The organism is Micromonospora sp. NPDC047762 (assembly GCF_043204655.1).
GTDB lineage: Bacteria > Actinomycetota > Actinomycetes > Mycobacteriales > Micromonosporaceae > Micromonospora.
The window spans coordinates 1-56489 of record NZ_JBIDCQ010000001.1 but is presented as its reverse complement, the minus strand read 5'-3'; the positions used below and the strand labels follow the sequence as shown (position 1 = coordinate 56489).

Sequence of the window (56489 nt, the reverse complement as noted above, 5' to 3'; positions counted from 1 at the left end):
GTCGCGTACGCCCTCGGCGGTGACCACGTTGCCCGCCGCCACCGGCACCCCCGGGTCCAGCTTCCGGACCGCCTGAAGTGCGGAGATCATCCGTGCCTGATGGCCGTGCGCGGTGTCCACTACCAACGTGTCCACCCCCGCCTCCAGCAGCGCCGCCGCCTTGCCGGTCACGTCCCCGTTGATCCCGACGGTCGCCGCGATCCGCAGCCGGCCCCGGTCGTCCACCGCCGGTGTGTAGAGGGTGGCGCGCAACGCGCCCTGTCGGGTCAGCACCCCGACCAGCCGACCCTCGGCGTCCACCACCGGGGCGAGTCGGCGACGGCCCGCCGAGAGCAGATCGAAACCGGTACGAGGATCCGCGTCCGCCGGAACGGTGTGCAGCTCGGTGGACATCACGTGACGCAGTTGCGCGAAGCGGTCCACGCCAGTGGTGTCCGCCTCGGTGACCACACCCATCGGCCGGCCGTCGTCGTCGACGACGATCACCGCACCGTGCGAGCGCTTGGGCAGCAGGTGGATGGCATCGCCCACGGTCTCGGTCGGGCCCAGCGTGATGGGGGTGTCGTAGACCAGGTGGCGCTGCTTGACCCAGGCGACGACGTTGGCCACCACCTCGATCGGAATGTCCTGCGGGATCACAGTGATGGCACCCCGGCGGGCGACAGTCTCGGCCATCCGCCGTCCGGCGACCGCGGTCATGTTCGACACCACCAACGGAATGGTGGTGCCGGTGCCGTCGCCGGTGGAGAGGTCGACGTCGAGTCGGGAGCCCAGATCGGAGCGGGCCGGCGCCATGAAGACGTCGGTATAGGTCAGGTCGTGCGCGGGAGCCGCGCCGTGAAGGAACCGCACCCGGCAATCATTCCCGCTCGCGGTCGGTTCCACCGCCGGTGGTCGCGGAAAACACTCGCATCGTCGACGGTCCTGGTCCCGGGGGCGAGTCGGTGCTCGCCGGAGGAGCCGGGCGGCCGGTGGGGTGCCACGGCGAGTCCGGGTACGAACGGGTCAGCCCAGCAGGAGTGCCACGGCGAGCCCGGCCATCACGACGGCGATGACCGCGTCCAGCACCCGCCAGGCGGCGGCGCGGGCGAGCAGCGGCGCGAGGCGCTGCGCGCCGACGCCGAGCGCGGTGAACCAGGCCACACTGGCCAGAACGGCGCCGGCGCCGAAGACCCACCGGTGCGGGTGTTGCTGGGCCACGCTGCCGAGGAGCAGCACGGTGTCCAGGTAGACGTGCGGGTTCAGGTAGGTGAAGGCGGCGCAGGCGAGCAGGGTCGACCCCAACGTGGCCGGCGGCCGCTCGGTGGGCAGCAGGGCGCCGGGACGCAGGGCGCGGCGGGCGGCGAGCCCCGCGTAGCAGAGCAGGAAGGCGGCTCCGCCCCAGCGGATCGCCGTCAGCAGGCCCGGTCGGCCGGTCACCAGCGAACCAACCCCGGCCACCCCCGCCATGATCAGCAGCGCGTCCGAAGCGGCGCAGGTCAGCACCACGGGTACGACGTGCTCGCGTCGCAGGCCCTGACGCAGGACGAAGGCGTTCTGGGCGCCGATGGCGACGATGAGCGCGATGGAGACCGAGAAGCCGGCGACGGCGGAGGTGAGCACGGAGTCGACGCTAGGACCGTCGACGGTCACCAGTCCAACTAAAGATTCTCACGCAACTTAAGCTCAGCTGATGGAAGGTCTCGACTCGGCGCAGCTTCGGACACTCGGGGCCGTGGTGGCGGAGGGCAGCTTCGACGCGGCGGCCCGGCTGCTGCACATCACGCCGTCGGCGGTGAGCCAACGGATCAAGGCGCTGGAGGAGACCGTCGGCCAGGTGCTGGTCCGCCGTGCCCGTCCATGCGTGGCGACCGACGCCGGTCGCCCGCTGCTGCGCCTGGCCGGCCAGCTCGCGCTGCTCGAACGGGAGGCCCTCGCAGATGCCCGCGGCCCACTGGCCGGCGGTGGTCGGATCCGGGTCGCCGTGGTGGTCAACGCGGACTCGCTGGCCACCTGGTTCCCCGCCGCGCTGGCCCGGTTGCCGCAGCGGGCCGGGCTCTCGTTCGACCTGCGGCAGGACGATCAGGACCACACCGCCGAACTGCTGCGCGACGGTTCGGTGACGGCGGCGGTCACCGCCCAGCGGGAGGCCGTGCAGGGCTGCCGGGTGCTGCGACTCGGGGCCGTGCGCTACCGCGCGTTGGCCACAGCGGAATTCGCGGCGTCCCACTTCCCCGGAGGATTCGCCGCCGCCGCGCTGGCGAGCACCCCGTTGTTGGTCTTCGACCGGAAGGACCGGGTGCAACATCGGTTCATCCGGGCGGTGGTCGGTCGACCGCTCGACCCGCCGGTGAACTACGTACCGTCGGTGCCGGCGTTCAGCGAGGCGATCCGGCTCGGGTTGGGCTGGGGTCTGGTGCCGGAACAGATCGCCCAGGCCGACCTGACCGCAGGTCGCTGTGTCGACCTCGCGCCGGGCCGACACCTCGACGTTCCGCTGTACTGGCAGCACTGGCGGCTGGAGTCGGACGTGCTCAACGCCCTGACCGTCGCCGTCCGCGAGGTCGCCGCCGAGACCCTGCGCTGATCGTCCGCCGGACGGCTCAGGCGATGGTGCAGATGGGAGCACCGGCGGTGATCACGGCGCCGACCTCGGCGCTGAGGCCGCTGACCGTACCCGCCTTGTGCGCGTGCAGCGGCTGCTCCATCTTCATCGCCTCCAGCACCACGACCAGATCACCCTCGGCCAACGTGTCGCCGTCCGCCACCGCGATCTTGACGATGGTGCCCTGCATCGGCGAGGTGAGCGAGTCGCCGCCGACCGGGGCGCCGGCCTTGGCGCCGCCACCGCGCCGGGTCGGCTTGCGAGCGGCGGGTGCCGCGGTGGTCGTACTCCCGCCGAAGCCGGCGGGGAGGCTGACCTCGATGCGCTTGCCGCCCACCTCGACCACGACGGTGTCGCGCTCGGCCGGCGCCTCGGCGGTGCCGGCGGCGGCGCTGAACGGCGGCACCGTGTTGTGGAACTCGGTCTCGATCCACCGGGTGTGCACTGTGAAGGGCTCGGCGGTGAACGCCTCGTCCCGCACGACGAGCCGGTGGAACGGCAGCGCGGTGGCCATCCCGTCGAGGACCATCTCGTCCAGCGCGCGGCGGGCGCGCTCCAGCGCCTCGGTCCGCGTCTCACCGACGATGATCACCTTGGCGAGCAGTGAGTCGAAGTTGCCGCCGATCACGTCGCCGGCCGAGATGCCGGTGTCGACCCGCACACCGGGCCCGCTGGGCAGGCGCAGCGCGGTGACAGTGCCGGGGGCGGGCAGGAAGTTGCGGCCCGGATCCTCGCCGTTGATCCGGAACTCGATCGCGTGCCCGCGCGGCGTCGGGTCCTCCGTGATCCGCAGCTTCTCGCCGTCGGCGATCCGGAACTGTTCGCGGACCAGGTCGATGCCGGCGGTCTCCTCGGTGACCGGGTGCTCGACCTGGAGCCGGGTGTTGACCTCCAGGAAGGAGATGGTGCCGTCGACGCCGACCAGGTATTCCACGGTGCCGGCGCCGTGGTAGCCGGCCTCGCGGCAGATCGCCTTGGCGCTCTCGTGGATCTGGGCGCGCTGGGCGTCGGTGAGGAACGGCGCGGGCGCCTCCTCGACGAGCTTCTGGTGACGCCGCTGCAACGAGCAGTCCCGGGTGCCCACCACGATCACGTTGCCGTGCTGGTCGGCGAGGACCTGCGCCTCGACGTGCCGGGGCTGGTCGAGGTACCGCTCGACGAAGCACTCGCCCCGACCGAACGCCGCGACCGCCTCGCGGGTGGCCGACTCGAACAGTTGCGGGATCTCCTCCATCGTGCGGGCGACCTTGAGGCCGCGCCCGCCACCACCGAAGGCGGCCTTGATGGCGACCGGCAGGCCATGGTCGACGGCGAAGGCCATCACCTCGTCCGGGCTGGCCACCGGGTCCGGGGTGCCGGGGACCAGCGGTGCGCCGGCCCGCTGGGCGATGTGCCGGGCGGTGACCTTGTCGCCCAGGTCACGGATCGCCTGCGGGGTGGGGCCGATCCAGGTCAGCCCGGCGTCCATGACGGCCTGGGCGAAGTCGGCGTTCTCACTGAGGAAGCCATAACCCGGGTGTACGGCGTCGGCGCCGGCCCGAGCGGCGACGTCGAGCAGCTTGTCGATGCGCAGGTAGGTCTCGGTCGCGCTGTCCCCGCCCAGCGCGTACGCCTCGTCCGCGAGGGTGGCGTGCAGGGCGTCGCGGTCGGAGTCCGCGTACACGGCAACGCTGCCCAGGCCGGCGTCGCGGCACGCGCGGATCACCCGGACGGCGATCTCGCCGCGGTTGGCGATGAGTACCTTGCGCACCTTCGTGGCTCCTCCCGGGCAGGTTACTGACGGGGAGTGTATCGGCCGCCCACTGCGGCCCTAACGATCGCTCAGTGTGGGATGGCGCACTGCACCCGCCACGGGTTAGTCAAACTTGGCTATTACGCTTATCGGGTGTCTTCGACTCGGATGATGATTCTCGGTCTGGTGCGGTGGATGCAGCCCGTGCACGGCTACGACGTGCGCCGTGAGCTGCTGAGCTGGAGCGCCGACAAGTGGGCGAACGTGCAACCCGGATCGATCTATCACGCCCTGCGCAAGCTCACCGAGGAAGGGCTGCTCCGCGCCGTCGCGACCGAGCAGGTGGGCGCCCGTCCCGCGCGGACCACGTACGAGGTGACGGTCAAGGGGGAGGACGAGTTCGAGACGCTGCTGCGTAACTCCTGGTGGACCATCAGCGAGCCCGTCGACCCGTTCGTGGCCGCCTTCTCCTTCCTGCCGGCCATGCCGCGCGCCGAGGCGGCCGCCGCCCTGCGTAACCGGGCCAACCTGCTGCGCGCCGGCGTCGAGTCCATGCGCGCCTCGCTGGAGTCGGACTGGGTGCGCAACCGCAAGCCGGTGCACGTGGCCTGGATGTTCGAGCTGTGGTCGGCGCGCGCGGAGGCGGAGATGACCTGGTGCGAGCGGATCGCCGAGCGGATCGATTCCGGAGTGTCGTACCTGCCTGCTGAGCTGGACGAAGCGCAGGGTTGGACGGGGTGGAGGGACGGCCTGGAGTCGCCCGGCTCCGACGCGAAATAATCAACGTTGACTAGAAAAGTTATATCGCGTTAGCCTACTGACGGCACAGCGGGGGATTGCGCCGTCCGGCGTCGACCCAACTCGACGGCCGGCCCGACCGGCCCGAACGACCAGGAGCAGAGATGATCGAGACCAGGGGGCTGCGGAAGTCGTTCCGCTCCCGCGCGGGTCGAGAGACGAAGACGGTGGACGCCGTGCGGGGCGTCGACCTTGACGTTGCCAAGGGTGAGATCTTCGGCTTCCTCGGCCCGAACGGCGCCGGCAAGACCACCACGCTGCGGATGCTCGCCACGCTGATCGAGCCGGACGGCGGCGAGGCCACCATCGCGGGCGCCGACCTGCGCAAGGACCCGGCCGAGGTGCGCCGCCGCATCGGGTACGTCCCGCAGGGCGGCAGCACCTGGGACGAGTCCACCGCCCGCGAAGAGCTGGTGCTGCACGCCCGGATGTACGGCATCAGCAAGGCCGACGCGCAGCGGCGCGCCGCCCGCGCCCTGGACGCCTTCCAGCTCACCGAGTACGCCGACCGCAAGTGCAAGACCTACTCCGGCGGCCAGCGTCGCCGGGTGGAGATCGCCCTCGGCATCATCCACGAGCCGAAGATCGTCTTCCTGGACGAGCCGACCACCGGCCTCGACCCGCAGAGCCGCGCACACATGTGGGACGAGATCCGCCGGCTCCGCGCCGACGGCATGACCGTCTTCATCACCACTCACTACCTGGACGAGGCCGACGCGCTCTGCGACCGGATCGCGATCATGGACAACGGCGAGGTGGTGGCCGAGGGCACCCCCGCCGAGCTCAAGCGGGAGATCTCCGGCGACGTGGTGCTGGTCGGTCTCGACCTGGCCGCCACCCCGCAGGCCGCCCAGACGCTCGACGGCGAGCCGTACGTCAACAAGCTGGAGACGGTCGACGAGGGCGGCCTGCGCCTCTACGTCGACGAGGGCGCCACCGCCATCCCGCAGGTGCTGCGCCGACTCGACCACGCCGGGCTGGAGCTGCGCTCGATCGAGCTGCACCGACCCAGCCTGGACGACGTCTTCCTCACCAAGACCGGCCGCTCGCTGCGCGAGTCCTGACCACCGGAGACGACTCTCATGAAATTCGCCCGTGACACGTGGCTGATCTTCCAGCGCCAGATCCAACTCCTGCTCCGCAACCCGGTCTGGGTCTTCGTCGGTGTGTTCCAGCCGGTCATGTACCTGCTGCTCTTCGCCCCGCTGCTCAAGCCCGCACTGAACGCGCCCACCCAGGCGGCCGCCTACAAGATCTTCGTGCCGGGTCTGCTGGTGCTCCTGGCCATCTTCGGCGGACTGTTCCAGGGCTTCGGCCTGATCGCCGAGCTGCGAGCCGGTGTCATCGAACGCTCCCGGGTCACCCCGATCAGCCGGCTCGCCCTGCTGCTCGGCCGCTCGCTGCGCGACGTGGTCTCGCTCCTGGTGCAGGCCGTCATCATCACGCTCCTGGCGCTCATCTTCGACCTTCGGGTGTTCCTCGGGGACCTGCTGCTGGCGTACCTGATGCTCGCCCTGATCGCCCTCATGACCTCGGCCGTCTCCTACGGCGTCGCCCTCAAGGTCAAGAGTGAGGACGCGCTGGCCCCGCTGATGAACACCGTGGCACAGCCGGTGCTGCTGCTCTCCGGCATCCTGCTGCCGCTGACCTTCGCGCCCGGCTGGTTGCAGGGCATCGCCAACTGGAACCCGTTCTCCTGGGCGGTCGACGGCACCCGGGCGCTGTTCGCCGGTGACCTGGGCAGCGACAAGGTCTGGCAGGGCCTCAGCATCACCGCTGTCCTCGCCGCGCTGGGCGTCTACTGGGCTGCCCGCCAGTTCGCCCGCAGCGTCCGCTGACGCTGGGTTTCTGACAGGGGTGTCCCTCTGGTGGGGACACCCCTGTCGCTGCGGGTAGCGTCGGTCAGCGGACCCGGGCGAGGGTCAGGCCGTCCGCGATCGCCAGCATCACCGGGTCCACCCGTACGTCCGCGAGGACCTCGTCGTTGAACGCGGCGATGGCCCGGTCGCCGGCGTCCTGCGGGGCGATGACCCGCCCGCCACGCAGGACGTTGTCGACGGCGATCACCCCACCCGGACGCATCCGGGGCACCAACTCGGCCCAGTAGATCGGGTAGCCGGTCTTGTCCGCGTCGATGAACGCGAAGTCCAGGTGCCGCTCGTGCGGCAACTCCCGCAGCCCGTCCGCGGCCGGGCCGATGCGCAGGTCGATCAGATCCTGCACGCCGGCCCGCGCCCAGTAGCGCCGGGCGATGCCGGTGAACTCCTCGGAGATGTCGAAGCAGGTCAGTTGCCCACCCTCGGGCAACCCGCGGGCGATCGCCAGAGACGAGAGCCCGGTGAACGTGCCGACCTCGACGGCCTGGCGCACGCCGAGCAGCCGGGTGAGAAACGTCAGGAACGCGGCCTGCTCCGGAGCCACCTGCATGGTGGCGTGCTCGGGCAGCACCGACCGGGTCTCCTCGGCCAGGTCACGGATGATCTCGTCCGGCGGGGAGCCGTGTGCGACCAGATAGGCGTGCAGCTCGTTGGTGAGCGGGATCGACTTGATGGTCATGACCGGACGTTACCGATCGGCTCGACCATTTGGCCGCCCGGCGCGACAGTCGTCCACAGGTCGGTGATCCGCAGATCCAGCTCGGCGAGGAGCCGGCGCAGCAGCGGCATCGACAGCCCGACCACCGTCCCCGGGTCACCCTCGATCCGTTCCACGAACGGCCCACCCAGCCCGTCGATCGTGAACGCGCCAGCCACCGCCAGCGGCTCACCGGTGGCCACGTAGGCGGCGATCTCGTCGTCACTGATGTCAGCGAAGTGGACCGTCGTCGACGCGACCGCCTCCGCGCGCCGGCCCGCAGTAACGTCGACCAGGCAGTGCCCGCTGTGGAGAACGCCGCTGCGTCCCCGCATCCGCAGCCACCGCCGGGTAGCGTCCGCGGCATCCGCCGGCTTGCCGAGGATCTCCCCGTCGAAGGCGAGCACCGAGTCGCAGCCGATCACCAACGTCCGCTGATCGGCGGCCGCATTAAGCCGGGTCAACACCGCCTGTGCCTTCAGGCGAGCCAACTCCAGGCACAACTCCTCGGCCCGCTCGGTCACCACCAGGGACTCGTCCACCCCACTGACCAGCACCTCCGGCTCGACACCGGCAGCCTGGAGCAACTTACGACGGGCAGGGCTCGCCGATGCGAGCACGAGGCGGAGCGGCAAAGTCTCAGACACCACCCCGACGTTACCGCCCAGCCACCCACCAGGACCGACACCCCGCCGCCGGGTGGCCCGCCCCCATGATCCACTCGACTTACAGGAAAACGCGCTATCCCATCGCCCCGGACACCGCGTTTTCCTGCAAGCCGAGTGGATCACCGCTTCGCCGATCGTTCAGCGACTGATTCTGGGTGGCGGATCATCGCCACGTCGACGCCGCCGCGCTATCACGGCCCACCCGACCCCGGCAGCCACGAGCACCCCGAGAGTGGCCAGCCCACGCGCGGTCGCGCTATCGCTCTCATCACCCGGCTGAGCGCCAGCCGTCGTGGTCGGGCCAGCACCGGCCGGAGCGCTCACCGATTCAAACCCAAGCGGCGGTACGTCTGCCGTCAGCGCCGCCACAAGATCAATCACTCCATAGCCGTACTCGTCGTCACGCCCAGGAGGGCCCTTGTCGACGGCGGTAGCCGTGAGCCGGTGCGCCACCTCTCGGGCCGGCAGGTAGGGGTACTTGGACCTGATCAACGCAGCCGCGCCCGCAACGATCGCCGTCGCGTCAGAGGTGCCGGTGCCTTTGCGGTACTTGCCCTCGATACTCGTGCTGTAAATGTCAACGGCGGGCGCAACCACGTCAATCTCCGGCCCAGTGACGGAGACGGCGGCACGCTTCCCGTCTCGGTCGACCCCACCCACCGCGATAACTTCCGGGTAGCGCGCAGGATAACCCACCATTTGCGTCCAAGGTGCATTGCCTGCGGCAGCAACAACTACGATGTCAGCTTGCAAGGCCATTTTGACTGCCTGTTGCAGGCGAGCGTTAACCCCGCCGGCGATTGAAATGCTGATAACATCAGCGCCGGCGCTGATTGCATACTCTGTTGCCGCTGCCAACGATTCCGAATCGCCCTCCTTGCCCGGAGGTGAACAAAATATTGGCAGAATCCTGGCTTTCGGTGCAATGCCGAGTGCACCTAAACGATCGTTGCCGTGAGCCGCGATTAGACCCGCCATTCCCGTGCCGTGGCCGTCCTTGTCGGTCAATCCGTCACCGCGGCCTCCAGCAATTACGTCTTTGCCAGGAAGCAGGTTGCCCCTCAGGTCCGGATGTTGATCTACGCCACTGTCGGGAAGTGCAACAACTACCCCATCACCTTGGCTGATCTCATGCGCGCTGGTGACTTTTAAGAAATTGAGATGCCACTGCTCGGTCCGGGCATGATTAGCCTGTGCTTGTAATGCGGGCTCTGGAATTCCTCCTGGAAGGCTCAATGCCAACAGGAGGGGGAGAGCGAGGTGAGGCCTCACCGAGGAAGGCCGAGAGCGGGGCCTGGGTCGATTGGGCCGTCCTCGTCCGGAGGGAGTACCACGGGTGCCACTCCCTGCTCGGTCCTCCATGGATGGTCGGCGTCCCACCGGTCGGGCTCGCTGTCGCTGCCACCGTGAACCCAACGGCCGGGACGGTTAGGAGAGGTGCCCGTGTGCCAACTGGCTCCAGTGCCCGGGGCGCCACCAATAGGCGACATGCCGCCGATCGCTCCGGAAGCACGCGGAGCGCTTGGGCGTGAGCCTGCCCCTCCCGTTGGCGCTGTCCCAGCGCTACCGCCGCCGATGACACCTCCAATCGGATTGACCCGGCGCGGCGCGGCCGGGCCGCTGTTGGGTTGACCAAAGCCAAGGCCGGGTGATCCACCGATCAAGCCACTTGGTGGCATTGTCCGAGGTGGTGTGGGCGTATTAACTCCGTTGGTCCTCGGATTCTTGGGTAATGGCCCCGACTCGCGCTGCTCAGTTGGCGACCGGAGGACATTCGACGCGTTAGGAATGCCCCCGAGGGTTGGGGGTTGCCCCATTGCAGGTGGCTGGGTGACGTGTCCCAGCTGTTGGCCGCGAGGCAAGTCTTCAACCGTGGGGACTGGCAGTGCTGTTGCCCCACCAAGAACAGGGCCAACTCCCGCAGTAGCCGGTAGCCGGCTGCCGGGCGAGCTGACGGAAGGGTCAATGGATGACGGAATTCTCGCAGGCGACCGAATGGGGACCGGAACAATGGGGGGAACAATGGGTGCTGCGGCTGCTGTCGTGGCAGCCCCTTCTTCGTCGACGCGAGGAGCGGGCCGGGGGGGTGGTTTTTGGAGGGTTGCTTGGGCTTGTTGGAGTTCGCCGCTCAGGTTGAACATCATGGAACGGGCCTGCACGTTCAGCCGTTCCAGTTCTCCGTCAGCAACAGGTGGTGTGGTGGCCCGGTTGCCCATCACCGCTTTCGGGTCGGCGACCATCGACTCGTACGCCTGCTTCTGCTGGAACTTGGTCGCGTACTCCTCGTAGATCTTGTGGAGTGCGGCGCGGGTGGTGCCGATGGCCTGTGTTGCGGCGGAGAGCGCTGTGTAGTTCGCGGCGGCGGCGTCGTGGGTTCGCTGCACCTTGTCGACGAGGTCGTCGAGTTCGGCGAGGTACGTGCGGGAGGCGGCGCTGGTTTCGGGGGGCCACGCCTCGGCGAGTCCGCGTCGGTACTGCTGGAGGCGGCCGAGGTGGGTTTGCGCCAGGTCGCAGACCTTGCGCCAGCCGGCGACCTGCTTCCAGTGGTTGGCGGTGTCGTGGTCCTGGAGGCAGGCCCACATGCTGTTGACGTCCATGAGGTGCCAGTCGGTGAGGCCGGAGGTGCGGCCGGTGCCCCGTTCGATCACGGCAGGACCACCGGCCCTTCGGCGTCGGGGCTGGTCGGGTCGGTGAGGGTTGGCGTCGGGCCGCCGGGGAGGACGCTGGCCGGGTTGGCGAGGGCTCGTTGCACGTCGACCACTCGGGCGGCGGTGAAGGCGTCGCTGTCGGCGTAGTGGGTGGCGACCTGATCGGCGGCGGCGGCCAGGTGGCCGGTGGCGCCTCGGACGGCGTACACCATGTCGGCGGTGGCCTGCTGCGTCTCGTGGTGGGCGTGCAGGAAGGTGACCAGCTCGATGAAGGCGTCACACGGGTTGGGCAGCTTCGCCGACATGTCTTCGGCGATGTACGACAGGTGCGGCGCGTAGTTGCTTTCGACCTCGGCGGCGAGCCGGTCGGCGAACTCTCTGAGCTGGCTGATGTCGGCTTCGATGCCGCCGTAACCGCGTAGCCAGGGTGCTGGCCGGTCCTCTTCGGGGATCATGGATCCTCCCTACCCGTAACGGCACCGTTTCCCTGAGTGAGGTTAACGGCTCAACGCCACCCTGACAGCCCCCGTACGGCAGGTCTCGGGGTCAGCGGGGCAGGCCGGTGGCGCGCCACCCGCGGGAGCCGCCGGGTCGACCGCTGAGCGCCCAGGCGGACGCGGTCGCCGGGACGGGGGCGGCGGCCGGACGGGTTCGGACGATGATCGCCCCCACCAGAGCGGCCAACTCCTCGGCGGTGGGCACGCCGCGGACGACCCGGAACAGCGGCTCTTCGGCAGACATGCCGCCAGGGTACGCGGCGCGAAGTTACCCGAAGCGCACAGTGGCGTGCCGGCGGTGTGAGCGTCAGCGGGTCCGGGTACCGTCTCACCGATGTCGAACGCGCTTCCCCAACTCGTCGCTGACCGATACCGGCTCCTGTCGCCGCTCGGCCAGGGCGGCATGGGCAGGGTGTGGAAGGCGCGCGACGAGGTGCTGCATCGGGACGTCGCCATCAAGGAGCTGGTGCCGCCGCCCGGTCTCACCGATGAGGAACGCCGCGAGATGCGGGAGCGTTCGTTGCGGGAGGCGCGGGCCATCGCCCGGCTCAACCACGCCAACGTCGTCCGCATTTTCGACGTGCTGCGCACCGACGGCGATCCGTGGATCGTCATGGAGTACGTGGCGTCGAAGTCGTTGCAGGACACTCTCGCCGAGGACGGCCCGGTGTCGGTGGCCCGCACTGTGGAGATCGGCCTGGGCGTGCTGGGTGCGCTCAGCGCCGCACACAAGGCGGGCGTCATGCACCGCGACGTGAAGCCCGGCAACGTGTTGCTCGGCGACGACGGTCGGGTGGTGCTGACCGATTTCGGTCTCGCCACGATCCCCGGTGACCCCAACGTGACCCGCACCGGCATGGTGCTCGGCTCGCCCGCGTACATCTCGCCGGAGCGGGCCCGGGACGGCACCGCCGGGCCGGAGGCCGACCTGTGGTCGCTGGGCGCGACGCTCTACGCGGCGGTCGAGGGCAAGTCTCCGTACGCCCGGCCGTCGGCGATCGGCACCCTGGCCGCGTTGGCCACCGAGCCGATTCCGCCGCCGAAGAACGCCGGTCCGCTCAAGGCCGTCCTCAACGGGCTGCTGCGCAAGGACCCGAACGAGCGGATCACCGCCGAGGTGGCGGAGCGGTTGCTGCGCCGCGCCGGGGGCAAGCGGTCGCGCGGCATCTCCCTGCTCGATGGCGTACGCCGGCCTGGGCCGAACGGTCCGCGCGAGCCGCGCCTGCCGGTGGTGCCGGCCCCGCGACCGGCCGAGAGTGTCGACCGGCCGGTGTCACCGCCGCCGGCCGCCGCCGCGACCACCTCCGCCGCCACCTCCGGTGCCGCCGCGACCCCCGCCGCCGATGCCACGCCGACGGCCGCCGTTTCCGGTGCGGTCGCCGACCCAACCGCGGTCGTGCCGGCCGAGTCGGCGGCAACGGCCCCGGCCGAGCCGACCGCCACGATCGACCGACCGTCCGACGCTGACCCGTCCGACGCCGCTCCGTCCGACGGCGAGCCGACCGCGAAGGTCACGGCCGCGCCCGACACGAGCGGCGACGGTACGACGAACGTCGACGACGAGCCGACGGTTGTCGACGGTCCGCCGGTGGCTCCGGAGCAGCGCAAGCCGACCACGCCGACGTCGCTCATGCCGCCGCTCAGTCCGGCCGGCCGTGCGTCGGTGCCGCCCTCGGATGGCACGAAGCCGAACAACACCCGACGTAACCTGCTGATCGGTGCTGTGGTCGCCCTGCTGCTGATCGGTCTCGTGGTGGTCGTGCCGATGCTGACCAAGGACGACGACAAGACCCCGCAGGCCAACCCGACCAGCGCTGCCGCGACCTCCGCGCCTGCGCCGACCTCGGCTGCGGCGCCTCCGCCGCCCACCAGCGGTGCCCCGAGTCCGTCCGCCTCGGCCACTCCCTCGGTCGACCCGAACGCGTTGCCGGCGGGCTGGAAGCTGCACCGGGACCCGGAAGGTTTCGCCCTGCCGATCCCCGACGGTTGGGTGCGCCGCGACGCCGGTCAGAACACTGTCGTCTTCGACGAGTCCAACGGGCCGGGGGAGCTGCTCGTCCAGTGGACCCCGACGCCGAAGAAGGACGCCTACGCCGACTGGAAGAGCATCGAGGGCGGCCGCAAGAACGAAGTCAGAAATTATCAGTACCTCAGCATCGAGCGCTGCACCTTCTGGAAGACCTGTGCGGACTGGGAGTGGCTGGAGACCCGGGACGGGCAGCGGATCCACGTCCGTAACCGAGGGTTCGTGACGGCCAGCAACCGGGGCTACGCGCTGCGGTGGGAGATCGCGGAGAAGGACTGGCAGGCCAACCTGCCGAACTTCGACCGGATCGCAAAGGGTTTCGTGCCCGACCGCCAGGACTGAAAATCCTTCGCATGACCTTCCGTCGTCGTGGGTAATTGACAGTCGACGACGGAAGGAGGCACGACATGCGTTACCGACGGAGGGACGCTCGGCCTCGGCTGGCACTGTGGATGCTCGTGGCGCTCGGCGACGCGATCCTGCTGCTGGTCAGCGCGGGGGTTTCGGTGCTCGTCGCACTGCTCGGCGTCGTGATCGTTGCCGGCTTTGGTGTTGCTGCCTGGCGCTTGACCCGCAGGGGCGCGCTGGCTCGTGAGGACGCTGTGGTGCCGGCCCTGAGTCGGCGGCGGGTCTGACCCGTACCCGGTGGTGTGGCGGCAGCCGGACCGATTGTCGACCATGATGGTGATCGTCGATCCCGCTGCCGCCAACGGCCCGGTCAGGTGTTGTTGGCCAACGCGATCAGGCGGCTCCGGTCGCCGTTCCAGTAGTTGCGGTCCACGTTGCCGCTGATCCCGGAGACCGCGCCGGTGCTGGTGTACTGCCAGAAGCTCCACACCGAAGCCCCGGCCGGCAGGGCGCCGGGCGTGCTCGACCAGCGGGCCAGCCAGAGCGGGTGGTTCGCCCACGGGCCGGTCCAGCTACCGGTGCACTGGTTCCACCAGCTGGTGGTGGTGTAGATGACCGCGTACCGGCCGGTGCGGGAGCGGTAGGTGTTCAGGAAGTCCTGCACCCAGTTGCGCATACCGGTGGTGCTGAGCCCGTAGCAGTAACCGCCGGCGTACGGATTGCCCTCGATGTCCAGGGCCGCCGGGAGGGTCCGGCTGTCCGCCGACCAGGCGCCGCCGTTGGAGGCCAGGTAGTTGGCCTGGGTGGAGCCGGCGGAGATGTTCGGGCGGGCGAAGTGGTACGCCCCGCGGATCACCCCGGCGTTGTACGAGTTGACGTAGTTGGCGTTGAAGTTCGGGTCCTTGTAGCTGGTGCCCTCGGTCGCCTTGATGAAGGCGAACTGGATGCCGGCGTTGCGGACGCTTGTCCAGTTGATGCTGCCCTGGTAGCGGGACACGTCGACACCGGGTGTGGTGGCGGCGGCCGCCGGTCCGGCGGTCGCGACCAGGGCCGCCGCCGCGGTGGCGAGGACGGTGAGGCCGGCCGCGAGCGCGCGGCGCAGCGATGATCGGGTACGGGCCATGAATGCCTCCAAGAGGATCGCTCTATCGACAATCATCCTTGGAGCTTAGTGCCCTAGATCGCAAGTGCGATCGGAAAAAAGCTTCATCGGCGGACGTCAGTCGCCCCACTGGCCGACATGAGAGCCGGTGCCTCGGTAGCGACACGGAACGCCGCCGGTAGGCTCGCGCCCCATGATGTCGATCGACGGACTGGGCGAGAAGTGGGACACGCTGTTCGGCGCGCAGCCGGACCCGCCCGCGCTGCTGGTGCTGATCACCGGAGCCGTCGCGCTGGTGGTGGTCTCCACCCGGCTGCCGTGGCGGATCGCCCGTAACGCCGTCACCATCGCGCACGAGGGCGGGCACGCCCTGGTCGCCCTGCTCACCGGCCGCAAGCTGCGCGGCATTCGACTGCACTCGGACACGTCCGGGCTGACGCTCTCCGCCGGCCGCCCCACCGGGCCGGGCATGATTCTCACTCTGCTCGCCGGGTACGTCGCACCGCCGCTGGTCGGGCTGGCCGGGGCCTGGCTGCTCGGTGGTAACCGGATCACCCTGCTGCTCTGGGTGGCCGTGGTGCTTCTGCTGGCCATGCTCGTCATGATCCGCAACGCCTTCGGTGTGGTGTCGCTGCTGGTCACGGGCGCCCTGGTGTTCGCCGTCTCCTGGTACGCGACGCCGCAGGTCCAGGCCGCGTTCGCGTACACCGGGGTGTGGTTCCTCCTGCTCGGTGGGGTGCGACCGGTGGTCGAGCTGCAACGGCTGCGCTCGCGGGGCCGGATGCCCGCCTCCGACGCCGACCAGCTCGCCGGGCTCACCCCGTTCCCGCCGCTCTTCTGGGTGGGCGTCTTCGCCCTGGTCAACGTGGCGGCGCTGATCGCCGGAGCGCTCCTGCTCGCCGGCCCGTTCCTCCCCACGTCGCCCTAGCCGCCTCGCTCCGGTCGATCCGGGCAGAATGAGGCAATGCGATACCTGATCATCGGCTCGGGTGCGGTCGGCGGGACCATCGGCGTACGGCTGGCCCAGGCCGACCGGGACGTGACGGTGGTGGCCCGCGGTGCGCACCTGGAGGCGATCCGAGCGCGGGGCCTGACCCTTCGGCAGCCCGAGGGTGAGGTCACCGCCCGGCTCGCGGCGGTGGACCGGCCCACCGACCAGCCGCTGCCGGCGGACACCGTGCTGATCCTCACCGTCAAGTCACAGGACACCGCCGGCGCGTTGGCCGCCTGGGTGGACGCTCCGGTGGTCGGCGGCGGCACGGCGGGAGAACGTCTGCCGCTGGTGACCGCGCAGAACGGGGTGGCCAACGAGCGGGCCGCGCTGCGCCTCTTCGCCGACGTGCACCCGGTCTGCGTCTGGCTGCCGGCCACCCACCTGGACCCGGGTGTGGTGGTCGCCAACGGGTACCCGCATCCCGGGATGCTCCACATCGGGCGGTACCCCGGAGGCGCCGACGACACCGACCGGGCTGTCGCCGCCGACCTGACCGCCGCCGGCTTCGTCGCACCGGTCCGCACCGACGTGCTGCGCTGGAAGTACGGCAAGCTGCTCAGCAACCTCGGTAACGGCCTGCAGGCGTTGCTCGGCCGGGACATCCCGGACGCGCTGGTCGAGCGGGTACGCGCCGAGGGCGTCGCCGCGCTCGCCGCCGCCGGCATCGCGCACACCTCCCCGGAGGAGGAGAAGGCCGAGCGCGGCGACCTGGTCGGGCAGCGCCCGGTCGACGGCGAGGCCCGCTCCGGCGGCTCCACCTGGCAGAGCCTGGCCCGGGGCACCAGCTCGACCGAGGTCGACCACCTCAACGGTGAGATCGCGCTGCTCGGCCGGTTGCACGGGGTGCCGACGCCGGTCAACGCCGCGGTGCAGCGGGCCGTACGCCGGGCGGTCCGGGAGCGGATCGGGGCCGGCGCGTTCCCGCTCGACGAACTGGAAAAGTCGATCGCCTGACCGGGCAACCAACGGCCCTTGCCGGTGCGTGTTCCCAGCGACCGACACGGGGAGGTATCGGGTGCCGGACGTCGACGGGTTCGACGAGTTCTACCGGGGGAGTCGGCAACGACTCCTCGGGTTCGTCTACGCCCTCACCGGTGATCGGGGTGAGGCCCAGGACGCCGTGCAGGAGGCGTACGTCCGGGCGTGGCAGCTCTGGTCGACGATCAGCGGGTACGACGACCCGGAGGCGTGGGTACGGGTGGTGGCCAGCCGGATCGCCGTCAGCCGGTGGCGCAGCCTGCGTAGCCGCGCCCGCGCCTACCTGCGACACGGGGCCACCGAGACCGTTCCCGGGCCGGGCACCGACACCGTCGCTGTGGTCGCCGCACTGCGTCGACTGCCCGAGGAGCAACGCGTCGCCATCGCCCTGTACTACCTGGTGGGCATGCCGGTCGCCGAGGTCGCGCGGGAGACCGCGGCCCCGGTGGGCACCGTCAAGGCCCGTCTCTCCCGGGGGCGTACCGCGCTCGCCGGCCTGCTCGCCGTCTCTGATCTGGAGGAGGCCACCGATGCGTGACGACCCGACATTCGTCGAACAGATCCAACGGGACCTGCAGGACGTGCGGTGGCTCGGCCCGGAGGAGATCCGCTCCCGGGCCCGCCGCCGCAGCCAGCGCAGGATCGTGGTGGCCACCGTCGCGCTGGCTCTCGCAGGGGTCTCCGCAGTGGCGGTCGCCGCCCCGAGGAAGTCCGCGCCGCCGGTCCCGCCGGCCGCCGCGCCCTCGGCCTCGCCGACCCGGCACGAGATCACCAGCGACGCCCTGTTGCAGCCGGCCGACCTGCCGCAGCAGGTCGACGTGCAGCTCAGCCAGTCGGGCCTGGGCGAGCCGGTCCTGCTGGATCACATGCTCGGTGCCTGCCGGACGAGTCAGGGGCGATCGAATGGCTGGCTGCATTCGATCCTGTCCCGTTCGCAGACCCTGGTACCGAAGCGCGCCGCGGCAGTCCTCACCCAGTCCGATGGTCTGATCACGCAGGATCTCTACCGGCTGCCTCCGGAGGCGGCCATCCAGCTTCTCGCCACCATGGACGACCTGGTCGCACCGTGTGCCGAATGGACCAGCGTCGGCGAATACAAGGTGCAGGGCGCAACAGGCACAGGCACCGCGTCGGCAACGCACCGCTGGGCGGTGATCCAGCGGGACTTCGCCGGTGACGGGGCTGCGCTGCTGCGGCACACCGGTTCGCAGCCCGTCGACCAGAAGACGGGCAAGCCCATCGCCGCGCCACCTCGGCCGACCACCACCGCCGTGGTCCGGGTGGGCGACCTGATCACAGTGCTCACTCTGAGGCAGACGGGCATCGAGGTGGACCTGCCCCGATTGGCGGAGGTCGCCGCCCGCCGGATGTGCGTCGCCGCCAACCCGGCCTGCTGACCACTGTCGATCCGCGCAACCTCAGGTTTGTCGCCCGCCGCCCGGAGGCAGCACTTCTCCTGACGTTGCGCGGATCGACCGGCCTCAGAGCGGGATGTTGCCGTGCTTCTTGGGCGGCAGGGTTTCCCGCTTGGTCCGCAGGACACGCAGCGCCCGGACGATCTGGGTGCGCGTCTCGTGCGGAGCGATCACCGAATCGATGTACCCGCGCTCGGCGGCCACGTACGGGTTGGCCAGGGTGTCCTCGTACTCGGCGATCTTCTCGGCCCGGACCGCCGCCGGGTCCTCGGCACCGGCCAGCTCGGAGCGGTAGAGGATGTTCACAGCGCCCTGCGCGCCCATCACCGCGATCTGCGCGGTCGGCCAGGCGAAGTTCAGGTCCGCGCCGAGGTGCTTGGAGCCCATCACGTCGTACGCCCCGCCGTACGCCTTGCGGGTGATCACGGTGACCTTCGGGACGGTCGCCTCGGCGTACGCGTAGATGAGCTTCGCGCCCCGGCGGATGATGCCGTCCCACTCCTGACCGGTGCCGGGCAGGAAGCCGGGCACGTCCACGAAGGTCAGCACCGGAATGTTGAACGCGTCGCAGGTGCGGACGAAACGGGCGGCCTTCTCCGAGGCGGCGATGTCCAGGGTGCCGGCGAAGTGCATCGGCTGATTGGCCACCACGCCGACCGGCCGTCCCTCGACCCGGCCGTAGCCGACCACGATGTTCTGCGCGTAGAGCGGCTGGACCTCCAGGAACTCCCCGTCGTCGAGGACGTGCTCGATCACCGTGTGGATGTCGTACGGCTGGTTGGCCGAGTCCGGGATGAGGGTGTCCAGCTCCCGGTCCTCGTCATTGACCTCAAGCGAAGCGGGGGCGTCGACCACGACCGGCTCGTCGAGGTTGTTCGACGGCAGGTACGACAGCAGCGCCTTGACGTAGTCGACGGCGTCCTCCTCGTCACTGGCGAGGTAGTGCGCGTTGCCGCTGCGGGTGTTGTGCGTACGCGCGCCACCCAGCTCCTCCATGCCGACGTCCTCGCCCGTCACCGTCTTGATCACGTCGGGGCCGGTGATGAACATGTGCGAGGTCTGGTCGACCATCACGGTGAAGTCGGTGACCGCCGGAGAGTAGACGGCGCCGCCGGCACAGGGCCCCATCACCAGTGAGATCTGCGGGATGACGCCGGAGGCCCGCACGTTGCGGAAGAAGATCTCGCCGTAGAGGCCGAGCGAGACGACGCCCTCCTGGATGCGCGCGCCGCCGGAGTCGTTGATGCCGACCACCGGGCAGCCGATCTTCATGGCCAGGTCCATCACCTTGACGATCTTCTCGCCGAAAACCTCACCGAGCGAGCCACCGAAGACCGTGAAGTCCTGCGCGAAGACGCACACCTGCCGGCCGTCCACCGTGCCGTAGCCGGTGACCACGCCGTCGCCGTACGGGCGGTTCCGCTCCAGCCCGAAGGCCGTGGACCGGTGCCGGGCCAGTTCGTCGAGTTCGACGAAGGAGCCCTCGTCGAGCAACATCTCGATCCGTTCGCGGGCGGTCTTCTTGCCGCGCGCGTGCTGCTTCTCCACGGCGCGGGCCGACCCGGCGTGCACCGCCTCGTCGACCCGGCGCTCCAGGTCCGCCAGCTTGCCCGCGGTGCTGTGCATGTTGGTCCCGGTCTCGGTAGTCACCCAGGGAATATAACGATGGTTCAGGTGGGTGCCGCTGTGCAGTACGCCTCAGTGTCGCCCGGAGCACCGCCGTAGGCTGGCGGAATGTCGGGCTCCCCGTACACCGATCTGGACCGGCCGCCGCTGTCGGCGGCCCGGCTGCGCCGCGCGTTGACAGCGCCGAACGGGCCGTGGGCCCGACTGGAGCTGCGTGTCGAGACCGGCTCCACCAACGCTGACGTGGCCGAGGCCGCGCGGGCCGACGAGCCCGAGGGCCTGGTCGTGGTCGCCGAGCGGCAGACCGCGGGGCGCGGCCGGCGCGGGCGGGTCTGGCAGTCGCCGGCGCGGGCCGGCATCGCGACGAGCGTCCTGCTGCGGCCCGGAGAGGCTGTGCCGGACCGCGGCTGGCTGCCGGCGACACCCACCGGGTACGGGTGGCTGCCGTTGCTGGCCGGCGTGGCGTTGGTGGAGGCGGTGGCCCGGCTGGCCGAGCTGGAAGCCACCCTCAAGTGGCCGAACGACCTGCTGATCGACGACGCGAAGTGCGCGGGCGTGCTGGCCGAGGCGGTGCCGGGACGGGCGCCGGACCAACCGCCGGCGATCGTGCTGGGCATCGGGCTCAACGTGACGTTGCGCGCCGACGAGTTGCCGGTGAATCCGACCGGGCTGCCGGCCACCTCGCTCCAGTTGGCCGGCGCGGTGGCCACCGATCGGGATCCGCTGCTGCGGGCGCTGCTGCGGGCGGTGGCCGACTGGTACGACCGTTGGCGTTCGGCGGGCGGCGACGCGGTGGCCAGCGGCCTGCGCGACGCCTACCTGGAGGCCTGCGCGACGATCGGGCGCGAGGTACGCGTCCTGCTCCCCGACGGCGACTCCCTGACCGGCACCGCCACCGGAGTGGACCCGGACGGCCAACTGATGGTCACCACGTCGACCGGCGCCCGAACCCTGGCCGCCGGCGACGTCCTGCACCTCCGCTGAGGACGGGCAAGATCACGTAGAGCCGAGTGGGCCCGCGCGGCGGATGTTGTGGTGGGGCCTGGGGGGTTTACCGTCTGCGCGTCCAGAAAATCGCGTTGGAGGTTCCCGTGGCGTTTCCCGAGGACGTGCTCACCGAGGACGAGCACGTCGTGCTGCACCTGCACCCGCACTGGAAGGCGTTGATCCGGCCGATCGCGGTGCTGGTGCTGGCCATCGCCGCGGTGGTGGTCGGCGTGCTCCTGTTGCCCGAGAGTGGCGGCGGTTCGGTCGCGCTGGCCGTGATCGGGGCGATCGCCCTGGTCGCGGTGCTCTGGCTCGGCCTGTGGCCGTTCCTGGTCTGGCGCACCACCCACTACCTGTTCACGAACGAGCGAGTCCTGCTTCAGCAGGGTGTGCTCTCCCGGGACCGGCGGGACCTCCCGCTCGCCCGGGTCAACGACCACTCGATGAACCAGCGTTTCGTCGAGCGTCTGCTCGGCTGCGGGACGCTCACCATCGAGTCGGCCGGTGAGCGCGGCCAGTCGGTGCTCGCCGACGTGCCGGACGTCGGGAAGGTGCAGACCACCCTGTACGAGCTGGTCGAGGCACAGCACGACAAGCACTCGCTGGGCGATGGCGAGATGCGCGACATGCTCGCCGACATGCAGGACGGCAAGCCGCTTCGCGACACCACGACCTGATCCGGGCCGGTGGAGACCCGCCCCTGGCACACCGTCGGGGGCGGGTCAGTCGGGTGGGCCGCTGCTCTTCGTCGGGTCGGTCTGGGACGACCCGACGGTGGACGGGTCTGCTGCGGTCGGGCCGCTGTCGGGCTGGTCAGCTGCGGGCCGGTCAGCGTCGGTCGGCGTGGCTTCGGCGGGGTCGGCCTCGACCGGTCGCACGGCGAACCAGCCACGGAAGCGGGTCCGCAGCACCTCCTGCTCGGGCCGGTCGTCCGGGCCGAGGCGCAGCATGGTGCCGGTGAGGCTGACGGTGCCGAGCCCGGGGCGGGCAGTCGACGGCCGGGCTCCCATCACGTCGACCCGGACCGCGAGCCGGTCGCCGGCCCGCACCGGGGCGAGCCAACGCAGCTCCTCCAGGCCGGGGGAGGCGTCCGCGGCGGCCCGGGACAGCAGGTGGTCGACGTACGCGCGCATGAACAGGCTGACCGTGTAGAAGCCGCTGGCGATCAGACCACCGTGTCGGCTCGCCGCAGCCAGGTCGGGGTCGACGTGGTACCACTGCGGGTCGAAGCGGCGAGCGAAGGCGACCATCTCGTCGCCGTCCACGGTGACCACGCCAAGATCGACGGTGAGCCCCGGGACGAGATCCTCGAAGAACAGCTCGGCGGGTCGCCCCGTGCCGGAGCGGGCGTCGGGTGTCGTCACCGGCGGGGCGCGCGACGGGTGCCGACGTGCAGCTCCGCGGCGAGTTCCGCGTCCAGGTCGACGGCGGGGCTGACGCTCAGCCGCGGGAGCCGACCCTGAGTCGGTGCGCCGGCTGGCGGGTCGTTGCGTTGCGCTGACTCCGCCTCCTCCAGCTCGGACACCGATTCCGCCAACTCGGCGACCGGGTCCATCTCCGCCATGGTGTCCCACTCGTCTCGCGGAATGCTGTGCCAGGTGGAGTCAGGCTTCGCGGGCTCGTCCTCGGCCGGCGCGACGGGTTGGAAGACGAACGTGCGGTATGACCAGAACCGGAACAGCGTGGCCAGCAGGACGCCGACGGTCTTGGCCAGATTCAGTGCCAGCAGGCCGTGTACGCCGAGACCGTACTTCGCCGCCGCCACAGCCCCCAGCTCAATGAGCAGGCCAGCGCCGTTGAATAGGAAGAAAAGCAGATATTCCCGGCGAAGCGCCGATTTCGGGCGATCACGGTACGTCCAGTGCCGATTCATGAGGTACGACGTGATGGTGGCGACGATCGTCGCGATCACTGTCGCCTTCAACTGACCATTGACGAAAACGGTCAGTGCAAGGGCATTGAACACCGCGTAATTGATGACGGTGTTGATGCCGCCGACGATGCCGAACTTGAGCGCCTCGTGGATGAACTTCTGCCAGCGCTCAGGCAGCAGGCGGACAAGACGCATGCGAAACACCTTAGGGCAGTCGGTGCGGCCGGCGATCACCGGCCGAACGAGGTGGGCGGCAGGTCACGCCCCGTGGTCACGGTCGGGATCCACCTGCGGAAGGGTCGGGGTTCCCGCTTCGACGAAGACGAACCGCCGGTACGACCAGAATCGAAACAGCGTGGCGAATCCCGTACCGACGATGTAGCTGGCGAGATTGTCCGCCAGGCGCGTCTGGAACACGTCCGGCCAGATGGCCCCGAGCCCGTAGCGGCTGAGCGCGAGGCAGGCCACCGTGATGCCGAGACCGACCGCGTTGAAGAAGAAGAACAGCGCGTACTCGCGGGCCGCGTTGTTGCGCTGACGGTGCCGCCACGTCCAGAACCGGTTGCCCACGAAGGCGACGGACGCCGCGATCACCGTGGAGATCGTCTTCGCCGTCAACTCTTCGACGCCGTGCCTGCTCGTCAGGTAGTTGAAGAGCGCGAAGTCGACGAGGAACGCGAAACCACCCACGGTGGCGAACTTGCCCATCTCGCGGATGAGGTGACCGAAGCGGTCGAGGAGTAAGCCGACGAGACCCCGTCGGGTCTGCCGGGGACCCGGTTGTTCCCCGGTCATCGTGGCGGCCACGGGGGGAGCCTACCGGCTGCCGGCCAGTCAGAGGGGTAGCAACGGCAAGCGGGCGTGGTCTCCCGGAGGGGCCCAGCACCGTGTACGTAACCACTGCACAGAGCGTAACCAATTGGGAGGACTGAGCCGCTGCGGAACGGGAATCACCGCATCGGTCGGCGGGGCAGGTCAACGGCCCGACCGCAACAAGCGTCCGCCGGGGTGCACAACAAGATTTGCGTGAAACTGCGCGGGAAAGCGGGTATCAGCTCGTGATGCCGCAGCGAGGCCGTAGCTTGTGCAGTTCTTCACAACCTGTCCCACTGACTCGGAAGGCTGCCCGGTTTACGCTGAGGCCAATCCCAGGTTTCCACGAAGGCGACGCATCGCGCCGCTGAGTCTCGTGCATCCCATAGATCGGTCAGCGTCGACCACAAGGAGATGTGTCATGGTTGCTCCGGCTGTTGTGCGGGGTATCGATCAGGCCCCGACGTCCCATCCGAAACTGCTCGCCTGGGTCCGTGAGGTCGCGGAACTGACCACCCCCGACCGTGTCGTCTGGGTGGACGGGTCCGACGAGGAGTGGCGCCGCCTCACCGATGAGCTGGTCGAGGCCGGCACCCTGATCCGGCTCAACCCGGAGAAGAAGCCCAACTCGTTCTACGCGCGCACCGACCCGACGGACGTCGCCCGGGTCGAGGAACGCACCTACATCTGTTCCGTCGACGAGGCGGACGCCGGCCCCACCAACAACTGGATGGCGCCGGCCGAGATGAAGCGGACGATGACGGATTTGTACCGGGGCTCCATGCGCGGTCGCACCATGTACGTCATCCCGTTCGTCATGGGGCCGGTCGAGGCCGAGTCCCCGATGTTCGGTGTCGAGATCACCGACAGCCCGTACGTGGTCGCCTCGATGCGCATCATGACGCGGATGGGCACCCGGGTCCTGGAGGCCATGGGCGACGACGCGGACTTCGTGCACGCGCTGCACTCGATCGGCGCGCCGCTCGCTCCCGGCCAGCAGGATGTCGCCTGGCCGTGCAACGACACCAAGTACATCTCGCACTTCCCGGAGAGCCGGGAGATCTGGTCGTACGGCTCGGGTTACGGCGGCAACTCGCTGCTGGGCAAGAAGTGCTACTCGCTGCGGATCGCCAGCGTGATGGGCCGCGACGAGGGCTGGCTCGCCGAGCACATGCTGATCCTCAAGATCACCTCGCCGGAGGGCAAGGTCTACCACATCGCCGGCGCCTTCCCGTCCGCCTGCGGCAAGACCAACCTCGCCATGGTGGAGCCGACGATTCCCGGCTGGAAGGTCGAGACCATCGGCGACGACATCGCCTGGATGCGGTTCGGCCCGGACGGCCGCCTCTACGCCGTCAACCCCGAGTACGGCCTGTTCGGCGTCGCGCCCGGCACCGACTGGAAGACCAACGCCAACGCCATGCGCACGCTGGACCGGGGCAACTCCGTCTTCACCAACGTCGGCCTGACCGACGACGGCGACGTCTGGTGGGAGGGCATGGGCGAGCCGCCGGCACACCTGATCGACTGGAAGGGCAACGACTGGACGCCGGAGAGCGACAGCCTGTCCTCCCACGCGAACAGCCGGTTCTGCACCCCGATCACGCAGTGCCCGATCCTCGCCGACGAGTACTTCGACCCGAACGGCGTGCCGATCGACGCGATCCTCTTCGGTGGACGCCGCAAGGACACCGTGCCGCTGGTGACCGAGGCCCGCGACTGGGTGCACGGCGTCTACATGGGTGCCACGCTCTCCTCGGAGACCACCGCCGCCGCGTCCGGAGCCGTCGGCGTGGTCCGGCGGGACCCGATGGCGATGCTGCCGTTCATCGGCTACCACGCCGGGGACTACTTCCGGCACTGGATCGAGATGGGCAAGGGCACCGACGGCGACGAGGCGAAGCTGCCGAAGATCTACTACGTCAACTGGTTCCGCAAGGACCCGGACGGCTCGTTCCTCTGGCCGGGCTTCGGGGAGAACTCCCGGGTGCTCAAGTGGGTCGTCGAGCGGATCGAGGGCACTGCCGACGCGGTCGAGACGCCGGTCGGCATGGTCCCCGCGCCGGACGCCCTGGACGTCGAGGGCCTGGACATGACCCCGGAGGATGTTCGGATCGCGCTGAAGGTCGACCCGGACGAGTGGCGTAACGAGCTGCCGATGATCACCGAGTGGTTCGAAAAGTTCGGTGACAAGCTGCCCGGCGTGCTCTGGGCCGAGTTGGACGCGTTGCGCGCCCGCCTGGACGCCGCGCAACCGCAGCGGTAGGTGTGAACGAGACCCTTCGCGGGCAACATCGGATTTCATGAGGACGGCCGCCGAGACACAGGTCCGGCGGCCGTCCGCCGTCCGGGTGCTCACCATCCTGCTGGCGACGACGGCGGCGGCCACCGTCGTGGTCGAGCTGCTCAACTGGTGGTACGCCCCGGAGCAGGGATTCGGGCTCGCGGTACGGACCGGCTGGGCCATGCTGCGCTCGTTCGGCTTCCTGCTGCTGATCGGCCACGTGCGACGGGGTCGTACGGCGGCCCGCCCGTTCGGGCTGATCCTCGCGGTCACCACGATCTTCGCGGTCGGCCGGCTCATCGTGCCCCGGCAGGGCGTGCCGCCGCTGCCCGGCCTGCTCGGCTTCGCCATTCTCACGGCGCTCTGCGTCGCGGTGGTCTGGCTGCTCTACCGCTCGTCGGCGTTGGCAGCGCACCTGGTCCGGCACCGTCCACGCCTCGTCATCGACCGGGATGGCATCTCCTGGCGGGAGACGCCGCCACGCCGACCACAGGCCAGTGCCTGGTTGTTGACCAGCCGGGTGGCTGCCTTCACCTACAGCCCGCTGATGCTGGTGCCGGCACTGGTCGCCGGCGGTTCCATCCTGGATGGTCGACTGACCGCGGTGCCGGCCGTGCTGTTCTGGTTCGGTGCGGGCATCACGGCCAGCTACGCGGTGCTGTTCTGCACAGCGTTCCTGATGCGGGGCAAGGACTGGGCACGTGGCCTGCTGGTCGTCGTCACTGTGGCCGTACTCGCCGTGGATCTGCCGCTGTGCTGGTGGCTGCTGGGTGTAGACGGCCTGGTCCGCGACGGAGGCCCCCTGGTGGCGGCGGCAGGGCTGACCCTGTACGGCCTTCGCCGCGCCGCTCGCGCCCCCGACGACGCCGGACCTGAACCCCGACCTTGACGGCGGCGGCGCCCCCGCACCGACGCCTCCGGGTGCCGACCCGGCGGCCGACCGCGGCCCAGCACCTGCCCATCCCCTCGTCTGCTCTGCACCGTCCTTTGCTCTGCACCCCAATAGGCGACAGTCGCGGACGGTAACCGTCGCATCCGCGGGTGCAGAGCAAAGGTGGGGTGGGTGAGATTGGCCGGCCGGGTGCGGGAGCGTTCTTCGCGGGCGGCCAGGGGGCAGGATGGCGGGTGGCGTCGGTCACAGTGTCGACGTCGGGGCGAGCTGCGGAAATCGTCGCGGCGGTCGGCCGCGGGGCCGACCGGGTCGCCCGGCGGGAGCGGCCGCGACGCGGCGGACTGGGAGGAGGCTCGTGGTGGGCGACGAGTTCGACGTGGTGGTGGTGGGGGCGGGACCGGCCGGGGCGGCAGCCGCGCTGACGGCGCGCCGGGCCGGTGCCAGCGTGCTGCTGCTGGACCGGGCCGACTTTCCCCGGGACAAGGCGTGTGGTGACGGGATCGCCGCGCACTCGGTGGACGTGCTCGCCGAGCTGGGGGTGACCGAGGCGGTGGCGGGTTACGCGCCACTGCCGGCGTTACGCATGGTCTCGCCGGGTGGCGGTGCGGTCGCTCGGGCGCTGCCCCGACCCGCGTACACAGTGCCCCGGGAGGTTTTCGACGCGCGGCTGGTGGCGGCCGCGGTGGCCGCCGGCGCGCAGCTGCGCCGGCACACGGTGCGCCAGGTCGAACCGCGCGCGGACCGGGTGGTGCTCGACGGGCAGGTGTCCGGCCGGGTGGTGATCGGCGCGGACGGCGCCGGCTCGGTGGTACGTCGGGCGCTCGGCCATCCGCAGAATCCCGACCGACACCTCGCGCTGGCCATCCGGGGGTACGCCCCGGCTCTGCCCGGCCCGTCCGAGCAGCTCATCGTCACCTCGAAGGCGCGTTGGCCGGCGTACGCCTGGTCGTTCCCGATCGGTGACGGCCGGGCGAACGTCGGATACGGGGAGGTCCTGCGCGGTGAGCCGCTGAGCCGCGCGTACCTGCTGGACCGGCTGGCCGCGCTGCTGCCCGGCACCGATCTGGCGACCGTGACCGCGTTGCGCGCGCATCACCTGCCGCTCTCCACCCACCGGCCGTCGCCGGGGCGTGGGCGCACCCTGCTGGCCGGGGACGCCCTGTCACTGATCAACCCGTTCACGGGGGAGGGGATCTTCTACGCGTTGCTCTCCGGCGCGCTCGCCGGGTCGGCGGCGGCCCGGTCGCCTGAGGGCGCGGCTGGCCGCTACGCCGACGGGTTGCGTCGCCGCCTCGGCACCCACCTGCGGCACAGTTCGGTAGCGGCGTGGTTGGCCCGGCGACGTCGGGTGGTGGACGCGGCGGTCCGGGCCGCCCGTCGGGACGACCGGGTGTTCTACGACGTGGTCGAGCTGGGGCTGGGTGACGGACGCCTCACCGCTCGTACGCTCGCACTGATCGGTGTCGGTCTGGGCGGCGGGGATGGGGCTCCGAGGCAGTGAACTGGCGCAAGGGTCGCTACGCTGCTAGGTGATGACGCTGCGGAACCTTATCTACTCCGTGTACGAGCGCCGGCTCACGGCGAAGCTCGCGGGTAAGCCGGTGCCCCGGCACGTCGGGGTGATGTGCGACGGCAACCGCCGATGGGCGAGGGAGATGGGCTTCGTCGACCCGAACGACGGGCACCGGGTCGGCGCGGCGAAGATCAAGCACGTCCTCGGCTGGTGTGACCAGGCCGGCGTCGGGCACGTGACCCTCTACCTGCTGGCCACGGACAACCTGCGCCGTCCGGCCGCCGAGCTGGACCCACTCCTCAAGATCATTGAGGACCTGGTGGTGGAGCTCTCCGAGGAGGGCAACCCCTGGCGACTGCGCATCGTCGGAGCGCTCGACCTGCTGCCGGCGCAGACTGCGGCGGCACTCAAGGGCGCCGAGGAGCGCACCCGTGAGCGCACCGGTGGCGCGGAGGTCAACATCGCGGTGGGCTACGGCGGCCGCCGGGAGATCACCGACGCGGTCCGTTCGCTGCTGCTGGAGCACGCCGCCACCGGAGGCACGATCGAGGAGTTGGCCGAGGTGCTGGACGTCGAGCACATCGCCGAACACCTCTACACCCGCGGCCAGCCCGACCCGGACCTGGTCATCCGCACCAGCGGCGAGCAGCGGCTTTCCGGTTTCATGCTCTGGCAGTCCGCGCACTCGGAGTTCTACTTCTGCGAGCTCAACTGGCCGGATTTCCGGCACATCGACTTTCTGCGGGCCCTGCGCTCGTACGCCACCAGGCAACGCCGCTACGGCGCCTGACCCGGCGGCGACGCCGTCGGCCGCCGCTGGGGTCAGGTCGGTTCAGGACAGGTGGGTCAGCGCCCGGGTGAGGAAGTCACCCAGGGCGGCCGGCGACTCGATGGTCAGGTCGGCGGCGTTGGCCACCTCGTGGCCGGTCTCCGGGTTGGCCACCGCCACACAGACGCCGAGGAAGTCCGGGTCGGCGGTGGCGCGAGCGCGCAGCGCGGCGAACGCCTTGATGTCGGAGACGTCATCGCCGAAGTACCAGGCGCCGGTGGCACCCTTGATCGCCTCGCCGATCACCATGCCCTTGTCCCGGTCGACAGGTGGCTTGAGCTCCAGCACCATCCGCCCGGCCTGCGAGCGCAACCCCAGACGGTCGGCCTGCGCCTGCCCCCACTGCTGCACCGTCGCGCCGAGTTGCGGGGCGGTACGCCAGTGCAGCGCGACCGAGAGCCGCTTGTACTCCACAAGCGTGCCGGGTGGCAGTTCCGCCCGAGCCAGGTCGGCCAGCTCCGACATGGTCGGCACCCAGGGCAGCGCGGCCGGTTCGGTGACTGTCTCGCCGCCGGAATGGCTGTGCTCCAGCCCGTAGAGGCCGTAGAGGTCAACGCCAGCGAGCCCGCCGAGCTGATCCCGAAGGAACTCGACGGGTCGGGCGGAGACGATCGCGACCCGCTGCACGACCGGGGCGAGCGCCTCGATCGCGGCCAACGCCTTGGGCGCCGGGCGTACCGCGGTCGGATCGTCGTCGACGGGCGCGAGCGTGCCGTCGAAGTCGAAGAAGAGCACGGTCCCGGCCGCCCGGCTGGCGGTTACCCGCCAGGCCTGGTCGGCGTTCAACGGGGTCCTCGGCTGTTGATTTCCCAGATTCAACGGCGGCACGCGCGTCAGCGTACCCCGGCGATCCAGGCTCATTCCTGGCCGAGCGGACCCATTGAGCGGTAAGCGATCAGCGTTCGGCGGCTCCTCGTCCGCGCCGGCCGAACGGCACCACCGCGGCTTCCTGGCCGTGGCTCAACAGGTAGCCCTCCACGAACCCGGTGTTGCGATCGCCGGTGTGGTTGTCGATCTCGTTGAGCCGTGCCACCAGGAACTCGGTGAGCGCGCTGATTCGGTTGTTCAAACGCTCGTGCAGCTCGGCGACGACGGCCAGGACGACCGCGGTGCCGGCGGTGATGAGCGCAAAGAGGTTGACGAGCAGCGGCAGCTGCCCGCCGTCGACCGCGAGGGTCACCGTGTTGCCGGTCGCCCACAGTGTCACCGACACCGTTGCGACCACGACTGCCAACCACTTCAGGGTCATGGACAGACCCCTCCTTCTGTCCCGCAGGGCTGGGTTCGGCCTTGTCCCGTCCCCCCGCCGATGACGAGCCCAAGCAGTACGAATAGGGACGCTAGCGTGCCCGTTCCAGCCCCGGAGGCAAACGAATGAACCTGACCAGGCGTTCTTTCGCTATCTGAGGAACTAGCCTGCCTGATTGCCCCTTTTTCGGACATCGACCGGCAGCGTTGGGCGGTATGCGAGGTATCTGATGGTTTCCCGGATGTGGAACTTCTCCGCGTCCGACACCTGCGGATCGACCAGACGGCGCAGCAGCGCCTCCACGTCGGGGTCCATCGGCGGGGCGGCCTGGCCGGTGCGGGGGCCGGCTGCGGCGCGGTCCCAGCCGAGTGCGGCGAAGGCCGCGGCAGGGTTCAACCCCAGGCCCTCGCAGAAGGCGACCACCCGTTCGGCCTCCGGGTCGCTGGCCCAGTCGCCCCGGACCCAGCGGTTGATGGTCTGCCGGGAGACGCCGGTGCGCCGGGACACCTCGGTGCCGCTCCAGGCTCGGGTCGCCCGCGCCTCGTCCAGGGCCCGCCTGACGAAGGTGGCGAAGGCGATCTTCCGCGCATTGGCCGTCTCGGTCACTCCGTGACGGTACGACCAGCCGGCTACAGGTGCGCGCCCCGGCTCGCCACTGTCACGCGGACGTGACGAAGGGTTCGGATTTCCGGTAAACGAGTCAGTGCCACTGTTGAGGGGTGTCACGCGGGCAGAATAGATGAACGTCGTGGCAAACGTAAGCGGACGAAAAGCTGATACTGTCACGCCCATGGGACAATCTACGGTGTGTCACGTGCATGAGACGATTGGTGCTCACATGCGTCACGCCCCCGGTGCCAGGGGGTCGTGGTGACCGAGCTCGCCACCCGCGCCCAGGCCTTCGGGCTGATCGCCGAGGGTGTCGCCGCGGGGCTGACCGCCCCCTGGCGCCTCTATCTGGCCCGAGGCTGCCGCTACCTGTCGCTGAGCGTCGGTGATCGTGCCGAGTGGAACGCCTGGCGTACCCATCTCGGCTGCCCGGAGCTGAGCGTCCGGGTCTACGACGCCGGCGGCGAAATCCGTCGGTCCTCGATGGCCGAAGTCGTGCTGGACGGCTGCCGGATCAGCGTCGAGCTGGTCGAGGAGGTCAGCACCGACGACCTGGACCGGCTGCTCGTCGCCGACCCCACCACGATCGAGCCGGAGGAGCGATGACCTGGCGTCCCGGCTCGGCCGGAGCTGCCCGATGAGCCCGTTTCTCGCTGTGTTCCTCGTCCTGGTGCTCGGTGCCACCAGTTACGCGGCCGGCCGGCTGCACGGGCAGCTCAGCTACCGCATCGGCTACCGCTTCGGTTACCGGCAGGGCTACTTCGACGGTGACCGGGGCGCCTGGAACCGGCGTCGTCGGGACGCCCAGGCGGCGATCGCCTCGGCCCTGTCGGTCTCGCCGGCGGGCGTGGTCCGCACCGCCGGTGCTGTCGAACGCCCCGGCACCACGTACACCGGCTCGTCGTTCAGCGCGCCGGCCGCCCCGATCACCGGGCGGCACCCGACCGGCACGCTCGTCCGACGTACCGGTTGAGGTCGGTCGGCGGGCCTGCCCGCCGACCGGCGCCACGAGCGCGGTGCGTCGTCCGCGGCGGACACGCACCGTCGGGGCCACGTCAGACCGGTGACGGTGGCCCCACCGGCCGGGATGCGCGCAGGGGGCATGCATCCCGGCCGGGTCCGCCGCGTGCGCGACAGTGCCTTTCGACTGGTGCGGGCGTCGACGGAGCGCTGTTCACGAGCGCGTCTTGGGAGATCCACGTTCGGCCCCTAGCCGGGAAGGTCCGGCGGGGCTAGCGTCTAGGCATGGCACGGGGTTCTCCCGAGCCAGCCGGTCCGCCCGGATCTGCGACCTCGCGCATGGGGTTCCGCATCCGACCCCGTGTCCCCGGGCACCGGAGGAGGCGGAACACGGGTGGCGGGTGCCCATCCGTCGGAGCAGGCCTGTGACGACTCGCCGTACCATCGCCGGTGCCGACCAAACCCCGGCCGCGACTGCCACGCCCCGCCGAGCCACCAGGAGCCGCCGTTCGGCGGCCGCCGCGCCGGCCGACCCCAAGGAGCCACGACCAGCCGGCCAGGCCTTTGTCCTGGACACGTCGGTGCTGCTCTCCGACCCGGCGGCGTTTCACCGGTTCGCGGAGCACGAAGTGGTGCTGCCTCTGGTGGTCATCACCGAGTTGGAGGGAAAGCGGCACCATCCGGAGCTGGGCTGGTTCGCCCGGCAGTCGCTGCGGATGCTCGACGACCTGCGGGTTCGGCACGGCCGACTCGACCGTCCGGTGCCCGCCAACGACGTCGGCGGCACCCTGCGGGTGGAGCTCAACCACACCGACGACGGTGTTCTGCCGCCCGGGTTCCGCAACGAGAGCAATGACGCCCGGATCCTCTCCGTCGCGCTCAACCTCGCCGCCGAAGGGCGGGAGGTGACCCTGGTCAGCAAGGACATGCCGTTGCGGGTCAAGGCGGCCTCGGTTGGACTGCGCGCCGACGAGTACCGCCACGGCCAGGCCAGCGACCCGACCTGGACCGGTATGTCGGAGATGGAGTTGAGCGAGGAGCAGATCGGCCAGTTGTACGCCGGCGAGACGCTCGACCTCGACGAGGCGGCCGGGCTGCCCTGCCACACCGGTCTGGTGCTGCACTCGGGGCGTGGCTCCGCACTCGGTCGGGTGCTGCCGGACAAGTCGGTACGTCTGGTTCGGGGCGACCGGGAGGCGTTCGGGCTGCACGGCCGCTCGGCCGAGCAGCGAGTCGCCCTCGACCTGCTGCTGGACGAGTCGATCGGGATCGTCTCACTGGGTGGCCGGGCCGGCACCGGCAAGTCGGCGCTGGCGCTCTGCGCCGGGCTGGAGGCGGTGATGGAGCGCCGCCGCCACAAGAAGGTGATCGTGTTCCGCCCGCTCTACGCCGTCGGTGGCCAGGAGTTGGGCTACCTGCCGGGCTCGGAGTCGGAGAAGATGTCGCCGTGGGCCCAGGCGGTCTTCGACACGCTCGGCGCGGTGGTGCACGAGAACGTGCTGGAGGAGGTCACCTCGCGGGGCATCCTCGAGGTGTTGCCGCTGACCCACATCCGCGGACGCAGCCTGCACGACGCCTACGTGATCGTGGACGAGGCCCAGTCGCTGGAGCGCGGTGTGCTGCTGACCGTGCTGTCCCGGATCGGGCAGGGCTCCCGGGTGGTGCTCACCCACGACGTGGCCCAGCGGGACAATCTGCGGGTCGGCCGGCACGACGGGGTGACGGCTGTCATCGAAGCGCTCAAGGGTCATCCGCTCTTCGCGCACGTCACCCTCAGCCGTTCGGAGCGATCTCCGATCGCGGCGATGGTCACGGACCTCTTGGAGGACATCCCGATCTGACGGGTGACAATGGGGGCTTTTGTCCGCATTATCGGTGTGGCGCAGATCACAAACTGCCTGGTTGGTTTCCCATCAGCCTCACTGTGCGCAATCGTGTCCCACGAGCGTCCACGCACCACCGGAATCGTTGGTGATCGAACGTCGCGAGACGGACGACATCGGCGAAGGTCGGTGCGTCGGCGCGACCGGCAACCGGTCGGGGCGCTCGTGGCACGGCTGACGGTCCACCTGTGGTCTGCGCCGCGCCGCGTCCTTGCTCCCGACGAAGGGACCACTTCGTGAGTCGGCTGTGGAGCCGGTTGGGCGCCCGTACGGCTGCTGTCGCGCTGCTCTCCGTGGGCGTTGCCGGTGGCTTCTACCTGGGCGAAGACCGGGAAACCCAGCAACAGGGTCTGACCGAGCAGGTCAGTCTCGAGGTCGACCGGGCCGACCTCGCGTACCAGCGCGAGCGGCAGGCCGCCCACCAGGTGCAGTTCTCCAAGCAGCGGGCCGCCGAGTACCAGGCCAAGCTGCGGGCGAAGCAGGCCGCCAAGGAAGCCGCCGAGCGGGCCCGCAGGGCCGAGGCCGCCGCGGCGTCCCGTAAGCGCGAGCGCGCCGCCGCCAACGCACCCGCCAAGCCGTACGACGGGCCGATCCCGGCGTCCTGCGCGGAATACAGCGGCAACCGCAAGGTCGGCTGTGCCCTGATGATCGACAAGGGCTTCGGCATCGCGGAGTTCCCCTGTCTGGAGAAGCTCTGGACCAAGGAGAGCGGCTGGAACCACAAGGCCAACAACTCCTCGTCCGGCGCGTACGGCATCCCGCAGTCCCTGCCGGGCAGCAAGATGGCCTCGGTCGCGTCCGACTGGCGCACCAACCCGGCCACCCAGATCATCTGGGGGCTCGGCTACATCAAGGGCCGGTACAAGACGCCCTGCGGCGCCTGGACCTACTTCCAGAACAACGGGCACTACTGACGGCTCTCGAAGGCGGGGCGGGTGGCTCTCCACCCGCCCCGCCTTCGCGCGTACTCGAACGGGACGTGAGTGGCGGTCGGCCGCTTTTGCTGATAGCAGTTGTGGAGTGACCCTGCACCCGTCAAGCGGCGACCCGTTCCGGTTCGGCACCGAGGCGTTCTACGCCTCACTCGGCCGGGCGTTCGTCGCCATGTGCGCGGTGGTCCCGTTCCTCTTTCTCATCGAGGCCGTCGACCAGGGGCTCGCGTTCGGCCTGGACGCCACCGCCGGCATCATCCCGCAGCGCATCGAAGGGCTGGACGGGGTCTTCTTCTCCCCGTTCCTGCACCACGGCTTCGACCACCTCTACAGCAACAGCATCCCGCTGATCCTGCTGGGCACCTTCGTCCTCGCCGCCGGCGCCCGCCGGTTCCTCTGGTCGACACTGGTCATCATCCTGGTCAGCGGCCTCGGTGTGTGGTTCACCGGCTCACCCAACTCGGTGGTGGTCGGCGCCAGCGGTGTCATCTTCGGCTACCTGGGCATCCTGCTCACCCGAGGCATCGTCGAGCGCAGCTGGTGGAACTTCGCGGTCTTCCTCCTGGTCGGTCTGCTCTACGGCTGGCAACTGGTCGGCATCCTCCCCACCGACGAGCGGATCTCCTGGCAGGGGCATCTGTTCGGCCTGCTCGGCGGGGTGGTGGCGGCGATCCTGTTCCGTCGGCGGCGACCCGCGCTGGGCGGCCCGGACTACTCGGGCTCCACGCTCAGCCTGCCCTGAGGCGATTCTCCGGCGCGCCTCTGGGACATGCTTGCCCGACCGTCGCCGCCCGCTTACGGTCGAGATCAGCAAGCGTTGATCCGTGAGCGGAAAGCGACGGTACGCCATGCGCGAGGTCGATGTCGCCGTGATCGGGGCCGGTCCGGCCGGCCTCTTCGCCGCCTACTATGCCGGGTTCCGCGGGCTGTCGGTGGCGGTGATCGACGCGTTGCCCGAGCCGGGCGGCCAGGTCACCGCCATGTACCCGGAGAAGCTGATCCTCGACGTCGCCGGCTTCCCCGCGGTCAAGGGCCGCGACCTGGTGGCCAACCTGGTGGCCCAGGCGGCACCGTTCGATCCGCAGTACCTGCTCGGCACCCGGGCGGAGAAGCTCGCGCACGCCGACGGCCGCCCGGTGCTCGGCCTGGCCGGTGGCGAGCAGCTCGCGTGCGGCGCGGTCGTGGTCACCGGCGGGCTCGGCAGCTTCAGCCCTCGGCCGTTGCCGTGCGCCGACGGCGCCCCCGGCTCGGGGATCCTCTACTTCGTCACCGAGCCGACCGAGCTGACCGATCGGGACGTGCTGATCGTCGGTGGCGGCGACTCCGCGTTCGACTGGGCGCTGGCGCTGCAACCGTTGGCCCGGTCGGTGACCCTGGTGCACCGCCGGGAGAAGTTCCGGGCCCACGCCTCGACTGTCGCCCGGGTGCTCTCCCTGCCGGTGCGGGTGGTGGTCAACGCCGAGGTCACCAGGCTGCTCGGGGACGGCGCGGTGACCGGTGCCGAGGTGACAGTGCGCGGCGGCGCGACCGAGACGCTGCCGGTGGACGTCGTGGTGGCCGCCCTCGGCTTCACCGCCGACCTGGGCCCGCTCGCCGAGTGGGGGCTACGGCTGGACCGCCGGCACATCCTGGTCGACAGCGCGATGGCCACCAACCTGCCCCGGGTCTTCGCGGCCGGCGACATCACCGAATATCCGGGCAAGGTCCGGCTGATCGCCACCGGCTTCGGTGAGGCGGCGACGGCTGTCAACAACGCGGCAGTGGCCATCGACCCGAGCGCACACCTCTTCCCCGGGCACTCCTCCGACGCCGGCTGAGCGTCGGTATCTGACCCAGACCGACCCGAGTCCGGATCGAGACTGGTCGACCGGATCCTGAGAGGATGACGGGTCCCGAGACACCGCGGGACGGCGCGCCCACCACGCTGTCCTGGCTCTGCCACCCCGCAACCCTGGTCGCGCTGGTCCTGCTGCTGGTCAACGACCATGTGCTGAAGGTGGCCTTCCCTGGCCCGGTGACCGGCAAACTGAGCGACGTCGCCGGCTTGGTGCTGGCACCACCGCTTGTCGCGGTGCTGCTGACTCTCCTGGTGCCACGGCTGCCGTCCCGGGCCGCCGCGCTGGCCGGCCTGGTCGCGGTGGGTGCCGGGTTCGCGGTCGTCAAATCCAGTGGGTACGCCGCCGAACTCGCCTCTTCGGCCTGGACCGTGCTGGCCGGGCCGTCGCTGCTCCGGGCCGACCGGACCGACCTGCTCACCCTGCCGGCGCTATGCCTGTCCTGGTGGAGTTGGACGCGGTCACGTCGCCGCCCGGTGCGCCGACGGACCGCCCGGCTGGTCCGGTTGCTGGTGGTGCTGCCACCGGCGGTGCTGGCCGTGGCAGCGACCAGTGCGATCCACTACCCGTACGCGGTGGGCACCGCGATGCTCGACGGCCAACCGGCGATCTCGGTCGGCAGCGGTTACAGCGCGTCGGACTGGCCGACCAGCGCGTCGGACGGGCAGTGGGCGGTCAGCGATGACGGCGCGACCACCTGGCGGCCCGCCACCGATGACGAGAAGCAGCGGCTGTCCCGCCAGGAGACCGGGCAGCAGCAGGCGTGCGCTCCGGATGAGCCCCGGCGTTGCTACCGGGTCGTCACCGGGCACCTGCGGGTCGAGGAGAGTGACGACGCTGGTGCGACCTGGAGGGTGGCCTGGGAGGTGCCCGACGAGCAGCGGGAGGAGTTGGCCCGCCGGTCGCCGAACCCGGGCGATGTCCAGCGCCACTTCGCCTCCCGCGACCTGGTCGTCTACCCCCATGCCAGGGGCGGTCACGAGGTGCTGGTCGCCAACGGCCGGGACGGGTTTCTGCGCCGCCTGCCCGACGGTGCGTGGCAGCGCGACGGGTTCCTCTTCAAGGAGGGGCAGAGCGCCATGTCGTGGACCGATCCGCCCCGACTGGGCGGTGGCGGGCCCGGTGACCGCGGGACGGACCTGCTGCTCGCCGTCGCGTTGGCGCTGACGCTCGGCTGTGCCGTCGCCGCGCTCGCCGGTCACCTGGCTATCCGCCGTGGTGGAGGCCCGCGCTGGTGGGGGATCGCTGGCAGCGGGGCACTGCTGGTGGCGGGCATCGTGCTGGCCGCGGCGTGGGAGCGTGACGACGACATGCTGGCGTTCATGGCCGTGCCGTTCGTGCTGGCGGTGGGCGTCCTCACCGCGGTGGCCATGATCGTTCGAGCCTCCTACCAGGGTGCTCTGCGTCAGTGGATCAGGTGGGTGATCACCGGGCTTCTCCTCACCGCGTTCCTGGCCGGGCTGCCGCTCGTCGGTTGGCTGTACGGCACCCCGTCGCGGACCCGGTTCGCGGTGGCGATCGCCCTGCTGGCCCTTGTGCCGGGCGTGCTGCTGGCCACCCGGATCGCGGGGCTTGTCGACCCGGCCCGCGCGTTCGAGCGCCGGTACCCGCCGCGCCCGCACTATGCGCCCTATCCGCCGTACGGGCCCTATCCGCCTGCGCCCTACCCCGCGCGCCCGCCGACGGTGCCTGATCCGCCCTACCCGCAGCAGTGATCCGGCGGGGGCCGGTCAGCGGCGGGGGGCGGGCGGCGCCAGCGCGGCGATCAGCACCGCCACCATTGTCAGCGCGGCCCCGAGCAGGGTGTTCACACCCGGGTGCGAGGCCGCTGTGGGGAGGATCAGGTCCAGCAGGACCGCGCCCACGATCTGCCCGGCGATGGTGGCCAGACCGAGCAGCAGCACACCCGTGAAGCGCACGATCGCGGCGGCGATCGCGATGAACACGATGCCGATCGGGCCGCCCAGGTAGAGCCACGGCTCGGACGGCAGCTCACCGCCGGGCCAGCCGCGTACGGCGATGTCGATCGCGAACGCGACGAGCAGGGTGGCGGTGCCGACGGCGAAGTTCACGAGCGTGGCGGTCAACGCACTGTCGGCCGCCGCCCGGACCCGACCGTTGACGGCCTGCTGCCAGGCGATACCCACCCCGGCGAGCAGTGGTAGCAGGGCCAGCGCCAGCGCGCCCAGGTCGCCAAGACGGTCGCCGACCGCCAGGCCGACCGCCAGCACGGTGAGCACCGCTCCGGCCAGCCGCTGCCGGGTGACCGGCTGCCGTCCGGTCGGCCCGATTCCGGCCCGGTCCACGGCGAGGCTGCTGCCGGTCTGGCCGGCGACCACCGCCACGGTGAAGACCGCCACGCCCAACGTGCCGATCGTGAGGCCCTGGGTGGCCACCAGGAAGGCCCCGCACATCCCGCCGAGGCACTGCCAGGGCCGTAGCGTGCCGGTCCGCAGGGCCCGCCGCGTCGCGACCAGCCCTCGCCGACCACCTGGGGTCGCGGGCACCAGCACCAGCAGCACCAGCAGACCGATGCCGAACGACACGACCGCGGCGGCGAAACCGTCGTCGAGGCGTACCCCCAGCTCGCCGTTGATGCGCGACTGCACCGCCACCGCGACCCCGGAGGCCGACGCCAGCGCGACGCCGGTGATCCGGCGGGCGGCCGACAGGGTCTGCGGGGTCGCCGTGTCGGCGGCTGTCACTCCTGCTCGGCCAGCGGACGACCGTCGAAGTCGACGGCGGAGTAGAGCGCCAACTTCTCCAACCGGTGGTACGAGTCGATCACCCGGATGGTGCCGCTCTTCGAGCGCATCACGATCGACTGGGTGTACGCGCCGCCCGCCCGGTAACGCACCCCGCGCAGCAGGTCGCCCGAGGTGACCCCGGTCGCCACGAAGAAGCAGTTGTCGCCGGTGACCAGATCATCGGTGCCCAGCACCCGGTCGAGGTCGTGCCCGGCGGCGATCGCCTTCTCCCGCTCCTGCTCGTCGCGCGGCCACAGCTTGGCCTGCATCGCACCGCCCATGCACTTCAGCGCGCACGCGGAGATGATGCCCTCCGGGGTGCCGCCGATGCCCATCAGGACGTCGACGTCCGACTCGCCCCGGGCCGCCGCGATCGAGCCCGCGATGTCGCCGTCGGAGATGAACCGGATCCCCGCCCCGGTCCGGCGAATCTGCGTGACCAGGTCGTCGTGACGGCTCCGGTCCAGCACGCAGACGGTCACCTCGGAGACGTCGGTGCCCTTGACCTTGGCGATCCGGCGCAGGTTCTCCGCGACACCGGCGTTGATGTCGATCACGTCGGCGTACGCGGGCCCAACAGCGAGCTTCTCCATGTAGAACACGGCGCTGGGGTCGAACATCGCACCGCGCTCGGAGACGGCGAGCACCGCCACCGCGTTCGGCATGCCCTTGCTCATCAGGGTGGTGCCGTCCACCGGGTCGACGGCGACGTCCACCTCCGGGCCTGTGCCGTCGCCGACGTGTTCGCCGTTGAAGAGCATCGGGGCGTTGTCCTTCTCGCCCTCGCCGATCACCACCACACCGCGCATCTGGATCGAGTTGATCAGCTTGCGCATCGCGTCGACCGCGGCCCCGTCGCCGCCCTCCTTGTCGCCCCGACCGACCCAACGGCCGGCAGCCATCGCCGCGGCCTCGGTGACCCGGACCAGGTCGAGGGCAAGGTTTCGGTCGAGATCCTGTGGGATCCGCGTCCTGGTGTTCGTCATGACGGCTACTCCTCCTCGCGACGGTGCGGGGACGACCGGTGGCGGGGAGGCCCCCACTGCCGGCTTTGTCGCTGATCCTCACACGATGGCCGACCGGGCGTCGGCGCGGGGCGGTGATGGCCTGGATACCGCCGGTCGGGCGGCTGCGAAGATAACGGGGTGGAACCCGCACAGCCTGCCGACCGCGTACCCGCCGACAGCACGCCGCCCGACGGTCAGCCGCCGGCCGACGTCCCCGCCGGCCGCAGTGGTGAGCCCGCCGCGACCGACCCGACCCCAGCGCCGCCGGCGGTGTCCGGCAAGTCCGAGCGGTCGCCGAAGGACATGGCGATCTCGCTGCTGGTGCTGCTCGTCCCGATCGCGCTGCTCCTGGCGTTCTACCGGGGATTCCTCGGCGGCGACCAGGCCACCACAGTCGATCCTGCGCCCGCCATCGAGCAGGCACGTTCGGCGAACGTCTTCCCGGTGAGCCAGCCGCAGGGTCTCGGCGCCGACTGGAAGACGGTCAGCGCCCGCTACCAGACCGTCGAGGGCGGTGCGAACCTGCGACTCGGCTACCTCACGCCGGAGGGGCGGGGCGTCCAACTGCTGCAGAGCAGCGTCCCGGCGGACCGTCTGCTCCCCGCCGAGCTGACCAGCCAGGGCCAGCCACAAGGCCCCACCGAGCTGGCCGGTCGCGCCTGGCAGCTCTACACGGCCCGGGGGAACCAGCAGGCGCTGGTCCTGCTGGAGCCGACCCGCACGGTGATCGTCGTCGGCGACGCCCGGGACAACGAACTCCGCGAACTGGCCGGCTCGCTGCGCTGACCGGACCCGGTGGAATGGCCCCGTCGGCGCTGAATCTGGGCAACTGGCCCGAAGGGTGATTGTCCGACGCGTCGACAGGGAAGAAGGAGGGGGTGATCCGGGCGCGTTGCTCGGCCCGGGTCGCGCGACGCAGCCGACGGTGCTGCTGCGTCGCCGGAGTTTCCGGCGCCGTCCAGGCCGTCGGGTGACCCCCTTGGGAGACACGTATGACTGTTCGACGACTCGGCGCCGGCCTGGTAGCCGCCGCTCTGATCACGCCCGCACTGGCCGCCTGCGCCAGCGGAACCGGCACCGCCGGATCGACGCCGTCCCCGACGGTGAGCGCGTCCGGGACGGCGAGCCCGTCCGGTGCTCCGGTCGCGGGCGACGCCAAGCAGGCCCTGCTCGACTCCACCAAGGAGATCAGCAACGGGAACTTCCGGTTCACCCTGGCCGGCGCCGGCTCGACGGCGGAGGGGCTCGTGCACCAGCCGAGCCAGAGCGCGGCGATGAAGATCGCGATCGGTGGCCCCTCGTCCGACCTGGCGATGAAGCTCGATGTGATCCACTTCAAGCCGGACAGCTGGGTCAAGCTGGAGCTGAGCGGCCCCACCGCCAACAGCCTGCCCGCCATCAAGCAGCTCAATCTCGGCAAGTACCAGCACCTCGACCAGACCCGGATCAAGGGCAACCGCAGCCTCGGCTTCGACTTCGAGAAGGTCGACCCGGCCGGCAGCGCGGTGCTCACCCAGGGCATCACCGAGGTGCGCAGCACCGGCACCGGCGCGTACGCCGGCACCATCGACGTCACCAAGGCCGCCGAGGCGGGCTCGTTGAACGCCGCCACGATCGCCGCGCTGGGCACCCAGGCGAAGACCGTCCCGTTCACCGCAAAGGTCGACCCGCAGGGCCGGCTCAGCGAGCTGGTGCTGCAGTTGCCGGCCGCCGGGCAGACCACCGCCCAGGAGATCAAGATGACGTACTCCGACTACGGTGCCGCCACCGCCGCGCAGAAGCCGCCGGCGGACCAGGTCGTCGAGGCGCCGGCCGAGCTGTACAGCCTGTTCAACTGACGTGCCGAGGTGGGGCGGCTCCGGCCGCCCCACCGGCGGTCGGTCAGGAAGCGGGCTCCTGCCGGGCGGCGTCGATCCGCGCCCGCGCACCATCCAGCCAGCGTTGACAGATCACCGCCAGCGCCTCGCCGCGCTCCCAGAGGGCCAGCGACTCCTCCAGGGACGTGCCGCCGGCCTCCAGCCGTTCCACCACCGAGGCCAGCTCGGCGCGGGCCTGCTCGTAACTGAGCCGCTCGTCCGGCCCGGCCTTCGTGTCATCAGTCATCGCGTTCATCTCAGCACACCACTCCCCACCGTGCCGCGTCGCCACTCAGCCATCGACGGTGGCGGCCAGCTCGCCGTCGGCCAGTCGTACCCGCAGCGGGTCGCCCTTGCCGACCTCCGCCGCCGCGCGGACCACGTGGCCGTCCGCGCGCTGCACGATCGCGTACCCCCGGTCGAGGGTGGCGGCGGGGGAGAGGGCGCGCAGGCGGGCGAGGGTGTGCCGCAGGTCATCCTCGGCGGCCCCGAGCCGGTGTTCCAGGCAGCGGCCGGCCCGCTGACGCAACGCGGTCAGCTCGGTCGCCCGATGCTCCACCATCACCTGGGGTCGGGCCAGCACCGGTCGGGAACGCAGCCCGTCCAGCCGGTGCGTCTCCCGGTCGACCAGGTTGCGCACCGCCCGTTCGAGTCGGTGCCGGGCCTGACCGATGAGGCGTACCTCCTCGGTGAGGTCGGGGACGACCCGCTTCGCCGCGTCGGTCGGGGTGGACGCGCGGACGTCGGCGACGTAGTCGATCAAGGGCGCGTCCGTCTCGTGGCCGATCGCGCTGACCACCGGCGTACGACAGCCGAACACCGCGCGACAGAGCGCCTCGTCGGAGAAGGGCAGCAGGTCCTCGATGCCGCCGCCACCCCGGGCGATGATGATCACGTCGATGCTCGGGTCGGCGTCCAGCACCTTGAGCGCGTCGACGATCTGTGGCACCGCGGACGGGCCCTGCACTGCCACGTTGACCGTCCGGAACTCCACGGCCGGCCAGCGCCGCCGAGCATTTGTCAGCACGTCCCGCTCGGCCGCCGACGCGCGACCGGTGATGAGCCCGATCCGGCCGGGCAGGAACGGCAGTCGACGCTTGCGGGCGCGGTCGAAGAGCCCTTCGGCGGCGAGCAGCTTCTTGAGCTTTTCCAGTCGGGCCAGCAGCTCCCCGAGCCCCACCTGACGAATCTCGTCGGCCCGCAGGCTCAGCGTGCCCCGGGCGGCGTAGAACTCGGGCTTGGCGTGCAGCACCACACGTGCGCCCTCGCGTAGCTCCGGCGCGCCGGAGTCCAGGACGTCCCGGTTGGTGGTGACGGTCAGGCTCAGATCGGCCGATGGGTCACGCAGGGTGAGGAAGACAGTGCTGGCCCCGGGGCGGCGGCTGATCTGCGCCACCTGCCCGTCCACCCACACCCAGCCCAGCTTGGCGATCCAGGCCCCCACCTTCTGGCTGACCACCCGTACCGGCCAAGGCTCCTCAGCGCTGCTCGCCCCGCTGCCCCCGCCGCTGGCCCCGCCGCTTCCCACTCGCCCGCCCTCGCTCACCCGCCCACCCTACGGACCTCCCCCGCCTGGCCCGTCGATCATGAAGTTATTGCCCTCCGTGCCGGCGTGTCGCAGCAATAACTTCATGATCAACGCAGGGATGGGTGGGGCGCGGGCCGGTGGCGGGTGGAGGGGTGGCACGTACGATGGGGTGGTGACTGAGGCTCAGGCGACTCACCGGACCGGCAAGCGCGTGCTCCTGGCCAAGCCCCGCGGCTACTGCGCGGGTGTCGACCGCGCCGTGCAGACCGTGGAGGAGGCGCTGAAGCTCTACGGCGCCCCGATCTACGTGCGCAAGCAGATCGTGCACAACAAGCACGTGGTGCAGACCCTGGAGGCCCAGGGCGCCATCTTCGTCGAGGAGAACGAGGAGGTGCCGGAGGGCGCCACTGTCATCTTCTCCGCGCACGGTGTTGCGCCGGAGGTCTACGAGCAGGCCAAGGCACGTTCGCTGAAGGCCATCGACGCGACCTGCCCGCTGGTCACCAAGGTGCACCACGAGGCGCGGCGCTTCGCGGCCGAGGACTACGACATCCTGCTCATCGGCCACGAGGGGCACGAAGAGGTCATCGGCACCGCCGGTGAGGCCCCCGCGCACATCCAGCTGGTGGACGGCCCGGACGGCGCCGACAAGATCACCGTACGTGATCCGGAGAAGGTGGTCTGGCTCTCCCAGACCACGCTCTCGGTCGACGAGACGCTGGAGACGGTGGCCCGCCTCAAGCAGCGGCTGCCGCTGTTGCAGTCCCCGCCCAGCGACGACATCTGCTACGCCACCTCCAACCGGCAGCACGTGATCAAGGAGATCGCCGCCGACTGTGACGTGGTGATCGTGGTCGGCTCGACGAACTCCTCCAACTCGGTCCGCCTGGTCGAGGTCGCCCTGGACGCCGGCGCCCGCGCCGGTCACCTGGTCGACTTCGCGCACGAGATCGACGACGCCTGGCTGGAGGGGGCCACCACGGTTGGCCTGACCTCGGGCGCGAGCGTCCCGGACGACCTGGTCCAGGAGGTGCTGGTCCACCTCGCCGCGCGCGGCTTCGCCGACGTCGAGGAGATCACCACCGCCAACGAGCGGCTCACGTTCTCGCTTCCGCAGGAGCTGAGGCGGGACATGAAGGCCGCCGCGGCGCGCGGCTGAAGCACGGGAACGAACTCGGGTCGGCGTACGTCAGATTCGGCATGAGGACTCTTCGGCTCGCCGTCCCCGCGCTGGCCGTCTGCGTGGCGCTGAGCGCCTGCGGCGGCCAGGGTGTCGGGGGCGGCACACCCACCCCGACACCGACGGGAGCACAGCCGGTGACCAGCCAGCCCACGCCCGACCCGACGCCCTCGCCGGAGACCGGCACCCGGAGCGTGCCGCCCGGACTGAAAACTCCGAAACCGGGTGGCCCGAGCACGCCGCCGGGCGTCGGGGCCACCACCCTGAGCGGCACCGTGCAGGGCGGTGTGGAGCCCGGCTGCGTGCTGCTCGACGGTTACCTGCTGCTCGGCGGCCCGCGTGAGGTGCTGACGCCGGGCGCCCGGGTCGAGGTCACCGGTCGGGTGGAGCCCGGCATGATGACCACCTGCCAGCAGGGCACCCCGTTCGTCGTGACGGCAGCCCACCGGTCCTGACCCTTCCCACCCCTGACCTGCGGGAGCCCGCCCCCGAACGTGGGGACGGGCTCCTGCCGGTGTTACGAGCGGATCAGTTCACCGCACCGATGGACACGTTGCCGCGACCCACGATCGCACCCTCGCTGGTGACGATCGCCAGTTCACCGGAGAGCTGACGCCCGTCGGCCGGGACGGCCACCGCGGTCACCGTGCCGGTGATGGTGGCCGACTCGCCGTGCATCAGCGGCACCGCGACGGCCGGAGCGGTGATCGTGCCCAGCGATGCGGACGCGAACGCGTCGTAGTAGTCGTAGGCGGTGCTCGTCCCCGGCCCGTCGACCCCGTACGGCTCCACCACGACGCGGTAGGTGCCGGCGGCCGGGTTGGTCAGCGTGACCGCCTCCTCCGAGTCGCCGTCCGCGGCCCGGCCGACCTCGGTGGTACCCCGGTAGACGAACAGGTCCAGGTCAGCGCCCGCGTTGGCGGGGTTGCCGATCCGGGCGGTGAACGTCGACGTACCCGCCGGGATCTCGACGGTCCACTCCTGGTTGGGACCGCCCTCGGTGATGGTCGGACGCTCGGTCCGCACACCGGTCAGCGCGCCGCTGCGGCCGCTGACCGAGACCGGACCGAAGGCGTTGGTGACCTTCCAGCTCACCGGGGTCGGCTCGCCGGCCTCGACACTGGGCAGCTCGACCAGCGCCGGCTCGACCGTCAGGCCCTGCACCCGCGCCTGGAGCTTGAACGGGTTGTTCAGCGCCGGGGACGTCCGCCGCGCCTCCACCTCGATCTCCCAGACCCCGGGAAGCGGGTTCTGGTAGTCACGCTCCTGCGGCTTGCAGACGTTGACGTCGGAGAAGTTGGTGTAGCAGACGGTGCTGGTGGTGGCCTCCACCGGCACACCCAACGGGTTGATCGCGATGAACCGGGTCTGCGAATCGGTGGCGATCCCGGAGAGGTTCACCTGGAGTGCCTTGGCGCCCTCCGGCACCGTGACGAAGTACGACGTGAAGCCGTTGCGGTCGACCGAGCCCTCGTTCGCGTACGAGAAGTTGGGCTTCTTCACGTCGTTCGAGGCCACCACCACTGTGGCCACCTCGAAGTCGACGACGTTGGTGGCCGGATCGTCGATCCGCACGATCGCGCCGTGCGCGCCCTCGGTGGCCGGCTTGGCGGTGACGCTGATGGTGACGGCCTTGTTGAGCGGCAACGCGACGGTCTTCGGCGCCTTGAAGGTGCCGTCGTTGCCCTGGAGCGTGATGGTGTGCTTGATGGTGCCGGCCGGGCCGCTGGTGCGGGTGAGCTTGACCGGGTACGTCTTGCTCTGGCCGACCTTGTGGCCGCCCTCGGACGAGGTGCAGCGGTTGTAGACACCGGTGCCCCGGCCCGGGTTCGGCACGAACTTCACGCCGTTCCAGATGGTCAGCTGCTCCGCCAGGGGGCTGCAGACCGGTGCGTCGGAGACGTACGACCGGGTTTCGACGCCCTGGCGCAGCAACTGCCAGGCGCCCGGAACGTTGACCATGCCGTAGCCCTGCGCGTACGTCGGCACGTCCGCGATCGGCTTGGCGGAGCTGAACAGCGCCCGCCGCAGTGCGGCCGGGCTGACGCCCCGGTCGGTGGCCTTGGCCGCCGAGAGCAGCAACGCGCCGGCGCCGGCGGTCTGCGGAGACGCCATCGAGGTGCCGTTCAGCATCGCGTAGCCCGGGGGCAGCGCGTAACCGGCCTCGGGGACCGGGGCTCCGAGCTGCCAGGTCGGTGCGGTGGAGATGGCCGAGCCGGGGGCGGCGATGTTCGGCTTGAAGCCGCCGTCCTCGCGCGGGCCACGGGAGGAGAAGTTGAACAGGGCGTTCTTCTTCTTCACGACCGAGCCGTAGTTGGCCAGCCAGGTGTCCTTGCTGATGTTGGCGGCAACGCTGATCACGTTGCTGGCCACCGACGGGTCGCCGACGGTGTTGAGACCCGGGCCGGAGTTGCCGGCCGAGATGACCAACTGCACGCCGTACGTCTCGATCAGTTCGTTGTAGAGGTTCGTCCGCGCGTTGTTGCCGTCGTTCAGGCCCGGAAGGCCACCGATCGACATGTTGACGATGTCGACGCCACGGTTGGCCACCAGGTCGATCATGCCGGTGGTGAGGGCAGCCGCGCTGCAGCCGCCGCCCCAGGAGCAGGCGCGGGCGGAGACCAGCTTGGCACCGGGCGCGGCACCGTCGAAGGCTCCGTTGCCGAGCATGTCGTTGGCGGCGGTGATGCCGGCGACGTGGGTGCCGTGGGTGCTCTCGACGATGCCGATGTTGACGTAGTCGTAGGTGCCCGGCAGGCCGATCGGCGTGGTGTTCACGTTCTTGCGGAACTCGACGACGAAGGGCTGCCGCTCAGCGACCGGGGTCGCCGGGTTGTCGGTACCGAAGTAGCCGATGTCGTACTTTTCCTTGTACGGCCGCATGACCGGGTCGTCGGTGAAGTTGAGGTTCTGGTTGGCGTCCACCCGGATGTTGTTGGTGGCCGGGTCGAAGAGCACACCCCAGGTGTCGGTCGTGTCGCCGTCGCGGTTGACGTCACCCCGGGCGTCGCTCGCTGCGGTGACCGACTCGCTGAACAGGTTGAACCGGTACATGCCGGCCGGTGCCGTCCAGGTACCGCCGGCGATGGTGAACGACGGGCCGGTGACCTCGGCCTGCATCCGCCGCCACGAGCCGTCCTCCAGCGGATCGGTCGCGGTGACCCAGTCGACGATCTTGCGCTCGCCGGTCGTGGTCTGCTGCAACGCCGGGTGGGCCAGGTCCACACCGGAGTCCATGATGCCGATCGTGACGCCCCGGCCGTCCCACTCGGGATGGGCCGCGGTGAACGCCACCGCGCCGGTCTCGTTCGTCGGCATGTAGGGGTTGTCGGCCGGGGTGGTCTCTCCCGGCGCCGCGACGGTGGCCTGCCGCGCGCCGGCGGTGCCGGTGGCGGTGCGCTCCGGGGCCGGGTCCGGCAGTTGGATGACCTCGTCCAGGTCGACGGCCGAGACGCCCGGCAGCCGTGCCGCCTTGAGGACCCGGTCGGTCGGAACCTTGGCCAGCACGAAGCCGACCCTGTCCTGCCGCTGGCTGACAGTGCCGCCGAGCTTGGTGAGGCTGTCGGCGACGTCCCCCGCCTCACCCTTCTCGGTGGCGACGATCAACGTGACGGTCGGAGCCTTCTTGGCGCGGGCCTCACTGAGCAGTTTGGCGTCGTGGGCGCCCAGCGTCTCGGCGGCGGTGGCCGGGGAAGCGTCCGGTGTGGTGGCGGGAGCGGCGGCCGCGGTGGCGGCACCACCCATCGTCGTCATGGCGCTCGCCGCCAGGACCGACGCGAAGAGCGCGGCTGAGGTGCGCCGGCTCAAATTTCGGAGTCTGCTCACGTTCTCTTTACCTCCAGAGAACAGGGCCCTTCATGCAAGGGCGCTCGGGTGAGCAGAATCTTTCGTGGTAGCGGAGAGCACTGTCACTACTGGTCAGTCCCTTGTGACCAGTTCGTGACATGCGGGTATACGCACTGTCACATGATCGGCGAGCGGTTCGAGACCTCGTCACCGGCCGGATCGGCGAGCTCGGGCGCCTGCGGTTGCCGGGGCGTCAACTCGACCTGGGCCGGGGTGGCCAACTCGTCGTCCGACACGCCCAACTCGGCGAGCTTGCGGGCGCTGACCAGCACCCGGGCCTCCAGCGAGCCGACCGCCCGGTTGTAGGCGGTCACCGCACCAGCCAGCGAGGACCCGAGCTTGCCCACGTGGTCGCCCAGGGTGGAGAGCCGGCCGTACAGCTCCCGGGCGAGAGTGTGCACGGCGAGCGCGTTGCGGGCCAGTGCCTCCTGCCGCCAGGAGTAGGCCACGGTGCGGAGCAGCGCGACCAGTGTGGCCGGCGTGGCGAGCACCACGTTGCGGGTGAAGGCGTGCTCCAGCAGCGACGGGTCTCGCTGGAGCGCGACGTCGAGGAACGGATCGGCCGGGACGAACAGCACCACGAACTCGGGCGAGTTGTCGAACGCCGACCAGTACGACTTGGCGGCCAGGGCGTCGACGTGCCCCCGCAGGTGCCGCGCGTGCGCGTCGAGGTGGGTGTCCCGGCCGCGCTCGTCGCGGGCCTCCATGGCTGTCAGGTACGCGTCGAACGGGGCCTTGGCGTCCACCACCACCGAGCGACCACCGTGCAGGCGAACCACCAGATCCGGTCGGACGACCTGCTGGTCGGTGGCGGCGGTGACCTGCTCGGAGAAGTCGCAGTGCTCCAGCATCCCGGCAGCCTCGACGATCCGGCGCAACTGGTGCTCACCCCAGCGGCCCCGCACCTGCGGTGCGCGCAGCGCCGCCACCAACTGCTTGGTCTCGGTACGCAGCTCACCGGAGACCGCGTTCATCGAGCGGACCTGCTCACGCAGCTCGGCGTACGCGTCGACGCGGTCGTGCTCCAGCTCGGCCACCCGCTGCTCGTAGCGGCGCAGGGTGTCGTGCAGCGGCGCGACCGCCCGGGCCACCGCCTCCTGGGACTGTGCGGTGGCCTCGTAGCTCAACGCCCGCATGGACTGCTCCAGCCGACCCTCACCCTCCCGGGTGGCGGCCAGGGTGGCATCCAGCCGGGCGATGTCGGCGGCCGACCGCGACCGGGCCGCGAGCCATCCCACCGCCCCGCCGGTGCCGAGGCACACGATCACCAGGAGCAGCGTCGAGACGTCCATCACCGGAGCTTGCCAGACGGATACGACGTGCGACCCGGGGGTACGTTCGATGACATGGAACTTGTGCTCTGTCTCGCCGTGGTGCTGGTCGGCGCGCTGGGCGCCGCCGCGCTCGTCCGCGCTCAGGCCGGTGCCCGTCGGCGCACCGAGCTCGCCGACGCCCGCGCGGAGGCGCAGCGGTGGTACGAGCGCCTCGGCGGCCAGTTGATGAACCTGCACGGCGACGACCCGGCGGTACGCCAGGCGCTTGCCGACGCCGGTGAGCGGTACAACGCGGCGGGCTCCCAGCTGGAACAGGCGTCCACGCCGCACCAGTTCGGGCTGGCCCGGGAGACCGCGCTGGAGGGTCTGGCGTACATCCGTGCGGCGCGCACGGCGCTGGGCATCGATCCGGGCCCCGAGGTGCCGACCCTGGCCGCCGCCCGCGGCGTGGGGCAGCTCACCAAGGAGCGTGAGGTCGATGTGCAGGGGCAGACCTTCCGGGCCGGGCCGCAACCCGGCCGGGAAACGCCCTACTACTACCCGGGTGGGCGTTATCAGGGTCGACCGGTGCCCGCCGGCTGGTATTCGACGCCCTGGTGGAAGACGGCGCTGGGTGCCGGTGCCGGTGTGCTCGGCGGCATCCTGATCGCCGACGCGCTCTTCTCGCCCGCCTTCGCCGACCCCGGGTACGGCTACGACGCCGGCTACCAGGAGGGCTTCGGTGACGGCGTCGACCAGGGGGGCGACGGCGGCGACCAGGGCGGGGACTTCGGCGGCGGCGACCAGGGCGGCGACTTCGGCGGCGGCGACTACGCCGGCGGGGACTTCGGTGGCGGCGGCTTCGGCGGTGGCGACTTCGGGGGCGGGGACTTCGGTGGCGGCGACTTCTGACGGTCGTTAGAACCCACCGGAACGGGCCCCGGTCGCAACGACCGGGGCCCGTTTTCCGTACCTCTTGATCAGCCGGTGTTGCGCATCCCGGCCGCGATGCCGTTCACAGTGGTGAGCAGCGCGCGTTCCAGGGCGGTGCCGTCGCTCGGCGCGCGTCGGCCGCCCGGTGCGGTGGCGACCGCCCGGCCGGCGGCACCCGACTCCCGGTACTGCCGCAGCAGCGCCACCTGGAGATGGTGCAGCGGCTCCAGGTAGGTGTCGCGGACGGCCAGGGTGCGCTGGAGCACCGGCGAGTTCTCCAACAGGGCCGGTGAGGCGGTCACCGCCAGCACCTCCCGCTTGGTCAGCTCGTACTCCTGCTCGATCTGCTCGAAGATCGGGTGCAGCTTCTTCGGCACCAGCGTCTCGACGTACCGGCGGGCGATGCTCAGGTCGGTCTTGGTCAACATCATCTCGACGTTCGACAGGAACGTGCGGAAAAAGTGCCAGTTGCGGTGCATCTCGGCCAGCACGTCCGCCAGACCGGCCTCGCGTGCGGCGGCCAGCCCGGAGCCGACACCGAACCAGCCCGGCACGATCTGCCGGGTCTGCGTCCAGCCGAACACCCACGGGATGGCCCGCAACCCGGACAGCCCGGCGCCGGTGTTCGGGCGCTTCGCCGGCCGGGAGCCGATGTTCAGCGCGCCGAGCAGCTCGGTAGGGGTCGACGCCCAGAAGTACGCGGGCAGGTCCGGGTCCTCGACGAGCGACCGGTAGGACCGGAACGCCGACTCGGAGACCACGTCCATCGTCGCGTCCCAGCGCTCCAACATCTCGGCGGGCTGCCGGGGTGCGGTGTGCAGCAGGGTCGCCTGGAGCACAGCGGCGAGGGTGAGCTCCAGGTTCTCCCGGGCCAGCGAGGGCAGGGTGTACTTGTCGGAGATCACCTCGCCCTGCTCGGTCACCTTGATGGCGCCGTCCATGGTGCCGTACGGCTGCGCCAGGATCGCCTCGTGCGTCGGCCCGCCGCCGCGCCCGACAGTGCCGCCCCGGCCGTGGAAGAGCCGCAGGTGCACACCGTGCCGGGCGGCCACGTCGCGCAGCGCGCGCTGCGCCCGGTGGATCGACCACTGGCTGGTGGTGATGCCGGCTTCCTTGTTCGAGTCGGAGTAGCCGAGCATGACCTCCTGCACGTCACCCCGGGCGCTCACCAGCGCCCGGTACGCGGGCAGCGACAGCAACTCGTCGAGGAGTTCGCCGCCGGAGTTCAGCTCGGCCGGGGTCTCCAGGAGCGGCACGAACCCGACCCGGGCCCGCCCGCTGTGCACGTCCACCAGGCCGGCCTCGCGGGCCAGCACCACCGCGGCCAGCACGTCGTCGACACCCAGGGTCATCGAGATGATGTACGACTCGATCACCTCGTTGCCGAACCGGTCCTGTGCCTCCCGGATGGTGCTGAACACGTCGAACGTCTTGCGGGCCGGCTCGGACAGCGACGTGTCCAGTGTCGACAACGGACGGCGACCGGTCAGCTCGTCGGCGAGCAGCTTGGTGCGTTCCAACCGGGTCAGCGCCGGGTAGTCGGAGACCTCGCCGACCGCCTCGTAGAGCTGCGCGAGCACAGCGTGGTGCGCCTCGGCGTGCTCCCGGACGTCCATGGTGGCCAGGTGCAGGCCGAACGCGGAAACCGTACGGATGGTGGAGGCCAGCCGGCCGACCGCGGTGAGCTGCCCGGAGTTGCGGGCCAGCGAGGCGCGCAGCAGGTCCAGGTCGGCGATCAGCTCGGCGGAGCCCTGGTAGTCCCGGCCCGGTACGTGTGAGGTGCCCTGGCGCAACCTCAGCCGGGTGTTGGCGAGCTTCGCCTTCACGCAGCGTGCCTTGAGCCGGTACGGCTCCTCCGCGTTGACCCGGCGGAAGCGCTGTGCCACCTCGGGCAGCGCGTCCAGGTCGGCGGCGAGGCTGGCGGAGAGGTCCAGGGAGACCCCGCGCAGTCGGCGGGACACCGAGACCTCGTTGATCAGGTGGTCCATCGCCTTCTCGGTGGCCGCGATGCCGTGCTCGTGCTGGATGGTCAGCACCTCGCGGGTGACCGCCGGGGTGACGAACGGGTTGCCGTCGCGGTCGCCGCCGATCCAGGTGCCGAAGCTCAGCGGCCGGGCCGTCGGTGAGGTCTCCACACCGAGCGTGCGCAACGTGTCGGCCAGGTCGTCGAGCACCTGCGGGGCGGCCTCGGCATACAGGTCGCGCAGGTAGTAGATGGCGTTGCGGGCCTCGTCGGTCGGGTCCGGCCGGTCGAGCCGCAGCTCGTCGGTCTGCCACATCAGGTCCAACAACTCGGCCAGCCGGCGGTTGGCAGGGCCCTCGTCGCTGGCGCCGTAGAGGATCGCGTTGGCGGTCTCGGTGTCCAACTCGTCGGCGATCGCCCGCAACTTGGACAGGATCGAGCGACGAGCCGCCTCGGTCGGGTGCGCGGTGAAGACCGGTCGCACCGCCAGCCGGCGAGCCGCGTTGGCGATCTCCTCGGCCGGCACCCCGCGCTCGGCGATCATCTTGGCGGCCTGGTCCAGCCAGCCGCCCTGCACCGCGCGGCGGCGGCGCAGGTCCCGTGCCCGGTGCACCTGCTCGGTGATGTTGGCCAGGTGGAAGTAGGTGGAGAAGGCGCGAGCCAGCTTGGTGCCGGTGGTCACGTCGAGCCCGCCGAGGCGCTGAGCGGCCGCCGGGGCGTCGGAGCGGACCTGGGCGCGGATCTCCTCGACGAGATCGAGCAGAGGGCGACCCTCCTGGCGGGCCAGGGTCTGGCCGAGCAGGGTGCCGAGTCGGCGAATGTCGGCGCGCAGTGCGGCGTCCGGGCCGTCGTGGTCGTGCTGGTCGGTCACGATGCGCTCCCTTACGTGGATACGAAGGACAGCGCTGTCCGACTTACTGGATGGTATCCGCGCGCAGCGGATGTCTGGAGGGCCCCCTGGTGATCCACTGCCCTGGGAAGGGTGTTTTCCGGGGTGATCTCAACCACCGTCGCGGTCCGGCGAGGGGCCCGAGCGGGTCGTTGCAGGGCCGGAGGAGACGGCCCGGCGACCCCGGACCAGGCTCGCGCTGACGAGTCCGAGCCCTCCGAGCGCCGCCCAGATCCCGAGCGCGGAAGCCGGCCATCCGGCCGACCGCCAGTCGAAGTACACAGCGGCCTTGCTCAGGTCGTTGGCGAGCCCCGGGATGTTCCAGCGGTGCATGCCGCGCAGCACCCCGGGCAGGAACTCGGGCGCGTAGATGCCACCGGAGCCCGGGTTGCCGAGCACCACCAACAGCAGGATGACCAGCGCGGTGCCCGCGACGCCGAGCCAGCCCTGAATGGCGCTGGCGAACATGGCGGCGGCGAAGACGGCCAGCGCGCCGATGGCGGCGATCGTCGGTACGTCGCCGTGCCAGATGTCCAGAACGGGTCCGACCACCACCGCGCCGGCGATGCCGAGCAGCACGCTGTAGACCGCCAGGGCGGCGATGCGCAGTCCGGCTCGTCGCGCCGTACGGGGGGTGGTGCCGGCGGATATCCCGAGCACCGTCGAGGCGAGATAGCCGCCGAGGACGTACCCGACGTTCAGGTAGAAGGGCACCACCCCGCGCGGGTCGGTCGGGGTGACCGGCACCTTGTCGACGATCCGGAGCGGGGTGCCGGTGCGGGTGGTGGCGGTGCCGAGGACCTCCTTGATCGCGCTGGTGGCGGAGGGGCCGGAGGCGCTCGCCACGGTGAGGAGCAGGCCGTTGTCTCCTCCGGTGCTGAGTACGGCGTACACGGCGCGGCTGAGCAGCGCGTGCTCGGCGGCGGCCGGGTCGTCGTACCCGATGGGTTTGAGGATGGTGGTCTGGGCGCGCACGGCGTCGAGCGTCGCCTGGGCGCGTTGGTCGCCGGAGACGACACCGATCGGCAGGTCGCGGGGTGTGGGCTGGTGCAACGCGCCGACGTAGGCCGCGATGAACGCCGTGGCCAGTACGAGGGTGCCGAGGAGCAGTCCGATGCTGCGCGGCGCCCAGTCGCGAGCTGTGCCGCGCGATTCCTTGTCCACGTTGTTAGCCTATGGTCCGTTTCGTAGACCGCAGGGTGGAACCAGCGCGTCGCCCCGGCGGCCCGGTGGCGACCGCCGCTGGCCGTGCGGCAGGCGCCGTGGGTGGCGGCAGGCGTCGCGGGCGGCGTCAAGCGTGGCGGGCGGTGTCAGGGGTTGACGACGGCGAAGGCGCGAACCGGAAAGGTGCCCATGCCGGCCACCATCGGCGGGGCCGCGGTGAACCGGAACCCGCTCGGCGGCAACGCGTCCAGGCCGGTCAGGTGCTCCACGATCGGGATCCCGGCGGCGAGCAGCGTGCTGTGCGCGGGGCGTACGCCGGCGGCCGTCGGGCTCATGTCGTCGATGTTGATCGAGTCGATGCCGACCAGGGCCGCCCCCGCGTCGACAAGCGCCTGGGCGGCGTCGCCGGTCAGGTACGGCGCTTCCGGAGCGGCGTACCGGTCGGTGCCGAAGTGCGCGTCCCACCCGGTGTGCAGCAACACCGCCCGGCCGCTCACCTCGTACGGGGCCAGCATCAGCCGGTCCACCGCGCGGATGCCGGCCGGCACCCGGACCACCACCCCCGGCAGGTCGGCGAGACGGTCCAGCGACACAGCGGTCAGGTCGTCCCTGCCGGCCCAGCGGTGGGCGGGCGTGTCCAGGTACGTGCCGGTGTTGGCGATCATCTCGATTCGGGCCACGTGGAACTCGGTGCCCGGGGCGTACCGCTCGCGGGATGCCGCGAAGGTCAGCCAGTCGGTGATCCGGGGGCCCGGCCAACCCGGCAGGGTGGTCATCCCGTCGCGGATCACGTGGCTCAGCTCGACCAGCCGGCGTTCGGCGCCGGATCCGTCGACCGTGACACCCCGGCCGCCCTTGTGCGGCTCCTCGATGATCGTCTTGGCGCTGATCCGGACGTCGGCGACCATCAGCAGCCCGAGGTGCCGGACGAACAACGCCGCGAGGTCGTCGTCGGTGATCTCCCGACCGGGAATGTCCAGCCGGAACCCCTCGGTACGCAGTCCGCCGCCGTTGGCGAAGCTCACCTCCGCGTCGAACTGTGCCCGCCACTGCTCACCCATGCCGAAACCCGACCACGCCATCCGGCGACCGTCAAGATCCGCGAGGCACAAGGCAGGCCGCCGGGTGTCCGGCCCGGCGGGATCCGCGGGCCGGTCCGGCCGGGTCCGTGAAGACGGCCGGTCCGGCCGGGGCCGTGAAGATCGGCTCAATTGCAGGGAAAGTGCTGCCTCGGCGCGCTGTGACGCCGCAAGTTCCCCGAAGTTGAGCGGATCTTGTCGCGAAGTAGGCCGACTCGGAACCAAGATCGCGCAATATCCAGGATGTAGTGGTCTCGGCGCGTCGCTGATGCCACTACATCCTGGTTCGAGCACGATCTTGGCGCGGGGCGCGGGGCGCGGGGCGCGGGGCGCGGGGCGCGGGGCGCGGGGCGCGGGGCGCGGGGCGCGGGGCGCGGGGCGCGGGGCGCGGGGCG

The 56489-nt window shown here is 70.7% G+C and carries 53 protein-coding genes (1 of these 53 running past the window's edge); 28 read left to right on the top strand and 25 right to left on the bottom strand.

All coding sequences use genetic code 11. From position 1 onward, the window contains the following. A protein-coding gene (locus ACGF3C_RS00265; RefSeq protein WP_393217428.1) for a GuaB1 family IMP dehydrogenase-related protein crosses the window boundary here: on the bottom strand, positions 1-852 show its 5' portion. 588 nt of this gene lie to the left of the window's left edge; 852 of the gene's 1440 nt are visible here — the first part of the coding sequence; it begins with the start codon at positions 850-852; its stop codon lies off the left edge, out of view. Positions 853-1005: 153 nt separating this feature from the next. Further along, a complete protein-coding gene (locus ACGF3C_RS00260) occupies positions 1006-1602 on the bottom strand; it encodes a LysE/ArgO family amino acid transporter (protein WP_393217426.1) in 597 nt (198 codons plus the stop codon). A 70-nt stretch (positions 1603-1672) separates the two neighbouring features. On the opposite strand from ACGF3C_RS00260, the gene ACGF3C_RS00255 reads away from it, so the two are divergent. Further along, on the top strand, positions 1673-2566 hold the full coding sequence (locus ACGF3C_RS00255; RefSeq protein WP_393217424.1) for a LysR family transcriptional regulator ArgP: 894 nt from the start codon (positions 1673-1675) through the stop codon (positions 2564-2566). 16 nt (positions 2567-2582) lie between these two features. Here ACGF3C_RS00255 and ACGF3C_RS00250 read toward each other — a convergent pair whose 3' ends face one another. Then, a complete protein-coding gene (locus ACGF3C_RS00250) occupies positions 2583-4334 on the bottom strand; it encodes an acetyl/propionyl/methylcrotonyl-CoA carboxylase subunit alpha (RefSeq protein WP_393217422.1) in 1752 nt (583 codons plus the stop codon). Positions 4335-4484: 150 nt separating this feature from the next. Between ACGF3C_RS00250 and ACGF3C_RS00245 the strand changes: the two genes are divergently transcribed. The 3 genes from ACGF3C_RS00245 (at position 4485) to ACGF3C_RS00235 (ending at position 6952) form a co-directional block, all read left to right on the top strand. After that, positions 4485-5096 carry a PadR family transcriptional regulator gene (locus tag ACGF3C_RS00245; protein WP_357221201.1) on the top strand — a complete coding sequence of 204 codons (612 nt, stop codon included), beginning with the start codon at positions 4485-4487 and terminating at the stop codon, positions 5094-5096. A 122-nt stretch (positions 5097-5218) separates the two neighbouring features. Then, entirely contained in the window at positions 5219-6178 is a 960-nt protein-coding gene (locus ACGF3C_RS00240; protein ID WP_355009464.1) for an ATP-binding cassette domain-containing protein, read from the top strand. A gap of 18 nt (positions 6179-6196) precedes the next feature. Beyond that, entirely contained in the window at positions 6197-6952 is a 756-nt protein-coding gene (locus ACGF3C_RS00235; protein ID WP_357197966.1) for an ABC transporter permease, read from the top strand. A gap of 64 nt (positions 6953-7016) precedes the next feature. Here the strand turns inward: ACGF3C_RS00235 and ACGF3C_RS00230 are convergent, their stop codons facing one another. From ACGF3C_RS00230 to ACGF3C_RS00210, 5 genes are all read right to left on the bottom strand, one after another. Then, the gene (locus ACGF3C_RS00230; protein WP_357221156.1) at positions 7017-7670 is read right to left on the bottom strand and encodes an O-methyltransferase; all 654 of its coding nucleotides are present in this window, start codon (positions 7668-7670) and stop codon (positions 7017-7019) included. Beyond that, a complete protein-coding gene (locus tag ACGF3C_RS00225) occupies positions 7667-8335 on the bottom strand; it encodes a Maf family protein (RefSeq protein WP_357221159.1) in 669 nt (222 codons plus the stop codon). The genes ACGF3C_RS00230 and ACGF3C_RS00225 overlap by 4 nt, the downstream gene beginning before the upstream one ends. A 159-nt stretch (positions 8336-8494) precedes the next feature. Next, positions 8495-9598, bottom strand: a complete 1104-nt coding sequence (mycP, locus tag ACGF3C_RS00220; protein WP_393217418.1) for a type VII secretion-associated serine protease mycosin — start codon at positions 9596-9598, stop codon at positions 8495-8497. 1402 nt (positions 9599-11000) lie between these two features. After that, positions 11001-11459, bottom strand: a complete 459-nt coding sequence (locus ACGF3C_RS00215; RefSeq protein WP_112581897.1) for a hypothetical protein — start codon at positions 11457-11459, stop codon at positions 11001-11003. A gap of 91 nt (positions 11460-11550) precedes the next feature. After that, entirely contained in the window at positions 11551-11745 is a 195-nt protein-coding gene (locus tag ACGF3C_RS00210) for an acyl-CoA carboxylase subunit epsilon (RefSeq protein ID WP_393217415.1), read from the bottom strand. A 90-nt stretch (positions 11746-11835) separates the two neighbouring features. Between ACGF3C_RS00210 and ACGF3C_RS00205 the strand changes: the two genes are divergently transcribed. Both ACGF3C_RS00205 and ACGF3C_RS00200 read left to right on the top strand, forming a co-directional pair. Next, a complete protein-coding gene (locus ACGF3C_RS00205; protein WP_393217413.1) occupies positions 11836-13869 on the top strand; it encodes a protein kinase in 2034 nt (677 codons plus the stop codon). 65 nt (positions 13870-13934) lie between these two features. Continuing rightward, a complete protein-coding gene (locus ACGF3C_RS00200; RefSeq protein ID WP_357221167.1) occupies positions 13935-14162 on the top strand; it encodes a hypothetical protein in 228 nt (75 codons plus the stop codon). 83 nt (positions 14163-14245) lie between these two features. Here the strand turns inward: ACGF3C_RS00200 and ACGF3C_RS00195 are convergent, their stop codons facing one another. Further along, positions 14246-14998 (bottom strand): GH25 family lysozyme, encoded by a 753-nt coding sequence (locus tag ACGF3C_RS00195; protein ID WP_112625147.1) that lies wholly within the window; start codon positions 14996-14998, stop codon positions 14246-14248. A 172-nt stretch (positions 14999-15170) separates the two neighbouring features. Here ACGF3C_RS00195 and ACGF3C_RS00190 point away from each other — a divergent pair, with 172 nt between their 5' ends. From ACGF3C_RS00190 to ACGF3C_RS00175, 4 genes are all read left to right on the top strand, one after another. Then, complete coding sequence (locus ACGF3C_RS00190) at positions 15171-15905, top strand: M50 family metallopeptidase (protein ID WP_357221169.1); 735 nt, start codon at positions 15171-15173, stop codon at positions 15903-15905. 36 nt (positions 15906-15941) lie between these two features. Further along, positions 15942-16925 carry a ketopantoate reductase family protein gene (locus ACGF3C_RS00185; protein WP_393217410.1) on the top strand — a complete coding sequence of 328 codons (984 nt, stop codon included), beginning with the start codon at positions 15942-15944 and terminating at the stop codon, positions 16923-16925. A 61-nt stretch (positions 16926-16986) separates the two neighbouring features. Next, on the top strand, positions 16987-17487 hold the full coding sequence (locus tag ACGF3C_RS00180; RefSeq protein WP_393217408.1) for a SigE family RNA polymerase sigma factor: 501 nt from the start codon (positions 16987-16989) through the stop codon (positions 17485-17487). After that, positions 17480-18346 (top strand): hypothetical protein, encoded by an 867-nt coding sequence (locus ACGF3C_RS00175; protein ID WP_393217406.1) that lies wholly within the window; start codon positions 17480-17482, stop codon positions 18344-18346. Before ACGF3C_RS00180 ends, ACGF3C_RS00175 begins: the two co-directional genes overlap by 8 nt. Positions 18347-18430: 84 nt before the next feature. Here the strand turns inward: ACGF3C_RS00175 and ACGF3C_RS00170 are convergent, their stop codons facing one another. Beyond that, positions 18431-20014, bottom strand: a complete 1584-nt coding sequence (locus ACGF3C_RS00170; RefSeq protein ID WP_357221177.1) for an acyl-CoA carboxylase subunit beta — start codon at positions 20012-20014, stop codon at positions 18431-18433. An 84-nt stretch (positions 20015-20098) separates the two neighbouring features. On the opposite strand from ACGF3C_RS00170, the gene ACGF3C_RS00165 reads away from it, so the two are divergent. Together ACGF3C_RS00165 and ACGF3C_RS00160 are read left to right on the top strand one after the other, a co-directional pair. Continuing rightward, complete coding sequence (locus ACGF3C_RS00165) at positions 20099-20974, top strand: biotin--[acetyl-CoA-carboxylase] ligase (RefSeq protein WP_393217404.1); 876 nt, start codon at positions 20099-20101, stop codon at positions 20972-20974. Between the two features lie 107 nt (positions 20975-21081). Next, on the top strand, positions 21082-21654 hold the full coding sequence (locus ACGF3C_RS00160) for a PH domain-containing protein (RefSeq protein WP_357198008.1): 573 nt from the start codon (positions 21082-21084) through the stop codon (positions 21652-21654). Between the two features lie 45 nt (positions 21655-21699). Here ACGF3C_RS00160 and ACGF3C_RS00155 read toward each other — a convergent pair whose 3' ends face one another. The 3 genes from ACGF3C_RS00155 to ACGF3C_RS00145 form a co-directional block, all read right to left on the bottom strand. Further along, positions 21700-22341 carry a MaoC/PaaZ C-terminal domain-containing protein gene (locus ACGF3C_RS00155; RefSeq protein ID WP_393217401.1) on the bottom strand — a complete coding sequence of 214 codons (642 nt, stop codon included), beginning with the start codon at positions 22339-22341 and terminating at the stop codon, positions 21700-21702. Then, positions 22338-23045 carry a GtrA family protein gene (locus tag ACGF3C_RS00150; protein WP_387351813.1) on the bottom strand — a complete coding sequence of 236 codons (708 nt, stop codon included), beginning with the start codon at positions 23043-23045 and terminating at the stop codon, positions 22338-22340. Before ACGF3C_RS00150 ends, ACGF3C_RS00155 begins: the two co-directional genes overlap by 4 nt. 63 nt (positions 23046-23108) lie before the next feature. After that, a complete protein-coding gene (locus ACGF3C_RS00145; RefSeq protein ID WP_393219005.1) occupies positions 23109-23645 on the bottom strand; it encodes a GtrA family protein in 537 nt (178 codons plus the stop codon). Between the two features lie 439 nt (positions 23646-24084). On the opposite strand from ACGF3C_RS00145, the gene ACGF3C_RS00140 reads away from it, so the two are divergent. The 4 genes from ACGF3C_RS00140 (at position 24085) to ACGF3C_RS00125 (ending at position 29142) form a co-directional block, all read left to right on the top strand. Further along, on the top strand, positions 24085-25929 hold the full coding sequence (locus ACGF3C_RS00140; RefSeq protein WP_357221185.1) for a phosphoenolpyruvate carboxykinase (GTP): 1845 nt from the start codon (positions 24085-24087) through the stop codon (positions 25927-25929). A 37-nt stretch (positions 25930-25966) separates the two neighbouring features. Continuing rightward, positions 25967-26836: a hypothetical protein gene (locus ACGF3C_RS00135; protein ID WP_357221187.1), complete on the top strand. Its 870-nt coding sequence runs from the start codon at positions 25967-25969 to the stop codon at positions 26834-26836. 361 nt (positions 26837-27197) lie between these two features. Further along, positions 27198-28340: a geranylgeranyl reductase family protein gene (locus tag ACGF3C_RS00130; RefSeq protein ID WP_393217398.1), complete on the top strand. Its 1143-nt coding sequence runs from the start codon at positions 27198-27200 to the stop codon at positions 28338-28340. Between the two features lie 31 nt (positions 28341-28371). Further along, positions 28372-29142: an isoprenyl transferase gene (locus ACGF3C_RS00125; RefSeq protein WP_091394347.1), complete on the top strand. Its 771-nt coding sequence runs from the start codon at positions 28372-28374 to the stop codon at positions 29140-29142. A 42-nt stretch (positions 29143-29184) separates the two neighbouring features. On the opposite strand, the gene otsB is transcribed toward ACGF3C_RS00125, so the two are convergent. From otsB to ACGF3C_RS00110, 3 genes are all read right to left on the bottom strand, one after another. After that, positions 29185-30009: a trehalose-phosphatase gene (gene otsB / locus ACGF3C_RS00120; protein WP_357198025.1), complete on the bottom strand. Its 825-nt coding sequence runs from the start codon at positions 30007-30009 to the stop codon at positions 29185-29187. 67 nt (positions 30010-30076) lie between these two features. Continuing rightward, positions 30077-30430 (bottom strand): hypothetical protein, encoded by a 354-nt coding sequence (locus ACGF3C_RS00115; RefSeq protein WP_210784414.1) that lies wholly within the window; start codon positions 30428-30430, stop codon positions 30077-30079. Between the two features lie 162 nt (positions 30431-30592). Further along, positions 30593-31036, bottom strand: coding sequence for an XRE family transcriptional regulator (locus ACGF3C_RS00110; protein WP_091394342.1), 444 nt, complete (start codon positions 31034-31036; stop codon positions 30593-30595). Between the two features lie 264 nt (positions 31037-31300). On the opposite strand from ACGF3C_RS00110, the gene ACGF3C_RS00105 reads away from it, so the two are divergent. From ACGF3C_RS00105 to ACGF3C_RS00075, 7 genes are all read left to right on the top strand, one after another. Next, positions 31301-31645, top strand: coding sequence for a hypothetical protein (locus tag ACGF3C_RS00105; RefSeq protein ID WP_110562608.1), 345 nt, complete (start codon positions 31301-31303; stop codon positions 31643-31645). 31 nt (positions 31646-31676) lie between these two features. Next, on the top strand, positions 31677-32012 hold the full coding sequence (locus ACGF3C_RS00100; protein ID WP_357198029.1) for a hypothetical protein: 336 nt from the start codon (positions 31677-31679) through the stop codon (positions 32010-32012). 412 nt (positions 32013-32424) lie between these two features. After that, on the top strand, positions 32425-33840 hold the full coding sequence (locus tag ACGF3C_RS00095) for a PhoH family protein (protein WP_357202766.1): 1416 nt from the start codon (positions 32425-32427) through the stop codon (positions 33838-33840). Between the two features lie 278 nt (positions 33841-34118). Beyond that, positions 34119-34796: a lytic transglycosylase domain-containing protein gene (locus tag ACGF3C_RS00090; protein ID WP_357221191.1), complete on the top strand. Its 678-nt coding sequence runs from the start codon at positions 34119-34121 to the stop codon at positions 34794-34796. A 106-nt stretch (positions 34797-34902) separates the two neighbouring features. Continuing rightward, positions 34903-35556 (top strand): rhomboid family intramembrane serine protease, encoded by a 654-nt coding sequence (locus tag ACGF3C_RS00085; protein ID WP_355009440.1) that lies wholly within the window; start codon positions 34903-34905, stop codon positions 35554-35556. Between the two features lie 106 nt (positions 35557-35662). Next, positions 35663-36631, top strand: coding sequence for an NAD(P)/FAD-dependent oxidoreductase (locus ACGF3C_RS00080; RefSeq protein ID WP_393219002.1), 969 nt, complete (start codon positions 35663-35665; stop codon positions 36629-36631). A gap of 65 nt (positions 36632-36696) precedes the next feature. After that, complete coding sequence (locus ACGF3C_RS00075; protein ID WP_393217392.1) at positions 36697-38364, top strand: hypothetical protein; 1668 nt, start codon at positions 36697-36699, stop codon at positions 38362-38364. 15 nt (positions 38365-38379) lie between these two features. Here the strand turns inward: ACGF3C_RS00075 and ACGF3C_RS00070 are convergent, their stop codons facing one another. After that, the gene (locus ACGF3C_RS00070; protein ID WP_357202754.1) at positions 38380-39354 is read right to left on the bottom strand and encodes a DMT family transporter; all 975 of its coding nucleotides are present in this window, start codon (positions 39352-39354) and stop codon (positions 38380-38382) included. Continuing rightward, positions 39351-40382: a class II fructose-bisphosphatase gene (gene glpX, locus ACGF3C_RS00065; RefSeq protein WP_238661612.1), complete on the bottom strand. Its 1032-nt coding sequence runs from the start codon at positions 40380-40382 to the stop codon at positions 39351-39353. Before glpX ends, ACGF3C_RS00070 begins: the two co-directional genes overlap by 4 nt. 159 nt (positions 40383-40541) lie before the next feature. On the opposite strand from glpX, the gene ACGF3C_RS00060 reads away from it, so the two are divergent. Beyond that, the gene (locus ACGF3C_RS00060) at positions 40542-41189 is read left to right on the top strand and encodes a DUF4245 domain-containing protein (RefSeq protein ID WP_357221198.1); all 648 of its coding nucleotides are present in this window, start codon (positions 40542-40544) and stop codon (positions 41187-41189) included. A 206-nt stretch (positions 41190-41395) separates the two neighbouring features. Continuing rightward, the gene (locus ACGF3C_RS00055) at positions 41396-42241 is read left to right on the top strand and encodes a hypothetical protein (protein WP_357202747.1); all 846 of its coding nucleotides are present in this window, start codon (positions 41396-41398) and stop codon (positions 42239-42241) included. A 43-nt stretch (positions 42242-42284) separates the two neighbouring features. Here ACGF3C_RS00055 and ACGF3C_RS00050 read toward each other — a convergent pair whose 3' ends face one another. Continuing rightward, on the bottom strand, positions 42285-42506 hold the full coding sequence (locus ACGF3C_RS00050) for an exodeoxyribonuclease VII small subunit (RefSeq protein ID WP_030328827.1): 222 nt from the start codon (positions 42504-42506) through the stop codon (positions 42285-42287). Positions 42507-42551: 45 nt separating this feature from the next. Next, entirely contained in the window at positions 42552-43805 is a 1254-nt protein-coding gene (gene xseA, locus ACGF3C_RS00045) for an exodeoxyribonuclease VII large subunit (protein ID WP_393217388.1), read from the bottom strand. Positions 43806-43959: 154 nt separating this feature from the next. Here xseA and ACGF3C_RS00040 point away from each other — a divergent pair, with 154 nt between their 5' ends. Beyond that, positions 43960-44946, top strand: a complete 987-nt coding sequence (locus tag ACGF3C_RS00040; protein ID WP_357202744.1) for a 4-hydroxy-3-methylbut-2-enyl diphosphate reductase — start codon at positions 43960-43962, stop codon at positions 44944-44946. Positions 44947-44987: 41 nt separating this feature from the next. Then, positions 44988-45422 (top strand): hypothetical protein, encoded by a 435-nt coding sequence (locus tag ACGF3C_RS00035; RefSeq protein WP_112581935.1) that lies wholly within the window; start codon positions 44988-44990, stop codon positions 45420-45422. A gap of 73 nt (positions 45423-45495) precedes the next feature. On the opposite strand, the gene ACGF3C_RS00030 is transcribed toward ACGF3C_RS00035, so the two are convergent. After that, complete coding sequence (locus ACGF3C_RS00030) at positions 45496-48792, bottom strand: S8 family serine peptidase (protein ID WP_393217385.1); 3297 nt, start codon at positions 48790-48792, stop codon at positions 45496-45498. Positions 48793-48929: 137 nt separating this feature from the next. Next, positions 48930-50105, bottom strand: a complete 1176-nt coding sequence (locus ACGF3C_RS00025) for a DNA recombination protein RmuC (protein WP_357202738.1) — start codon at positions 50103-50105, stop codon at positions 48930-48932. A 54-nt stretch (positions 50106-50159) separates the two neighbouring features. Between ACGF3C_RS00025 and ACGF3C_RS00020 the strand changes: the two genes are divergently transcribed. After that, positions 50160-50978: a hypothetical protein gene (locus ACGF3C_RS00020; protein ID WP_355009429.1), complete on the top strand. Its 819-nt coding sequence runs from the start codon at positions 50160-50162 to the stop codon at positions 50976-50978. A 68-nt stretch (positions 50979-51046) separates the two neighbouring features. Here ACGF3C_RS00020 and ppc read toward each other — a convergent pair whose 3' ends face one another. From ppc to ACGF3C_RS00005, 3 genes are all read right to left on the bottom strand, one after another. After that, complete coding sequence (ppc, locus tag ACGF3C_RS00015; protein WP_393217382.1) at positions 51047-53833, bottom strand: phosphoenolpyruvate carboxylase; 2787 nt, start codon at positions 53831-53833, stop codon at positions 51047-51049. A 129-nt stretch (positions 53834-53962) separates the two neighbouring features. Beyond that, positions 53963-55015 carry a hypothetical protein gene (locus tag ACGF3C_RS00010; protein ID WP_393217380.1) on the bottom strand — a complete coding sequence of 351 codons (1053 nt, stop codon included), beginning with the start codon at positions 55013-55015 and terminating at the stop codon, positions 53963-53965. A 146-nt stretch (positions 55016-55161) separates the two neighbouring features. Further along, positions 55162-56097, bottom strand: a complete 936-nt coding sequence (locus ACGF3C_RS00005) for a cyclase family protein (protein ID WP_393217378.1) — start codon at positions 56095-56097, stop codon at positions 55162-55164. Positions 56098-56489: the final 392 nt, after the last annotated feature.

Bases quoted from the DNA above. Each gene is read 5' to 3' on its own strand.
- ACGF3C_RS00195 (WP_112625147.1), bottom strand. From the start codon at position 14,998: ATGGCCCGTACCCGATCATCGCTGCGCCGCGCGCTCGCGGCCGGCCTC.
- ACGF3C_RS00210 (WP_393217415.1), bottom strand. From the start codon at position 11,745: ATGTCTGCCGAAGAGCCGCTGTTCCGGGTCGTCCGCGGCGTGCCCACC.
- ACGF3C_RS00080 (WP_393219002.1), top strand. From the start codon at position 35,663: ATGCGCGAGGTCGATGTCGCCGTGATCGGGGCCGGTCCGGCCGGCCTC.
- ACGF3C_RS00025 (WP_357202738.1), bottom strand. From the start codon at position 50,105: ATGGACGTCTCGACGCTGCTCCTGGTGATCGTGTGCCTCGGCACCGGC.
- ACGF3C_RS00150 (WP_387351813.1), bottom strand. From the start codon at position 23,045: ATGCGTCTTGTCCGCCTGCTGCCTGAGCGCTGGCAGAAGTTCATCCAC.
- ACGF3C_RS00240 (WP_355009464.1), top strand. From the start codon at position 5,219: ATGATCGAGACCAGGGGGCTGCGGAAGTCGTTCCGCTCCCGCGCGGGT.
- ACGF3C_RS00185 (WP_393217410.1), top strand. From the start codon at position 15,942: ATGCGATACCTGATCATCGGCTCGGGTGCGGTCGGCGGGACCATCGGC.
- ACGF3C_RS00055 (WP_357202747.1), top strand. From the start codon at position 41,396: ATGACTGTTCGACGACTCGGCGCCGGCCTGGTAGCCGCCGCTCTGATC.
- ACGF3C_RS00050 (WP_030328827.1), bottom strand. From the start codon at position 42,506: ATGACTGATGACACGAAGGCCGGGCCGGACGAGCGGCTCAGTTACGAG.
- ACGF3C_RS00190 (WP_357221169.1), top strand. From the start codon at position 15,171: ATGATGTCGATCGACGGACTGGGCGAGAAGTGGGACACGCTGTTCGGC.
- ACGF3C_RS00135 (WP_357221187.1), top strand. From the start codon at position 25,967: ATGAGGACGGCCGCCGAGACACAGGTCCGGCGGCCGTCCGCCGTCCGG.
- ACGF3C_RS00175 (WP_393217406.1), top strand. From the start codon at position 17,480: ATGCGTGACGACCCGACATTCGTCGAACAGATCCAACGGGACCTGCAG.
- ACGF3C_RS00255 (WP_393217424.1), top strand. From the start codon at position 1,673: ATGGAAGGTCTCGACTCGGCGCAGCTTCGGACACTCGGGGCCGTGGTG.
- glpX (WP_238661612.1), bottom strand. From the start codon at position 40,382: ATGACGAACACCAGGACGCGGATCCCACAGGATCTCGACCGAAACCTT.
- ACGF3C_RS00230 (WP_357221156.1), bottom strand. From the start codon at position 7,670: ATGACCATCAAGTCGATCCCGCTCACCAACGAGCTGCACGCCTATCTG.
- ACGF3C_RS00235 (WP_357197966.1), top strand. From the start codon at position 6,197: ATGAAATTCGCCCGTGACACGTGGCTGATCTTCCAGCGCCAGATCCAA.
- ACGF3C_RS00115 (WP_210784414.1), bottom strand. From the start codon at position 30,430: ATGACCCTGAAGTGGTTGGCAGTCGTGGTCGCAACGGTGTCGGTGACA.
- ACGF3C_RS00145 (WP_393219005.1), bottom strand. From the start codon at position 23,645: ATGACCGGGGAACAACCGGGTCCCCGGCAGACCCGACGGGGTCTCGTC.
- ACGF3C_RS00165 (WP_393217404.1), top strand. From the start codon at position 20,099: ATGTCGGGCTCCCCGTACACCGATCTGGACCGGCCGCCGCTGTCGGCG.
- ACGF3C_RS00200 (WP_357221167.1), top strand. From the start codon at position 13,935: ATGCGTTACCGACGGAGGGACGCTCGGCCTCGGCTGGCACTGTGGATG.
- ACGF3C_RS00035 (WP_112581935.1), top strand. From the start codon at position 44,988: ATGAGGACTCTTCGGCTCGCCGTCCCCGCGCTGGCCGTCTGCGTGGCG.
- ACGF3C_RS00215 (WP_112581897.1), bottom strand. From the start codon at position 11,459: ATGATCCCCGAAGAGGACCGGCCAGCACCCTGGCTACGCGGTTACGGC.
- ACGF3C_RS00245 (WP_357221201.1), top strand. From the start codon at position 4,485: ATGATGATTCTCGGTCTGGTGCGGTGGATGCAGCCCGTGCACGGCTAC.
- ACGF3C_RS00100 (WP_357198029.1), top strand. From the start codon at position 31,677: ATGAGCCCGTTTCTCGCTGTGTTCCTCGTCCTGGTGCTCGGTGCCACC.
- ACGF3C_RS00075 (WP_393217392.1), top strand. From the start codon at position 36,697: ATGACGGGTCCCGAGACACCGCGGGACGGCGCGCCCACCACGCTGTCC.
- ACGF3C_RS00020 (WP_355009429.1), top strand. From the start codon at position 50,160: ATGGAACTTGTGCTCTGTCTCGCCGTGGTGCTGGTCGGCGCGCTGGGC.
- ACGF3C_RS00005 (WP_393217378.1), bottom strand. From the start codon at position 56,097: ATGGCGTGGTCGGGTTTCGGCATGGGTGAGCAGTGGCGGGCACAGTTC.
- ACGF3C_RS00140 (WP_357221185.1), top strand. From the start codon at position 24,085: ATGGTTGCTCCGGCTGTTGTGCGGGGTATCGATCAGGCCCCGACGTCC.
- ACGF3C_RS00125 (WP_091394347.1), top strand. From the start codon at position 28,372: ATGACGCTGCGGAACCTTATCTACTCCGTGTACGAGCGCCGGCTCACG.
- ACGF3C_RS00205 (WP_393217413.1), top strand. From the start codon at position 11,836: ATGTCGAACGCGCTTCCCCAACTCGTCGCTGACCGATACCGGCTCCTG.